General features: G+C 50.4%; 52 protein-coding genes (2 of these 52 cut by a window edge). 42 read left to right on the top strand and 10 right to left on the bottom strand.

All coding sequences use genetic code 11. From position 1 onward, the window contains the following. Together H6A13_RS01805 and H6A13_RS01800 are read left to right on the top strand one after the other, a co-directional pair. Positions 1–589, top strand: partial view of a nucleotidyl transferase AbiEii/AbiGii toxin family protein gene (locus tag H6A13_RS01805; protein ID WP_204907902.1) — the 3' portion only. The gene continues 320 nt to the left of window position 1, outside the view; the window shows 589 of its 909 coding nt (coding positions 321–909); the start codon falls outside the window, past its left edge; it ends in the stop codon at positions 587–589. 38 nt (positions 590–627) lie between these two features. Continuing rightward, positions 628–1,239, top strand: coding sequence for a metallophosphoesterase (locus tag H6A13_RS01800; RefSeq protein ID WP_204907901.1), 612 nt, complete (start codon positions 628–630; stop codon positions 1,237–1,239). A 9-nt stretch (positions 1,240–1,248) separates the two neighbouring features. Here the strand turns inward: H6A13_RS01800 and H6A13_RS01795 are convergent, their stop codons facing one another. After that, positions 1,249–2,205 carry a MarR family transcriptional regulator gene (locus H6A13_RS01795; RefSeq protein ID WP_204907900.1) on the bottom strand — a complete coding sequence of 319 codons (957 nt, stop codon included), beginning with the start codon at positions 2,203–2,205 and terminating at the stop codon, positions 1,249–1,251. A 258-nt stretch (positions 2,206–2,463) separates the two neighbouring features. On the opposite strand from H6A13_RS01795, the gene H6A13_RS01790 reads away from it, so the two are divergent. From H6A13_RS01790 to H6A13_RS01775, 4 genes are all read left to right on the top strand, one after another. Further along, positions 2,464–3,135, top strand: coding sequence for a response regulator transcription factor (locus tag H6A13_RS01790; protein WP_204907899.1), 672 nt, complete (start codon positions 2,464–2,466; stop codon positions 3,133–3,135). Beyond that, complete coding sequence (locus tag H6A13_RS01785; RefSeq protein ID WP_204907898.1) at positions 3,120–4,088, top strand: sensor histidine kinase; 969 nt, start codon at positions 3,120–3,122, stop codon at positions 4,086–4,088. Before H6A13_RS01790 ends, H6A13_RS01785 begins: the two co-directional genes overlap by 16 nt. Positions 4,089–4,156: 68 nt before the next feature. Then, on the top strand, positions 4,157–4,888 hold the full coding sequence (locus H6A13_RS01780; protein WP_204907897.1) for an ABC transporter ATP-binding protein: 732 nt from the start codon (positions 4,157–4,159) through the stop codon (positions 4,886–4,888). Beyond that, positions 4,839–7,376, top strand: coding sequence for an ABC transporter permease (locus tag H6A13_RS01775; RefSeq protein ID WP_243424699.1), 2,538 nt, complete (start codon positions 4,839–4,841; stop codon positions 7,374–7,376). The genes H6A13_RS01780 and H6A13_RS01775 overlap by 50 nt, the downstream gene beginning before the upstream one ends. Before the next feature lie 135 nt (positions 7,377–7,511). Here H6A13_RS01775 and H6A13_RS01770 read toward each other — a convergent pair whose 3' ends face one another. Continuing rightward, a complete protein-coding gene (locus H6A13_RS01770; protein WP_204907896.1) occupies positions 7,512–7,847 on the bottom strand; it encodes a winged helix-turn-helix transcriptional regulator in 336 nt (111 codons plus the stop codon). 250 nt (positions 7,848–8,097) lie between these two features. Here H6A13_RS01770 and H6A13_RS01765 point away from each other — a divergent pair, with 250 nt between their 5' ends. The 3 genes from H6A13_RS01765 to H6A13_RS01755 all read left to right on the top strand — a co-directional run bounded on the left by H6A13_RS01765 (position 8,098) and on the right by H6A13_RS01755 (position 10,734). Continuing rightward, the gene (locus H6A13_RS01765; RefSeq protein WP_204907895.1) at positions 8,098–8,730 is read left to right on the top strand and encodes an NAD(P)-dependent oxidoreductase; all 633 of its coding nucleotides are present in this window, start codon (positions 8,098–8,100) and stop codon (positions 8,728–8,730) included. Positions 8,731–8,735: 5 nt separating this feature from the next. After that, positions 8,736–9,587, top strand: coding sequence for an SIR2 family NAD-dependent protein deacylase (locus H6A13_RS01760; RefSeq protein WP_204907894.1), 852 nt, complete (start codon positions 8,736–8,738; stop codon positions 9,585–9,587). Positions 9,588–9,690: 103 nt separating this feature from the next. Then, positions 9,691–10,734 carry a PDDEXK nuclease domain-containing protein gene (locus H6A13_RS01755; protein ID WP_204907893.1) on the top strand — a complete coding sequence of 348 codons (1,044 nt, stop codon included), beginning with the start codon at positions 9,691–9,693 and terminating at the stop codon, positions 10,732–10,734. Between the two features lie 87 nt (positions 10,735–10,821). Here H6A13_RS01755 and H6A13_RS01750 read toward each other — a convergent pair whose 3' ends face one another. Both H6A13_RS01750 and H6A13_RS01745 read right to left on the bottom strand, forming a co-directional pair. Beyond that, positions 10,822–11,808 (bottom strand): zf-HC2 domain-containing protein, encoded by a 987-nt coding sequence (locus H6A13_RS01750; RefSeq protein WP_204907892.1) that lies wholly within the window; start codon positions 11,806–11,808, stop codon positions 10,822–10,824. After that, complete coding sequence (locus H6A13_RS01745) at positions 11,801–12,229, bottom strand: RNA polymerase sigma factor (protein WP_243424698.1); 429 nt, start codon at positions 12,227–12,229, stop codon at positions 11,801–11,803. The genes H6A13_RS01750 and H6A13_RS01745 overlap by 8 nt, the downstream gene beginning before the upstream one ends. Positions 12,230–12,473: 244 nt before the next feature. On the opposite strand from H6A13_RS01745, the gene H6A13_RS01740 reads away from it, so the two are divergent. The 6 genes from H6A13_RS01740 to H6A13_RS01715 all read left to right on the top strand — a co-directional run bounded on the left by H6A13_RS01740 (position 12,474) and on the right by H6A13_RS01715 (position 19,015). Continuing rightward, positions 12,474–13,157, top strand: coding sequence for a response regulator transcription factor (locus H6A13_RS01740; RefSeq protein WP_204907891.1), 684 nt, complete (start codon positions 12,474–12,476; stop codon positions 13,155–13,157). After that, a complete protein-coding gene (locus H6A13_RS13470; RefSeq protein WP_204907890.1) occupies positions 13,130–14,272 on the top strand; it encodes an ATP-binding protein in 1,143 nt (380 codons plus the stop codon). Before H6A13_RS01740 ends, H6A13_RS13470 begins: the two co-directional genes overlap by 28 nt. Positions 14,273–14,374: 102 nt before the next feature. After that, the gene (locus tag H6A13_RS01730; RefSeq protein WP_204907889.1) at positions 14,375–15,046 is read left to right on the top strand and encodes an ABC transporter ATP-binding protein; all 672 of its coding nucleotides are present in this window, start codon (positions 14,375–14,377) and stop codon (positions 15,044–15,046) included. Beyond that, the gene (locus H6A13_RS01725; protein ID WP_204907888.1) at positions 15,043–17,544 is read left to right on the top strand and encodes an ABC transporter permease; all 2,502 of its coding nucleotides are present in this window, start codon (positions 15,043–15,045) and stop codon (positions 17,542–17,544) included. Before H6A13_RS01730 ends, H6A13_RS01725 begins: the two co-directional genes overlap by 4 nt. Positions 17,545–17,646: 102 nt before the next feature. Further along, positions 17,647–18,135, top strand: a complete 489-nt coding sequence (locus H6A13_RS01720) for a GAF domain-containing protein (protein ID WP_204907887.1) — start codon at positions 17,647–17,649, stop codon at positions 18,133–18,135. A gap of 52 nt (positions 18,136–18,187) precedes the next feature. Further along, positions 18,188–19,015 carry a radical SAM protein gene (locus H6A13_RS01715; RefSeq protein WP_204907886.1) on the top strand — a complete coding sequence of 276 codons (828 nt, stop codon included), beginning with the start codon at positions 18,188–18,190 and terminating at the stop codon, positions 19,013–19,015. A gap of 104 nt (positions 19,016–19,119) precedes the next feature. Here H6A13_RS01715 and H6A13_RS01710 read toward each other — a convergent pair whose 3' ends face one another. Continuing rightward, complete coding sequence (locus H6A13_RS01710; protein ID WP_204907885.1) at positions 19,120–19,863, bottom strand: SDR family NAD(P)-dependent oxidoreductase; 744 nt, start codon at positions 19,861–19,863, stop codon at positions 19,120–19,122. Between the two features lie 274 nt (positions 19,864–20,137). On the opposite strand from H6A13_RS01710, the gene H6A13_RS01705 reads away from it, so the two are divergent. From H6A13_RS01705 to H6A13_RS01680, 6 genes are all read left to right on the top strand, one after another. Further along, positions 20,138–20,668 carry a winged helix-turn-helix domain-containing protein gene (locus H6A13_RS01705; RefSeq protein ID WP_204907884.1) on the top strand — a complete coding sequence of 177 codons (531 nt, stop codon included), beginning with the start codon at positions 20,138–20,140 and terminating at the stop codon, positions 20,666–20,668. Beyond that, positions 20,637–21,338 (top strand): L-ribulose-5-phosphate 4-epimerase, encoded by a 702-nt coding sequence (locus H6A13_RS01700; protein ID WP_275952142.1) that lies wholly within the window; start codon positions 20,637–20,639, stop codon positions 21,336–21,338. The genes H6A13_RS01705 and H6A13_RS01700 overlap by 32 nt, the downstream gene beginning before the upstream one ends. 32 nt (positions 21,339–21,370) lie before the next feature. Continuing rightward, positions 21,371–22,867 (top strand): L-arabinose isomerase, encoded by a 1,497-nt coding sequence (araA, locus tag H6A13_RS01695; protein WP_204907883.1) that lies wholly within the window; start codon positions 21,371–21,373, stop codon positions 22,865–22,867. Positions 22,868–22,916: 49 nt separating this feature from the next. Beyond that, complete coding sequence (locus tag H6A13_RS01690) at positions 22,917–24,518, top strand: xylulokinase (RefSeq protein ID WP_204907882.1); 1,602 nt, start codon at positions 22,917–22,919, stop codon at positions 24,516–24,518. 162 nt (positions 24,519–24,680) lie between these two features. Next, positions 24,681–26,054 (top strand): MATE family efflux transporter, encoded by a 1,374-nt coding sequence (locus H6A13_RS01685; protein ID WP_204907881.1) that lies wholly within the window; start codon positions 24,681–24,683, stop codon positions 26,052–26,054. A 112-nt stretch (positions 26,055–26,166) separates the two neighbouring features. Next, a complete protein-coding gene (locus tag H6A13_RS01680; protein WP_207751822.1) occupies positions 26,167–27,570 on the top strand; it encodes an aminopeptidase in 1,404 nt (467 codons plus the stop codon). Here the strand turns inward: H6A13_RS01680 and H6A13_RS01675 are convergent. Further along, positions 27,482–28,519, bottom strand: coding sequence for an AraC family transcriptional regulator (locus H6A13_RS01675; RefSeq protein WP_204907880.1), 1,038 nt, complete (start codon positions 28,517–28,519; stop codon positions 27,482–27,484). The genes H6A13_RS01680 and H6A13_RS01675 overlap by 89 nt on opposite strands. Before the next feature lie 69 nt (positions 28,520–28,588). On the opposite strand from H6A13_RS01675, the gene H6A13_RS01670 reads away from it, so the two are divergent. The 11 genes from H6A13_RS01670 to H6A13_RS01620 all read left to right on the top strand — a co-directional run bounded on the left by H6A13_RS01670 (position 28,589) and on the right by H6A13_RS01620 (position 39,450). After that, positions 28,589–30,475 (top strand): DUF5696 domain-containing protein, encoded by a 1,887-nt coding sequence (locus H6A13_RS01670; protein ID WP_204907879.1) that lies wholly within the window; start codon positions 28,589–28,591, stop codon positions 30,473–30,475. Between the two features lie 297 nt (positions 30,476–30,772). Continuing rightward, on the top strand, positions 30,773–32,080 hold the full coding sequence (locus tag H6A13_RS01665; RefSeq protein ID WP_204907878.1) for a Gfo/Idh/MocA family oxidoreductase: 1,308 nt from the start codon (positions 30,773–30,775) through the stop codon (positions 32,078–32,080). 109 nt (positions 32,081–32,189) lie between these two features. Then, entirely contained in the window at positions 32,190–33,473 is a 1,284-nt protein-coding gene (locus H6A13_RS01660; RefSeq protein WP_204907877.1) for an ABC transporter substrate-binding protein, read from the top strand. Positions 33,474–33,510: 37 nt separating this feature from the next. Then, on the top strand, positions 33,511–34,440 hold the full coding sequence (locus H6A13_RS01655) for a carbohydrate ABC transporter permease (RefSeq protein ID WP_204907876.1): 930 nt from the start codon (positions 33,511–33,513) through the stop codon (positions 34,438–34,440). Between the two features lie 15 nt (positions 34,441–34,455). Next, positions 34,456–35,283 (top strand): carbohydrate ABC transporter permease, encoded by an 828-nt coding sequence (locus H6A13_RS01650; protein WP_204907875.1) that lies wholly within the window; start codon positions 34,456–34,458, stop codon positions 35,281–35,283. A 111-nt stretch (positions 35,284–35,394) separates the two neighbouring features. Beyond that, a complete protein-coding gene (locus H6A13_RS01645) occupies positions 35,395–36,186 on the top strand; it encodes an ABC transporter permease (protein ID WP_204907874.1) in 792 nt (263 codons plus the stop codon). A 5-nt stretch (positions 36,187–36,191) separates the two neighbouring features. Next, the gene (locus H6A13_RS01640; protein WP_204907873.1) at positions 36,192–36,986 is read left to right on the top strand and encodes an ABC transporter permease; all 795 of its coding nucleotides are present in this window, start codon (positions 36,192–36,194) and stop codon (positions 36,984–36,986) included. Between the two features lie 15 nt (positions 36,987–37,001). After that, complete coding sequence (locus H6A13_RS01635) at positions 37,002–37,805, top strand: ABC transporter permease (protein ID WP_207751821.1); 804 nt, start codon at positions 37,002–37,004, stop codon at positions 37,803–37,805. Between the two features lie 14 nt (positions 37,806–37,819). Further along, positions 37,820–38,809 carry an ABC transporter ATP-binding protein gene (locus tag H6A13_RS01630; RefSeq protein ID WP_207751820.1) on the top strand — a complete coding sequence of 330 codons (990 nt, stop codon included), beginning with the start codon at positions 37,820–37,822 and terminating at the stop codon, positions 38,807–38,809. A 15-nt stretch (positions 38,810–38,824) separates the two neighbouring features. Then, positions 38,825–39,268, top strand: coding sequence for a GNAT family N-acetyltransferase (locus H6A13_RS01625; RefSeq protein WP_204907872.1), 444 nt, complete (start codon positions 38,825–38,827; stop codon positions 39,266–39,268). Further along, positions 39,265–39,450: a hypothetical protein gene (locus H6A13_RS01620; RefSeq protein WP_204907871.1), complete on the top strand. Its 186-nt coding sequence runs from the start codon at positions 39,265–39,267 to the stop codon at positions 39,448–39,450. Before H6A13_RS01625 ends, H6A13_RS01620 begins: the two co-directional genes overlap by 4 nt. An 81-nt stretch (positions 39,451–39,531) precedes the next feature. Here H6A13_RS01620 and H6A13_RS01615 read toward each other — a convergent pair whose 3' ends face one another. Beyond that, positions 39,532–40,185 (bottom strand): YesL family protein, encoded by a 654-nt coding sequence (locus H6A13_RS01615; protein WP_204907870.1) that lies wholly within the window; start codon positions 40,183–40,185, stop codon positions 39,532–39,534. Positions 40,186–40,323: 138 nt separating this feature from the next. Here H6A13_RS01615 and H6A13_RS01610 point away from each other — a divergent pair, with 138 nt between their 5' ends. Further along, positions 40,324–40,899 carry a type 2 periplasmic-binding domain-containing protein gene (locus tag H6A13_RS01610; RefSeq protein ID WP_204907869.1) on the top strand — a complete coding sequence of 192 codons (576 nt, stop codon included), beginning with the start codon at positions 40,324–40,326 and terminating at the stop codon, positions 40,897–40,899. Between the two features lie 62 nt (positions 40,900–40,961). Beyond that, positions 40,962–42,329: a dipeptidase PepV gene (gene pepV / locus H6A13_RS01605; RefSeq protein WP_204907868.1), complete on the top strand. Its 1,368-nt coding sequence runs from the start codon at positions 40,962–40,964 to the stop codon at positions 42,327–42,329. A gap of 64 nt (positions 42,330–42,393) precedes the next feature. Here the strand turns inward: pepV and H6A13_RS01600 are convergent, their stop codons facing one another. Next, positions 42,394–43,266, bottom strand: coding sequence for an RpnC/YadD family protein (locus H6A13_RS01600; protein ID WP_204907867.1), 873 nt, complete (start codon positions 43,264–43,266; stop codon positions 42,394–42,396). 306 nt (positions 43,267–43,572) lie between these two features. Continuing rightward, positions 43,573–44,340, bottom strand: coding sequence for a type I 3-dehydroquinate dehydratase (aroD, locus tag H6A13_RS01595; protein WP_204907866.1), 768 nt, complete (start codon positions 44,338–44,340; stop codon positions 43,573–43,575). A gap of 230 nt (positions 44,341–44,570) precedes the next feature. Here aroD and H6A13_RS01590 point away from each other — a divergent pair, with 230 nt between their 5' ends. The 7 genes from H6A13_RS01590 to H6A13_RS01560 all read left to right on the top strand — a co-directional run bounded on the left by H6A13_RS01590 (position 44,571) and on the right by H6A13_RS01560 (position 56,276). Then, positions 44,571–46,499: an amylosucrase gene (locus H6A13_RS01590; RefSeq protein ID WP_204907865.1), complete on the top strand. Its 1,929-nt coding sequence runs from the start codon at positions 44,571–44,573 to the stop codon at positions 46,497–46,499. A gap of 64 nt (positions 46,500–46,563) precedes the next feature. Beyond that, positions 46,564–47,985 carry a D-alanyl-D-alanine carboxypeptidase family protein gene (locus tag H6A13_RS01585; RefSeq protein WP_243424697.1) on the top strand — a complete coding sequence of 474 codons (1,422 nt, stop codon included), beginning with the start codon at positions 46,564–46,566 and terminating at the stop codon, positions 47,983–47,985. A 358-nt stretch (positions 47,986–48,343) separates the two neighbouring features. Next, a complete protein-coding gene (gene ileS, locus H6A13_RS01580; RefSeq protein WP_204907863.1) occupies positions 48,344–51,493 on the top strand; it encodes an isoleucine--tRNA ligase in 3,150 nt (1,049 codons plus the stop codon). 19 nt (positions 51,494–51,512) lie between these two features. Beyond that, positions 51,513–53,972 carry a glycogen/starch/alpha-glucan phosphorylase gene (locus H6A13_RS01575; protein WP_204907862.1) on the top strand — a complete coding sequence of 820 codons (2,460 nt, stop codon included), beginning with the start codon at positions 51,513–51,515 and terminating at the stop codon, positions 53,970–53,972. 147 nt (positions 53,973–54,119) lie between these two features. Further along, positions 54,120–55,019: a SpoIID/LytB domain-containing protein gene (locus H6A13_RS01570; RefSeq protein WP_204907861.1), complete on the top strand. Its 900-nt coding sequence runs from the start codon at positions 54,120–54,122 to the stop codon at positions 55,017–55,019. A gap of 62 nt (positions 55,020–55,081) precedes the next feature. Then, complete coding sequence (locus H6A13_RS01565; RefSeq protein WP_204907860.1) at positions 55,082–55,930, top strand: M23 family metallopeptidase; 849 nt, start codon at positions 55,082–55,084, stop codon at positions 55,928–55,930. Between the two features lie 106 nt (positions 55,931–56,036). Then, positions 56,037–56,276, top strand: a complete 240-nt coding sequence (locus H6A13_RS01560) for a GIY-YIG nuclease family protein (protein ID WP_204907911.1) — start codon at positions 56,037–56,039, stop codon at positions 56,274–56,276. Between the two features lie 71 nt (positions 56,277–56,347). Here H6A13_RS01560 and trhA read toward each other — a convergent pair whose 3' ends face one another. Then, positions 56,348–57,010, bottom strand: a complete 663-nt coding sequence (gene trhA / locus H6A13_RS01555) for a PAQR family membrane homeostasis protein TrhA (RefSeq protein ID WP_204907859.1) — start codon at positions 57,008–57,010, stop codon at positions 56,348–56,350. A 276-nt stretch (positions 57,011–57,286) separates the two neighbouring features. Between trhA and H6A13_RS01550 the strand changes: the two genes are divergently transcribed. Further along, on the top strand, positions 57,287–57,671 hold the 5' portion of the coding sequence (locus H6A13_RS01550) for an ECF transporter S component (RefSeq protein WP_204907858.1). 224 nt of this gene lie beyond the right edge of the window; only the first 385 of its 609 coding nucleotides appear in the window; the start codon lies at positions 57,287–57,289; the stop codon falls past the right edge of the window.

The raw sequence follows: 57,671 nt of genomic DNA, 5'->3' as shown, positions 1-57,671 counted from the left end.
GACACAGAGTGACAGAGATTATAATGCATATTTTTTTTCTTATACCTCGGTGTTTGCATTGGAGGATGAAAGACTGCCACAGTATGTTAAACTGGAAATGGCATTGGGCTCGTATGCATTTCCCACACAATCGGTAGAGATCCATAATTTTATTGGAGATTATCTGGAAAATCGAGATAGAAAAGATATTGCGGAACAATTTTTTCTTGATAGATTTTTCATGAATCTGCAATCTTTAGAAAGAACCTATATTGATAAGATTTTTGCTCTTTGTGATTATTATATGCAGGGAAAATCAAAAAGATATTCCCGACATTTATATGATATTTATAAACTCACGCCTTTCATTGCTTTTGATGATGAGTTTGCTTTATTGGTAAAAGAAGTTCGAAACCATAGGGCACAGATGTCGGTGTGTCCGTCTGCAGACGCGAAGATAAATATACCGGCTCTTATTACAGAGTTTTGTGATAACTCTTTTTACGAAGAAGATTACCATTCGATTACAAGTTATTTTACGGAAGATTTTGTGCCATATGAGGATATCATAGATAATATGAAAAAAATAATAAAAAAGATTTCTTTTTAAATAATTAGTATCAATCCAGGCAAGGGAGGTGATCAGAGGTGAGATATTATATTGCGGACCCGCATTTTTTCCACGGGGCGCTGAATACGAAAATGGACCGGCGCGGCTTTGAGAGCGTCGAGGCGATGAACGAATATATGCTGCGGCAATGGAACCGAAAAGTGCGAAAGAATGACGAGGTCGTTATCCTGGGGGATCTGTCGTGGGGAAAGGCGGAAGAAACCAATGAACTGCTGGAGCGGCTCAACGGACGCCTGTATCTGATCCAGGGAAACCACGACCGGTTTCTGAAGAACAAAGACTATAACGCAGGCCGGTTTGTGTGGATCAAGCCCTATGAGGAACTGCAGGACAATAAGAGAAAGGTGATCCTCTGCCATTATCCCATCATGTGCTACAATGGCCAGTACCGTGTGGATGAAAAAGGGAATCCTAAAGTATACATGCTTTACGGCCATGTGCATGATACGCAGGATCAGCGGCTCCTGGAGCGGTTTCAGGCGATCACAAGGGAAACTGCCTCGGTAAGTCCTGACGGGACAGCGAGACAGATCCCCTGCAACATGATCAATTGCTTTTGTATGTATTCCGACTATGTGCCGCTTACGCTGGATGAGTGGATCGCATGTGAGAAAAGAAGGATGGAATAGGACGCCTTTTTACCATATCAATTCCTCCATCATTTCATCAATTGCAGTTTCTATTCTTTCATCTGCCCGGTCCTGCAGGGAACAGGCCAGTGAAACAGGATCTACCTTGCCTGAAACGGCAAAGAAAGAAGGGTTATATTTCCAAAGTTCTATAGTAACCAGAGTGTCGGGCTCCACCCATCTGGGGTCGATTTCGCATAAAGATTTCTTATCTACATCTGCTTTGTAAACAGCCGCTTCTGTAATCCGCGGGGGATTGAGCATAGAATATTCACTGAGAGCTGTCTCGCCGGCATATAAAAGATTACCTTCCAGAGCAGACCTGCAGACGGTAAGTCTTTTCTGAACAGGATTGATCAGATAAGGCTTTACCATCTGAATCGCTTTCGACGGTATGGATTTTAGATACATGCGGATCTCTTTTCCTGTTTTTTCCTGTCTGATCAGACCCATTGCCGATAATTGGTCAGAGGCTCTTGTAATGGATGTGCGGGTGCACTGCAGATCCTTAGCGGCAAGATATTTTACAGCAGAGTTTTCTTTCTGATAGAGTAGATATAAAAACAACTGCTGTGTGACGGGCATCATTTTTTCTTTGTTGACTTCCCTGGGGAGTCTGAAACGATTGCTGAGAATCATGCCGAGAAAAGGCAGATAAATCTGATCCGGACCTGCAACAAAAGGGATCTGCTTACGGATCAGAGAATCCCGCTGCATTCTGGATATAAAATCAAAGGAGAAGGCGACAGGAGAACGCAGACTGTTTTCGTAGATTTCCATCTGCTTTTTTAACGCAGTTACAGGAAATTTGTCGTCGGGCGCAATTTCAATCAGTATAAAAGAAATGCCGTCTATATTAACCTGGAACATACGGCGCTCAGCCAGGAAAAGTGCAATGTGAGGTTTTTCTTCTATTTCATGAAGGGAAACAATATCCCCAAAATATTTTTTAAATATGTTTTTCATATAAATCACCTTAATTACATTTTTAATCATATAATAACATTTAAAATGTTATTGTCAATAAATAATGTTATTATAGGAAGACTTCCATAATAAAGAAATATTTTTCGTATTTTACCAGTGAGAAAGATTTTGAGCAAATCAGGGGAGCAGATAGTCACAATTCCGTGATAATCTGCGACTCTGATTTTTTTATGTGTATTTCATGATATAATGATTGCACGAAGCAGCTATTCTGCTGAATCGGGAAAGGAAAGAGATATGTGTCGAATTTTAATCATAGAAGATGACCGGGAAATGAACCAGGGGATTTCTTATGTTCTGGAAAAGGACGGATACCGGACGGCTTCCGTCCATTCTATTGCAGAAGGGAAGAATGCCTTTGAAGAGCAGGGAGCGGATCTGATCCTTTTGGACGTGAATCTGCCGGATGGGGAAGGCTTTGTCTTTTGCCGGTGGGTCCGGGAGCGTTCCCGGGTGCCGGTGCTGTTTCTGACAGCCAGGGATCTGGAGGAGGACGCGCTGAAAGGGTATGAATTTGGCGCGGAAGATTATGTGACAAAGCCATTTTCCATGAAGATCCTGTTAAAAAAGATCGACGTGATCCTGAAGCGGGACAGAGAGAAAGAGAAGATTGCTTTTGACGATGGATTCCTGCAGATTGACCTGGATAAGGCGCAGATCCGGCGGGAGGGCGAACTTTGTACCGTGACGCCCACGGAGTTTCGGATTCTGAAGGAATTTCTCATGCACAAAGGTCAGCTTCTTACCTATGAGATTTTGTTAGATCGCCTGTGGGATGGGGGAAATCAGTTTGTGGACAAGCATGCGCTGGCCGTCAACATGAACCGACTCCGGGGAAAGATTGAAGATGAGAAACACAAATATATTTCAAATGTATACGGGATGGGATATCAATGGATTGGAAAATGATCATGCTGGCATGCGCCATTGCTCTGGCAGGAATCCTTAGCTGTAAGCTTTGGAAGTTGAAGCAGGATGTCTGTGAATTTGCCGACAGGCTGGACGAGAGTCTGGATGCGGTCCTGCAGGGGAGAAAGCCGGAGGAGTCCGCAGATATGCAGGATTCTCTTTTGGGAAAAGTCAATGAAAAGCTGGGCAGGACGCTGCATGTCCTTGAGAAAAAAGATGAAGAAAATCTGCGGGGAAAGCAACAGATGAAGGAGCTGATCTCTGATATCTCCCATCAGACCAGAACCCCCGTTGCGAATCAAAAGATCTATCTGGAGATTTTAAAAGATATGGATCTGCCCGGGGAGGTAACGGAATTCCTGAACAAGCTGGAACATCAGACAGACCGGCTGGATTTCCTGTTTCAGAGTCTGGTAAAAATGTCCCGGCTGGAGACGGGGGTGATCCAGATCCGCAAAGAAAGAGGAGACCTGTTTGATACTCTTGCCGGCGCCATGGCGGCGGTGGTACCTGCCGCGTCGAAAAAGAGCATTGCGTTGGAAGTAGAAGGCGGGGGAGAGAAGTTGTCAGGAGAAACCGATAAGAACAGGCTTCTTCTTTCCCATGACAGGAAATGGACAGAAGAAGCGGTCTATAACCTGCTGGATAATGCGGTGAAATACACCCCGGAAGGGGGCCGGGTTACGCTATGCGTAGAGAAAAAGGAGATTTTTACAGAGATCCATGTGAGAGATACGGGAAAGGGGATTGCCCTGGAGCGTCAGGCACAGATCTTTACCCGGTTTTACCGGGAGCCGGAGGTGCAGGATCTGGAGGGTCTTGGGATCGGGCTTTATCTGACACGCAAGATCGCAGAACTTCAGGGCGGTTATGTGGAGGTGCGTTCAGAAGCAGGAAAGGGAGCGGATTTCTGTCTTTTCCTGCCCAATGCCGGAACATTCACAGTTTCGTGATTTTTTGCGATTGAGACCAGTTTGTGATTTTCAGGGGATAGGATGAGATCACATAGGAGGGAAAAGACATGAAAGACGAGATCGTAAGGACCGTGAGTCTGAAAAAATATTACCGGCTGGGGGAGAATACGGTCAAGGCGCTGGATGGAGTGAACCTTTCTGTAAGGGAGCGGGAATTTATCGCTGTTATCGGGAAATCCGGGAGCGGGAAGAGTACGCTGCTCCATCTGATCGGTGGTCTTGATATTCCCACATCCGGTGAGGTGTATGTGGACGGGAAAAAGCTTTCGGATATGAAGCGGGAGCAACTGGCCGTTTTTCGCAGGAGAAAGGTGGGATTTGTGTTCCAGAATTATAACCTGGTGCCGGATCTCAATGTGTATGAAAATGTAGTGCTGCCCATTGAGCTGGACGGGAAACGGATTGACCGGCCGTTTGTAAGGGAAATCCTGGAACTTCTGCAGATTGCAGATAAGAGGGAAGCGCTGCCGGGCATGCTCTCCGGAGGGCAGCAGCAACGGGTGGCCATTGCGCGGGCCGTGGCTGCAAAACCAGCCATTATCCTGGCGGATGAGCCCACCGGCAACCTGGACACTGCTTCCGGCCACGATGTAATGGGACTTTTGAAGGTGGCGGCAAAGCAATTTCAGCAGACAGTGATCCTGATCACTCATGACCGGGATATTGCGCAGATGGCGGACAGGATCGTCCATATTGAGGATGGGCGGATCGTGGGAGCAGGAGATCCCGATGACAAGGTGTCCGGCGGGGAGGCAGGTGATCCGTATGCTGGCGAATAATAACAGGAAGGTTATTGACCGAATGGCAGCGGGTTCCCTGAAGCATAACCGGGGACGTAACCTGATCATTTTTCTTTCCATTGTGCTGGCGTCCTTTATGTTGTTTTCCATTTTTACGGTGGGGATCACTTATTTTCAGATGCAAAAGGTTCAGAATATCCGGCTGAACGGTGGAGAGTACGATGCTGTCCTGTACGGGATCACACCGGAGCAGCGGGAAAAGTGTGAAAATGATCCGGATATCCGCCGGGCAGGAATCCTGGCCTTAAGCGGGTATCTGGAATCCACTCAGGGAGACGACACAGTGGAGGCGGCTTGTATCTGGTGTGATCCGGTCTTATGGGATGAGATCATGGCCCCTGCCAGGGAGTGGGTGAAAGGAACCTATCCCCAGGAGGAAGATCAGGTTATGGTGACGGAAGAAGGTTTGGAAAAAGCCGGACTGGCCGGCCTGACAGTGGGGGATCATTTCCGGGCCGGGTACAGGGATGGAGACGGAAACCTCATGGATAAGGAATTTGAGATTTCCGGGATATGGGAAGGGTATGGCACCAAGTCGGCGTTTTATGTGTCAGAGGCATTTTACCGGCAATCCGGTTCGGATATCTCCGAGGTGACATGCGGCAGGTATCATCTGGATTTTGATAAAAAGATCATGACAAAGAGCGAGCAGGATGCGTTTATCGAAAGCTTGGATCTGGGAAAGCAGCAGGCGCTGTTTTTTACCAGTGAACTGGGGTATTCTTTGCCAATCTTCTTTGGACTGTGCGGTCTGGCCCTGGTGACCTGCCTGTGCGCCTACCTGCTGATCTACAATATCCTTTATCTGTCAGTGGCGGGAAATGTGCGGTATTATGGCCTGCTTCAGACGGTGGGGATGACAGGGCTGCAGATCCGGCGTCTGATCCGCAGACAGATGATGATCCTTGGATGTGGCGGGATCTTGTGTGGACTTATAACGGGAAGTCTTGTTTCTTTCCTTTTATTTCCATCGGTGATCCGTGCGCTGGGAATCCGTGCAAGAGAAGCGGGTGAGATACAGATTTCCCTGAATCCGGCGGTTTTGCTTCTCACCGTGGCGCTGACAGGGTTGACCATTTGCCTGGGAAGCTATAAACCTGTGAAACTTGCGATATCCATTTCTCCGCTTGAGGCGGCAGGTTACCGGCCGGCGCAGGGGAAGATGGGCGGACGCAAGACGAAAAAGGGCAGGCTTCTGCGCCGTATGGCATGGGATCAGATCTGGAAGGATAAAAAGAAGTCTCTGGTGATCATGACGTCTCTGGCGGCCGCTCTATCAGTCTTTCTGTGTATCAGTACACTGTTGGAAAGTCAGGCGGCCAGGACCATTGTGACCAATCATATGAATAATGATCTTACGATTACCAATGATTCCCTGCGAAAGGAAGACCCGGAAGATCACCGGGATATTCTGACGGCTTCGTTTATGGAAGATCTGGAACATCTGGATGGGGTTTCAGCGGTGTATCCGCTGTTGTATGGGCAGATCACGATTCCCTGGGAGCCGGATTTTGCAGAGCAGTGGATGGAGGAATTCTATGCCAAATGGATGATGATTCCCTATGAGGAGGATCGGAGCGAATATCAGCAGTACCCGGAAAATTTCGGATCTGTCATTCTGGGGATCAGCGAAGAGGAGTTCCCCTATTTGCAGGAAGTGGTAGATACGACACTGGACCGGGAAGATTTTCTGTCTGGAAAAAGCTGCGTCCTCTATCGGAACGGGTTGGAACTTACGATGGAAAATCTGGCAGGAACACAGGTGACCTGTGCAGAATACGGAGACAGCGGGAATACGCGTACGTTTGAGATTGCCGGGTTCACGGACGAAGGGTATTATACCGGCCCCATGCTGGGAGATCCGCCGACTATCATCGTAAGCGAGTCCGTAGTCAGGGATTTCCTGGAAAATCCCTGGATCTGCAAGGCTGGCGTGAGATACACGCAGGAATATGATGAAGAAACGGAAAGCAAAGTGCTTGGTCTGATTCAGAACAGTCCGGATGGAAACGCTCTTTCCTGGGAATCTAAACTGGAAACCCTGCATGAAGTGGAACGCGCGCAGGGGAATATGCGGGAAGTGGGGCTTGGCATTGCCCTCGTTCTGGCATTTATTGGGATTCTGAATTACATCAACACCGTGACCGGGAATATCCAGAGCCGGCAGAGGGAGCTTGCTATTCTGGAAAGTATTGGCATGACGGACCGGCAGAGGAACCGGCTTCTTGTGACAGAAGGTCTTTTCTATGCGGCAGGTTCGTTGCTTCTTACCGCCACACTGGGGCTTGGGATCACCTATCTGGTGTACCAGTCCATGAACTATATGATGGTGCCGTTCACAGTGCCGCTTTGGCCGGTGGTGGGGATGACGTTGTTTATTGTCCTGGTGTGCATAGCGATCCCGCTGGCTGCCGGAAGGTATATGTCGGGAAAAGGAAGTGTGATGGAGCGGGTGCGGTTTTCGTAACAAAGAGCCATCTTTATATAAACAAATGTTGAAAACAAGTTTTAAAACAATGTGGGATAAAAATATTGAAATTAGAAAAAGGACGTGTCCGAAAGTGGATACGTCCCTTTTTCTGCGCCAGAAACAAAAAATGCGCTATGTATTCTGTGCTTTAAATTCCTCACCCCAGTCCCACATGGCGTCAAGAATGGGCTTCAGGCTCCGGCCAAGTTCTGTCAGGGAGTATTCCACCCGCGGGGGAACTTCCGGGTAGACCTTGCGGTTTACAAGACCATTGCGTTCCATATCGCGAAGCTGTGCGGTCAGAACCTTCTGCGAAACAGTTCCGATGGATTTCTTTAGTTCGCCAAAGCGTTTTGTTCCTGGGAGCAGATCCCGGAGGATCAATACTTTCCATTTATCTCCGATCAGCATAAGAGTGGTCTCAACCGGGCATGCGGGGAGCTCCTTTTTTTCAGTTTGCGATGCCATAAAATCGCCTCCTTTGGTTTGCTGTCATATCAGTAAAACTATAAAAATTATATCTCAATGTAAAAAAAGAATCAATGTTTAACACCGGAAAATCACAATTGTTTCCTTTTAGTAACTACAGTACAAAAAAGTGCTTACTTTACATTGGAAACTTTTAAAAATATACTATAGCCAGGAGCCAGGGAAAGCGGCCGGGCCAAAGCTCCATTTGAAAGCAAAAGGATGATTCATATTTTAGGAGGAATGTAAAATGAAAATCGCAGTAATTTGTGCAAATGGAAAAGCAGGAAAACTCATTGTAAAAGAGGCAGTCAGCAGAGGTCTTGACGTCACAGCCGTTGTCCGCGGGGAAAATGCCACAGAGGCGAAGGAAGTGCTGAAAAAGGATCTGTTTGATCTGACCGCTGACGATCTCAAGGAATTTGACGTCGTGATTGACGCTTTTGGCGCATGGACAGAGGAGACACTTCCGCTCCACAGCACTTCTTTGAAGCACCTGTGTGATATCCTCTCCGGTACAGATACCCGTTTGCTTATCGTAGGCGGCGCTGGAAGCCTGTATGTCAATCCGGAGCATACGGTATGTGTAGCTGACGGGCCGGACTTTCCGGACGCATTCAAACCGCTGGCCAGTGCGATGGCAAAGGCGCTTTCTGAACTTCGTGAACGGAAAGATGTAAAATGGACCTACATCAGCCCGGCAGGAGATTTCCAGGCAGAGGGCGAGCGCACCGGGAAATACATTCTGGGCGGGGAGGAACTGACGCTCAATTCCAAAGGGGAAAGCATTATCAGCTATGCGGATTACGCCATTGCAATGGTGGATGAGGCTGTAAACGGAAATCATATCCAGAAGCGTATCAGTGTGGTAAGAGAAGCATAAAGACAATGAAAGAATCTAACAATCGTTCGTATGACGGCCTCGTCCGGCTTGAGCGGGAACTGGATACGGCGGACGCCATCCTCATCGGAGCCGGCGCGGGGCTGTCCACATCAGCTGGTTTTACTTATTCAGGGAAAAGGTTTGAAGATCATTTTTCTGATTTCCAGAAAAAGTATGGATTTCATGATATGTATTCCGGCGGGTTTTATCCCTATGACACTTTGGAGGAATACTGGGCATTCTGGAGCAGGAATATCGACCTGAACCGGTATCAGCCGGCTCCGACAGATGTATATGAAAGACTGCTGGATCTGGTGAAGGATAAGGACTATTTTGTACTGACCACCAATGTGGACCACCAGTTCCAGAAGGCCGGATTTGACAAGAATCGGCTGTTCTATACCCAGGGAGATTACGGCTTGTGGCAGTGTTCCCGCCCCTGTCATCAGAAAACCTATGACAATGAAGCTGCGGTCCGGCAGATGGTCGCTGAGCAAAGGGATATGAGGATTCCGTCAGAACTGATCCCCCGCTGTCCCGTCTGCGGCGCTCCGATGACCATGAATCTTCGTTGTGACGGGACTTTTGTGGAGGACGATGGCTGGCACGAAGCGGCCGGGCGCCATGAGAAGTTTGTGCAAAGCCATGCAGGGATGCATATCCTGTATCTGGAACTTGGAGTAGGCACAAACACCCCCGTCATCATCAAGTATCCATTCTGGAGAATGACGCGGCAGAATCCGAAAGCAGTGTACGCCTGCGTCAATCTGGGGGAAGCCTGGGCGCCGGGAGAGATCGCGGATCGGTCTATCTGTATCGATGGGGATATAGGCGAGGTGTTAACAAACCTGCCATAGTGCGTGTGCTTTTGGCGTTTTACTTTCAGCGGGAAATAGGATATACTGATAAATAAGAGTAAACCGGCAGCATGGTATGCCGATGGAATAAAGGAGGGATCCTATGGCGAACCAACTGACGCCGAACAATCCGTTGATTCAGGAAATCCGGGAGCTGGTGAAAAACGCAAGAACCAGTGTGGCACAACAGGTCAATACTCAACTTTTGTCCACTTACTGGCAGATTGGGCGTGCGATTGTGGAATACGAGCAACAAAGCCAGCACCGGGCCGAATATGGAAAACAGGCACTGAAAGAGTTATCCAAAGAACTGACGAAAGAGTTTGGCAAAGGCTTTTCAGTCTCCAATATTCAGTTCATGCGGCGCTTTTATCAGACCTACTCAATTCAACAGACAGTGTCTGTTAAATTGTCCTGGTCCCACTATTGCGAACTTTTAAGTATTTCTGATGTAAATAAACGCAGCTTTTACGAAAAGGAAGCCGTCAATTCCAACTGGTCTGTCCGCGAACTGAAGCGTCAGATTGACAGTTTCCTTTATGAGCGTCTGCTGCTGTCCAGTGGGGACGCCAATAAAGAAAAGGTTCTTGCTCTGGCGCAGAAAGGGATCGAGATCAACCAGCCAGCTGATATTATACGCGATCCGTATGTATTTGAATTTTTGGGTGTGCCGGAAAACAAGCCCATGTTGGAAAGTGACTTGGAGAAGGCCCTGGTAGCGCAGATTGAAAAGTTCCTGCTGGAACTGGGGCGCGGCTTTATGTTTGTGGGAACACAGCAGCGGGTTACATTAAACAATATTCACTATTATGTGGACATGGTGTTCTACAACAAAATCCTGCGGGCGTATGTTTTGGTTGAGCTGAAAACCACAAAGCTAACACCGGAAGCCGCTGGACAGCTCAACATGTATCTGAACTACTATGCGGCCGAAGTCAACGATCCTGATGATAACCCGCCTATCGGTATCATTCTCTGTACCGAGAAAGACAGTGTGGCGGCAGAATATGCGTTGGGCGGTCTTTCCAACAACATTTTCGCTTCCCGCTATGTTCTCTATATGCCGGATAAGGAGCAGTTGATTGCCCAGGTGGAAGCTGTGTTGAAAAACTGGCATGAGAAAAATGATGGTTCCGCCCATGAATGAGAAAGAACTGATATTGATTGCTCAGGCAGAGATATAAGTGTATGAAGATTGCCCCGGAAATGTTTACATTTCCGGGGCATTATCATCTTATTTTCTCCCTCTTGTGATCCCGATGGCAATGCACAGGATCCCAAGCAGAATACCCGTCGCCAGGAAGAGAAGATAGGTGTTGGCGTTGATGCTCCAGGCGGAGGTCCAGTCGGAAAAGTCAGCCGCCAGGATGGTGAGCTGCCGTTTATGCTCCGCGATCAGCCCGTAGGCGTCGCTGGAAAATGCCATCCAGATTCCGGTGATCAGGGAGATCAGTCCTGCCTTGATCCAGCGGTTGGCCGGGAGGTATCTGGCGGTCAGGAAGACGAGCCACACGCCGGCCATCAGGATCACGCTGATGAGGGTGCCTGCACGCAGCCCTTCCACGTCCCCGGAGTGATGGCAGACCGTGAAGATGGTGAGGAACAGCCAAGCCGTGTCCCAGACCATGGTAAGCAGCGCCTTTTTATCCGACAGTACGGGCGGCAGCGCAAGCCCCCGGATCACAAAAGGAAACAGCGGCACGGAGAGCCCGAAAATGGTGGGGATGGCGAGCAGCAGGAACTGTCCGCCGCCGTTCATGCGGTCCACGAAAAAGAGGATCAGAAGCAGGGCAAAGATCCCGGCCAGGATACTCTTTGTCAGTTTCTTCTGCTCTGTCATAAGAGGCACCGCAGTCAATGCGGCCACCAGGAGCATGGAGGCGGTTGTCACGGAGAAGACGCCCAGTCCCCCGCCAACGGCCATGGAGAAAAGGAAGGTCAGGATCACCGGGATGAGCAGCAGGACGCTGATGAAAAGCCCGGCTTTCCAGGCGGCGGTCCTCTCTTTTCTGGCGTGCCGTTCCAGAACCTGCCGGGACTCCGCTTCTATGACGCGGTCCACGGAACGGTCTTCCAGATCCTCATAGAGCGCCCGGCAGGCTGCACAGTGTTCCAGATGGCGCTGCACCAGCTCTTTGCTGGCAGGCGTACACACATCATCATAATATAAGGGAAGCAGATCCTGAATGATCCCGCATTCCGAAAAATTCTTCTTATCCATGTTTCTCCATCCTTTCCTGAATTTTCATTCTTGCGCGGTGGTAAGTGACCCTGGCCCAGTTCTCTGTTTTCCCGAAGATAAACCCGATCTGTGAGAAGGGCAGTTCCCCGAACACCCGCAACTGGAAGACTTCCTTGTAAGGCTCCGGAAGGTCGTGGAGGATCAGGTGGATCTGTAGCGCAGTCTCCTTATCTTCCACCGCATCCGCCGGATTCTGGCCACCGCTGACGGCGGCAGCCTCGTCCAGCTCGGCGGTTTTCCCGGTCTTCCTGTATTCGTCTGCTGCCAGGTGCTTGGCAATACTGCAAAGCCAGGTGAGTTCGCCGGATCTTTGCGCAAAGGTCTTTTTGGAGGTCATAGCCCGGTAGAACGTGTTCTGCGTGATCTCTTCCGCCAGCGGCTGATTTCGCACCAGGGTCATCACATAAGAATAGACCTGCAGATAGTAGGATTGATATAATTTCTCGTAGTCCAGGGCTGCTCACCTCCTTTTTTGTACACCGGTTAGACGGAGTAAGATGGATTTCGTTACAAAAAAATTGAAAAAAATTTCAATATGAACAGTATAACAGAAAAGTTTTTACAGATATAGCGTTTATCATTTGACGCTGCGTAAACCCCCGTTGTAAAATGAGGGAAACGCAGCAAATAAGGAGACCCGCGCCATGCAGAAAATCTTACTCCTGGAGGACGACAGAAACCTGAACAGGGGGATTTCACTAAAATTAGAAAAAGAAGGATATCAGGTGTTTTCCGCCTTTTCCGCGAAAGAGGCGGAAGAACTTTTTGACGCGGCAGGGCCGGATCTGATTATCAGTGATGTGAACCTGCCGGACAAGAGCGGCCTGGATTTTTGCAGGGAGATCCGGAAGAAAAGCCAGGTGTATCTGATCTTTCTGACGGCTCTGGACTCGGAGGTGGACATGGTAAACGCCTACGATCTGGGGGCGGACGACTATATCACCAAACCTTTCAGCCTGCTGGTGCTGGTGTCTAAAGTGCACGCCCTGATGCGGCGGGCGCGCCAGGCAGGGGAGGAGCAAAAGACAGAGATCCGCTCCGGGGAGATCCGGGTATCCTACCAGGATATGCGGGCATACCGCGGCGGGGAAGAGCTTTCCTTAAGCAAAAAGGAACTGCAGCTTCTTCTGTATTTTATGGAGAACGCGGGGCAGATCCTTTCCAAAGAGCAGATCCTCGCCCATGTGTGGGATGTGGATGGCCAGTTTGTGGACGATAATACGGTTCCGGTAAATGTAAGTCGCCTGAAGCGAAAGATCGGCGGCGAATGGATTCAGAATGTAAGGGGGATGGGATATCTGTGGATACAGGAAAGCGTAAAAGAATAGCTCTGGCAGCAGGGCTGTTTTTTCTTACCCTTCTGGCGGGGCTCTTTCTGACGGAAAGAGCGGCCAGGCAAGAGTATGAGAACACGGCCAGGCAGATGGCGGCTCTCACCAGGCAGGCGCCTGAGGAGGAGGCTGTGTTTGCCGGGATCCTGACGGGGAAAATAGTAGAAGACAGTGAGGACGCTGTAAAAGCAGGCACGGAATTGCTGGAGAAATACGGGTATGGACTGAAAGACAGTTCTGGGACCGGCGCGCTGCCCGGCATGGCGGGCGGTATGGCGCTCATCCTGGCAGCCGGACTTGCGGCCTGCGCAGGTCTTGCCTGGCATAGCATGAGGCTTAAGAGAGAAGCCCGGGAGCGGGCGGACTATCTGGAGGAAAAGCTGAAAGAAGAGACGGTCCGCAACCAGAAGATGGAGGCGGAACTCCGGCGGGAGGAGCAGGAAACCAAGTCCCTGATCACCGATATTTCCCATCAGCTCAAGACGCCGGTGGCCTCTCTGAAAATGAGTTATGAGATCGAGGATTCCACAGAACTTTCAGCGGAAGAAACGGAGGAGTTCCGAAGAAAAGAGCGGGAAGATGTGGAACGGCTGGAACATCTTCTCCAGGCTTTTACCCAGATGAGCAAGCTGGAGACCGGCATGATCCGGCTGAAGCCGGAGAAGGCGGGTGTGAAAGCGACCCTGGCAAGGGCAGTGGCCGGCGCATATGCAAAAGCAGTAGATAAAAAAATTTCTATTGAAACGGAAGAATTTACTGACGTTGCGGTTGTCCATGATCCGGGCTGGACGGCGGAGGCGATCGGAAATGTGCTGGACAACGGTGTGAAATACGCGCCGGCCGGCACCTGCATCTCCATCCGGGTGTCGGAGCTGGTCAGCTATGTCATGATAGAAGTGGAAGACGAAGGCCCGGGGATCCCGGCGGAGGAACAGCCCAGGATCTTCCAGAGATTTTACCGGGGCAAGGCAGAAGCGGTACGGAAGGCGGAGGGCTCCGGCGTGGGCCTTTACCTTACCAGGCGGATCCTGGAAGAGCAGGGCGGAACGGTGTGCGTGAAGAACGGAAGAACCGGCGGGAGCAAGTTTGTGATCACCCTGCCGAAAGAATAAGATTTCTTACAAAACTGTTATCTTTTTTGTTACCTTTCTGTAAGCTTCGGGCGGTATGCTCTGTACAGAAACAAAGAAGCAGGCACAAAGAGGAGGCTTACAATGAAGGCGATTTTAGAGACAAAAGATCTGGTAAAATATTACGGCTCCGGTGACAATCTGGTAAAAGCGATCGACCACACCGATATCCGCGTGGAGCCTGGAGAATTTGCGGCAGTGGTGGGGCGTTCCGGCTCGGGAAAGAGCACGCTTTTGCACATGCTGGGGGGACTGGACCGGCCCGACTCCGGCAAGGTGCTGGTGGAAGGACGGGACATTTTCCGGTTAAAGGACGACCGGCTGGCAGTGTTCCGCAGGCGGAAGATCGGATTTATCTTCCAGAGTTACAATCTGGTGCCGTCCTTAAATGTATGGGAAAATATCGTGCTGCCCATCGGGCTGGACGGCCGGAAAGTGGACCGGGAGTATGTGATGGACATCGTGCGAAAGATCGGCATGTCAGACCGGCTCCACGCCCTGCCGGGCACCCTGTCCGGGGGACAGCAGCAGCGGGTGGCCATCGCCAGGGCCCTGGCCTCACGCCCGGCCATCATCCTGGCCGATGAACCCACGGGCAACCTGGACTCCCGGACGGAGATCGAGGTGGTGAGCCTTCTGAAACACTGCGTGACCGAATACGGTCAGACGCTGGTTATGATCACCCACGACGAGACCATTGCCCAGATGGCGGACCGGATGATCGTCATCGAGGACGGGAAGGTGGTGCGGTCATGAAGACAGTGACAAAGACAGCCCTTGCCAATGCGCGGCAGAACCGGACCCGGAACATGATCAGCGGGGCAGCCATCATCCTGACCACTCTTTTGATCTTTATGGTGCTGACGGTCGGATATGCCTCTGTCAAAGTGCGGTTCGCAGCTGTGAACGCCTACTATCCGCCTTATCACGCCATGTTCCGGCAGGTGTCGGAAGAGGATGCGGGGAAACTGAAAAGCCACAACGATATGGAGGAAGTGGGGCTTCGCTCGGATCTGGGGGAAGGGGTGGACGATGATTCCACCATTCTGTTTCTCTGGATGGATGCACAGGCTCTGGAACTGAACAAAGTAGAACTGGCAGAGGGCGCATTTCCGAAAGCAGGAAATGAGATCGCGCTTCCGGAAGGACTGCTTGCCGAGTACGGGATCACTGCCGGGATCGGGGATACGGTGACGCTTCCGTTTCAGCTTTACGAAGACGGCGGACTGGGGTATCAGAAAGAAGATACCTTTCGGATCAGCGGATTTCTAAAAGGAGAGATTGACGAGGAAAACAAAGCCTACTCAGTGCTGGTGTCCAGGGACTATCTGGAACAGTCGGTTCCGGCAAAAGAGCGGGAGTACCGGGTGATGTTCCGCCTTCAGGATGTGGGGGAAAATGTGGCCACCACGGATGCCATCGAAGAGCGGGCCCGGGAGATTGGCGCGGATTTTGGCGTATCGGAGGACAACGTGGTCATCAACACCGATTATCTGATGGCTAACTATACGGACCCGGCGGCTCTTTTCGCCGTTGTCTGCATCATCCTGGTGGTGATGGCGGCGGGCGTGCTGACCATCTACAGCATCCACTATGTCTCTATGATCCCGAAGGTTCAGGAGTATGGAAAATTAAAGGCCATGGGAGCCACCAGGCGGCAGATCCGGCAGATCGTCTTCCGGGAAGGCCTGCTTGTGACGGCGCTTTCCCTGCCACTGGGGCTTCTTCTGGGGAGCATTCTGGCAGGCCCGGTGATCCGCTGGATCTACCGGATCAGCGGAGAAGGCGTGCAGACCAACGCGGCGGCCATGGAAATGAACCGGATCTGCATGGAGCTGCTGGAGCAGAGACAGGTGCCGGTCTTGTATGGGTGGGTTTACATCCTGACCATTCTGACCGTGCTGGTTACGGTGTACCTGTCCCTGGTAAAGCCCATGCGGATGGCGGCGAAGATCTCTCCGGTGGAAGCCATGCGGTATCAGGGAGAGATTCGGGAGAAGAAAAAAGAGCGGAAGGGATTTGCAGAGATGAGTCTTGTAAAACTGACCCGCTCCAACCTGTCCCGGAATAAAAAAAGATCCATCCTGACCATCGTGACACTGGGCGCAGTGGGAATCCTCTTCATGGCAGTGGCCACCGTCCTTAGCTGCGCCGATCCGGAGGAGATCGCAAAGCAGGAGTTTGAGGGGGATTATGAGATCGCCGTGGACAGCTGGGAGGGGGACAAGATGAACCCGGACCGGGCCTGGGTGAATCTGATGCAGAACAACCCGCTGAACGGGGACCTGCTGGCGCAGATCCGGGCCGTAGACGGGGTGGAGGAAGTCAAAGTGAAGACCTATCTTACTGGAACGCTGGCGGATCTGGACCCGGAGCGGGAGATCGCCTCCGCCAGCATCCAGGGCCTGGATGAATCTTACCGGGAGATCGTGGAGAACTGCCAGATCGAAGGGGCGGTTACCTGGGAAGAACTGGAAGAGGGAGAGAAGATCCTGGTCTCTGAGGATATGCTGCGCTGGTTCCCGGAGCTGAAGCTGGGCGACGCGGTGCGGATGGAACTGGAGACCCCGGAGGGGACAGTGGAGCGCACCTTTGAGATCGCCGCCGTCGGAGAGTATCCTTCGGCCGTATCCGGGAGCAACTTTCTGCTGCCGGACTCTGTGTTGGCGAAGATCACAGGGGCAGACTTAAGCGACATCTGCGTGATCCGGCTGGAAGAAGGGATCGGTCAGACCGGACGGCAGGAAGCCTATACGAACCTGGAGAACCTGGCAAAGACGAGCGTCTATCTGACCACCGACAGCTTTGAAAAGCATGTGGAGACCTGGGAGACGGCGGTCACCGTCATGACCGTGCTGGGTTACGCATTCCTGCTGATCCTGGGCGCGGTGGGCGTGATGAACCTGATCAACACCATGGTCAACAGTATCTACACCCGGAGACGGGAACTGGGCATCATCCAGGCCATCGGCATGTCGGAAAAGCAGCTGGTGCGGATGCTGCAGCTGGAAGGGCTTTTCTATACGGCGGGTACTCTTTTGGTGGCGCTGGGGATCGGAAGCCTGGCCGGATACGGCATCTTCCTGTATGCCAAAGCAGAAAATATGATGAACATCACCGTGTATCATTATCCGGGGATCCAGGCGGCGGTCCTGGCCGTGGCGGTGGCGGCGCTGCAGATGATCCTTACCTGCGCCGTGTCCCGGAACTTCCGCAGGATGAGCCTGACCGACCGGATCCGGTACGGGGAGTAAAGACCGGTTCGCCGATTGTTTTGTATGCTGGAAAAGATTCATGGTCTCCAGGCCCTTATTTATGGTATGATAAAATATATCAGACAGCAGGAGGGAAAAACCATGGAACATACGGTCAGTAAATTTCCGGAACAAAAGGAAGCGCTTTACAAATATATGAAAGTCCGTTTAAGCGGCCAGGTGGAAAGCTGTCCCCATGTGACTGCGAACCTGGCGAACGCCTCGGCCCTGTTAAATCAGGGATTGAAAGAGATTAACTGGGTGGGGTTCTATCTTCTGGAGGGAGAGACACTGGTGCTTGGGCCTTTTCAGGGAAAACCCGCCTGCACCGAGATCCCGGTGGGAAAGGGCGTGTGCGGAACCGCAGTTTTAAAGGACGCGGTGATCCGGGTGGAGGATGTCCACCAGTTCCCCGGGCACATCGCCTGCGACAGCGCTTCGCGTTCAGAGATTGTCCTGCCGCTGCATGATCCGTCGGGGAAGATCCGGGCGGTACTGGATATCGACAGTCCGGTGACATGCCGGTTTACAGGAGAGGATCAGAAAGGTTTGGAAAGTCTGGTTCCGGAACTTGAGAAAATCTTTTCTTAAAAACAAAGGGAAGACGGATGGAATATGGAAGGATGCACAGGAGAAATGATAGATGAGTGAAATGCAGAGCGTATATTATCCGCAGAGTGAAATCCATACAACTTTAATACCGGTTACAACGGGATGCCCGTATAATCGATGTGCCTTTTGTTCTATGTATAAAGCGGATACTTACGGGGAAGTTCCGTTGCTGGAGATGGAGCATGAGCTGATGAACGGAGAAAGATATACGGAGCGGGTGTTTTTGACGGGGGCGGATCCGCTTTCCGTGGGATTTGAGAAAATGATCAGGATCCTTAATCTGGTAAGAAAATATTTCCCGTATTGTGGCTGTGTGGCATCGTATGCATCTGTCCGCAGTCTGCAAAAATACAGTGTTCACGAATTAACAGAGCTTCATGACGCAGGGCTCAGACTGCTTTACGTCGGCTTTGAGACGGGCAGTGATGAGACATTGAAGCTGATGAAGAAGGGACATACAGCCGCAGCCGCGGTCAGGCAGGGACAGAAACTAAATGAAGCAAAGCTTCCGTTTTGTGCGATCGTGATGTATGGAATCGCAGGAGAAGGAAAAGGGGAAGAAAATGCCAGACTTACCGCCAAACTTCTGAACCAGTTTGTGCCTGCAAAGATCATTACGATGAATCTGACGGTATTTGCATTGACAGAACTGGCAGAGATGGTGAAAGAGGGAAGATTTACAGAGGCAACGACACGGGAGAAACTCCAGGAGTTAAAAACTCTGATCACAGAACTCCATATGAAGAAACCGGTGGAGATCGATACGACTCATACAACGAACTTAATAAAAATGACAGGCAGGCTTCCGGAAGACGCAGAGAAATTGCTGGATCAGATCGATGCACGGCTTGCAGGATAACGAAAGATATCAAACCAATGATCCCCATTCTTTCTATTTTTTATAGAGAGAATGGGGATCTTATTTTGTTTCATTCTAAAACTGATATAAGAAAAATAGAACTGTTACGTCCGCATTGCCCCGTCTACGGAAAGGATCTCTCCGGTTACGTAGCTTGCAAGGTCGCTTGCCAGGAACAGGAAGGCATTGGCGATGTCCTCCGGCTCTCCGACTCTCCGCAGGGGGATGGCGTTGATCAGCGGCTGGATCATTTCCTTTGGAAGGGCGGCCACCATGTCGGTGTTGGTGATGCCCGGGGCTACCGCATTGACCCGGATGTTGCTTGGGCCAAGTTCTCTTGCCAGGGACCAGGTCATACCGTTGACTGCCGACTTGCTGACTGGGTAAGCCACGCCCGAAGGCTGTCCGCTGATGCTTACCATGGAACTGGTGTTTAAGATGCAGCCCCCGCCCTGTTCCTTCATGATCTTGACAACGGGGATGATGCAGTTCATGGCGGCTCCCACATTGAGCTTCATGATCTTCTCGAAATGTTCCGAGGTGTATTCGGTGACAGGCTTGCTGTCGGACATGCCTGCATTGTTGATCAGGATGTCGATCTTTCCATGGGTTTCCCTGATCTTTTCCAGCTCTGCAGCTACGGCTTCTTCGCTTCCAAGATCCGGCCAGGCGCCGGATACGGGCCAGTCCGGATTTTCCTCCTTCAATGCGGCGAGAGCCTTGTCTACGGTCTCCTGTCTGGAGCCGAACAGCACCACAGTCGCTTCGTTCTCCAGAAATTTCTTAACGGTTGCAAATCCGATTCCTCTGGTTCCGCCGGTGATCACGGCTACTTTTCCTTTTAACATATGCATACCTCCTTTACTGTTTATCAATGACGAAAGTCTGAATTTCTTTTATTATATATCTGTTGGTGTCAGAATACTACAAAAGAAACAGAAGTTCCGTGATAATGTCACGAAACAAGTTGTCTTGTAATACCGGCTAAAAAAGAATACAACTTTTCATTTTTTGCTAAAAACCAGAAAATATTTTTAGATGAAAAGCGAATTGTATTGTAAGTTGGTATGCTATATAGTTGTGGTATAGGAAAAACCGGGAAAGGGGGGATGAGGAGACGTCATGAAAAAATATGATAAAATTGCAGAATGGATCCGGGACGAAGTGGAAGCCGGAGCGCTGTCTCTGGGAGATAAGCTTCCACCGGAAAATGAATTGATGGCGCAGTTTCAGGTCAGCAGGCAGACGGTCCGGACAGCGCTTTCGCTGCTTCGCAAAGAAGGGATCGTAGAAGGACGGCGGGGCAGTGGCAGCTATATCACGGCCAATGTCCACCGGCGGACCGGAAAAGAGATCCGCATTGCCGTACTATTGACCTGTGTGGATTCCTATATTTTCCCGGCGCTTCTGCGGGGAATGGAAGCAGGACTGTCCAGGGAGGGATGTACCCTGCAGATATCTGTGACAGAAAATGCGGTGGAAAAACTGGGAAGAGCCGCGGCAGAAAAGATCGCTGCCTGCGTCAAACACGGGGTAAAAATGGATACGCAGGAATTTGATCCCAGGCTGGTGATCCGAAATTCGGTGCGTATGAAGACCGGGGAAGAAAGGAAGGAAGAACATGCTGGAACAATTAAAGAAAGAAGTCTATGAAGCCAATCTGCTTCTGCCCAAATATGATCTTGTGACATTTACCTGGGGGAATGTCAGCGGGATCGACCGGGAGAAGGGACTGTTTGTGATCAAGCCAAGCGGCGTGGAGTATGACAAGCTTACGCCGGAAGATATGGTGGTGATGGATCTGGAAGGAAATAAGGTGGAGGGAAGATACAATCCCTCTTCGGATACACCGACTCATGTGGTGCTTTACAACCGGTTTCCACAGATCGGGGGCGTGGTCCACACCCATTCTTCCTGGGCTACCAGCTGGGCTCAGGCGGGGAGAGACATCCCCTGCTACGGCACGACCCATGCGGATTATATCTACGGAGAGATCCCCTGTGTGCGGAATCTTACCAGAGAGGAGATCGAGGAAGCCTATGAAAGAAATACAGGCGTTCTGATCGCGGATGAATTTGAGGCAAGAGGCAAGGACCCGGCTGCGGTTCCTGCGGTGCTGTGTAAAAACCACGGGGTATTTACCTGGGGAAAAGACGCCCATGAGGCGGTCCATAACGCGGTAGTCGCAGAAGAAGTGGCAAAGATGGCGGCCCGGTGCGAGATGCTCAATCCACAGGTAGAGCCGGCGCCGCAGGAGCTTCAGGATAAGCATTACTACAGAAAGCACGGAGCAAATGCCTATTACGGGCAGGGAGATCAATAAAATGAAATAATTATAAGAAAGGAACGAGAAACATGCTGAAAAGAAAAAATTACAAATTCTGGTTTTGCACCGGATCACAGGACCTGTATGGAGAGGAATGCCTGGCGCATGTAGCCGAGCATTCCCGGATCATCGTAGAAAAGTTAAATGAGTCGGGAAGACTTCCTTATGAGGTGGTGTGGAAACCGACCCTGATCACCAATGAACTGATCCGGAAAACTTTTAACGAGGCCAATATTGACGAAGAGTGCGCCGGCGTGATCACCTGGATGCACACCTTCTCCCCGGCCAAGTCCTGGATCCTGGGACTGCAGGAGTACCGCAAACCGCTGCTGCACCTGCACACCCAGTTTAACCGGGAGATCCCCTATGACACGATTGACATGGATTTTATGAATGAGAACCAGTCCGCTCATGGAGGAAGAGAGTACGGACACATCTTTACCCGCATGGGGATCGAGCGGAAGGTGGTTGTAGGATACTGGGAAGACGCGGCTGTACAGGAACGGGTGGCTTCCTGGATGCGCACAGCGGTGGGCGTGATCGAGAGCAGCCATGTCCGTGTCATGCGTGTGGCCGATAATATGAGAAATGTAGCGGTGACAGACGGTGACAAGGTGGAAGCCCAGATTAAATTTGGCTGGGAAGTGGACGCTTATCCGGTCAACGAAGTGGCGGAAGCAGTGGCTGCAGTCTCCGAAAGCGATGTCAATGCGCTGACAGATGAATATTACGATACCTATGATATTCTCCTGGAAGGAAGAGATCCGGCAGAATTCCGCCGCCATGTGGCAGAGCAGGCCCGGATCGAGATCGGATTCGAGCGGTTCCTGGAGGAGAAAAATTATCAGGCCATTGTTACCCATTTCGGGGATCTGGGAAGCTTAAAGCAGCTGCCGGGCCTGGCAATGCAGCGGCTGATGCAGAAAGGATATGGATTCGGAGCGGAAGGCGACTGGAAGACAGCGGCTATGGTCCGCATCATGAAGATCATGACAGAGGGCATGAAGGATGCGAAGGGAACTTCCTTTATGGAGGACTATACCTACAATCTGGCGCCCGGCAAAGAAGGCATCCTGCAGGCGCATATGCTGGAGGTGTGCCCCACCATTGCCGACGGGCCGGTGAGTATTAAGGTAAAACCCTTAAGCATGGGCGACCGGGAGGATCCGGCAAGACTGGTGTTTACCTCCAAGACCGGACCGGCAGTCGCCACATCTCTGATCGATCTGGGGCACAGATTCCGTCTTATCATCAATGAAGTGGACTGCAAAAAGACTGAAAAACCGATGCCGAATCTTCCGGTAGCGACAGCATTCTGGACGCCGAAGCCGGATCTCCTTACCGGAGCGGAAGCCTGGATCCTCTGCGGAGGCGCGCATCACACTGCATTTTCCTATGATCTGACTGCAGAGCAGATGGGCGACTGGGCGGCAGCTATGGGTATTGAGGCTGTATATATTGATCAGGATACCACCATCCGCGGCCTGAAGAATGAGCTGCGCTGGAACGAAGCCGCTTACAGATAAGAAATGAAGGCAGACGGCTGGAAAGACAGAAGGACAGGAGGAAGAAAGGATGCAAAGCAAAGATAAGATCATAGAAACCATCCGGTCCGGGCAGGCGGTCCTGGGAATGGAGCTTGGCTCCACCCGGATCAAGGCTGTGCTGATCGATACGGATAAAACACCCATTGCTTCGGGAAGCTACGACTGGGAAAATCAGTATGTAGACCACATCTGGACCTACGATATCGACGAGGTGCAAAAGGGTGTGCAGGGCTGCTACAGGGATCTGGTCAGGGACGTAAAAGAAAAATACGATGTGACACTGACCCGCCTGGCAGGCATGGGTGTCAGCGCCATGATGCACGGATACCTGGCATTTGATGAAAAGGATGAGCTTCTGGTGCCGTTCCGCACCTGGAGAAATACCATCACCGGAGAAGCGTCGAAACAGCTGTCGGAACTGTTCCAGTTCCACATTCCCCAGAGATGGAGCATCGCTCATCTCTATCAGGCAATCCTGAACGGGGAAGAGCATGTAAAGGACGTGCGGTTTTTTACCACTCTGGCTGGCTACATCCACTGGAAACTGACCGGACAGAAGGTGCTGGGAAGCGGGGACGCGGCCGGCATGTTCCCCATGGATACGAAGACCAGGGATTATCATGAAAAGATGCTGGATCAGTTCGATGCATTGACGGCAGGGAAGGGATATCCCTGGAAGATCCGGGATCTTCTGCCGAAGGTGCTTCTGGCAGGAGAGGATGCAGGCCATCTGACAGAGGAAGGGGCAAGATTCCTGGATCCTTCGGGAACTCTTGAGGCCGGCACTCCCATGTGTCCGCCGGAAGGAGACGCCGGAACCGGTATGACGGCTACAAACAGTGTAGCGGTAAGGACCGGAAATGTATCCGCCGGGACCAGCGTATTTGCCATGGTGGTCATGGAAAAAGACCTGTCCAGGCCCTATGAGGAGATCGACCTTGTGACCACCCCGTCCGGAGACCCGGCGGCTATGGTCCACTGCAATAACTGCACCACAGACCTGAATGCCTGGGTAGGGCTTTTCAAAGAATTTGCAGAGTGCATGGGCATGGATGTGGATATGAATACCCTGTACGGCAGGCTTTATAACAAAGCCCTGGAAGGAGACCCGGACTGCGGCGGACTGCTGGCGTATAATTATTTTTCCGGAGAGCACATCACGGGATTCGACGAGGGACGCCCGTTATTCGTCCGCTCGCCGGAGAGCCGGTTCAACCTTGCCAATTTCATGCGGGTGCATCTGTTTACCTCTCTTGGCGCGCTGAAGACAGGCATGGACATCCTTCTGAAGAAAGAGCATGTCCGTCTGGACCGGATGATGGGGCACGGCGGCCTCTTTAAGACCGAAGGCGTGGGCCAGCGGATCATGGCAGGAGCCATCGACACGCCGGTGTATGTGATGGAGACAGCCGGTGAAGGCGGAGCCTGGGGGATCGCCCTTCTGGCCGATTACCTGGTACGCAGGGAAGAAGGCGAAGATCTGACTTCCTATCTGGAGCACAAAGTATTCCAGGATTCCAGAGGAACCGGTCTTGATCCGGAACCTTGTGATGTAGCCGGATATGAGAAATTCATGGAGCGTTACACCAGCGGGCTTGCCATTGAAAGAGCCGCGGTGGAGAACTTTTAGTAAAAGGGATCAGATGGGGACGGGGGATTTTCGAAAATCCCCCGTCCCCATCTTGATATGAAAAAATTTAGCGAAAGAAAAGTCCGGGAAAGAAGGATTGACTTCCGCCGCAGATAGGAGCAGAATAGAATTAGAAATTTATCATTTTTGGGGGAATCTATCATGGCTAAGGCAAACTCTGTGGCCGGGACATCTTCAGCCACCTTAATGACCAGCGGGCCGATCTGGAAGCGCCTGGTGGCATTTGCGATCCCTCTGTTCTGGGGGAATCTGTTTCAGCAGTTTTACAATACAGCCGACTCGGTGATCGTCGGAAATTTTCTTGGAAATAACGCGCTTGCCGCGGTAAGTTCATCAGGGAATCTGATCTTTCTCCTGGTGGGCTTTTTTAATGGCATCGCCATCGGCGCCGGAGTTGTGACAGGCAAATATTTTGGCGCCGGAGATATGAACAATCTGAAGAAATCCATCCACACCACTGTGATCTTTGGATTTGTCTGCGGGATTGTGCTCACCATAGCAGGGATCGTGGCGGCGCCGAAGATCCTGGTGCTGATGGGAACGCCGACTGAGGTGCTGCCGGAATCCCTTTCGTATTTTCAGGTGTATTTCACAGGATCGCTGGCCTTTGTTATGTATAACTTTTTCGTGGGGATCCTGCAGGCCATGGGAGACAGCAAGCATCCTTTGATCTTCCTGATCATTTCTTCGATTACCAATATCGTGCTGGACCTCTTCTTTGTAGGCGTTCTGGGATTTGGCGTATGGTCTGCGGCTTTTGCTACTGTGATCTCCCAGTTCTTAAGCGCGATCCTTTGTATGTATCAGCTGATGCGGGGGAACGGAGTCTTCCGTCTGGTCTTAAAAGAGATCCGTCCCGACGGCCGGATGCTGCGCCAGATCGTGGTAAACGGCGTGCCTGCGGGCGTGCAGAACTCCATTATCTCCGTAGCAAATGTTTTTGTACAGGCCAATATCAATACCTTTGGGGCAACGGCTGTGGCCGGCTGCGGGTCCTACTCCAAGATTGAAGGATTCGGCTTTCTGCCGGTGACCTGCTTTGCGCTGGCGCTCACTACATTTATCAGCCAGAACCTGGGGGCCCGGGAATACGAACGGGCGAAAAAGGGCGCGGTGTTCGGCGCGGTCTGCTCTCTTACCATGGCAGAAGTGGTGGGGCTTTTGATCAACTTCTTCTCGCCGGTTCTGATGCGGTCGTTTGGAGGAGGAGAAGAGGCGATCCAGTACGGCGTTGCCTGGGCCGGGATATCCACCTGGTTCTACTTCCTGCTGGCCTTCTCCCACTGCATGGCGGGAATCTTAAGGGGCGCGGGAAAATCCACAGTGCCCATGTTCGTCATGATGATCTGCTGGTGCATCATCCGGGTAAGCTATATCAGCATCATGGTCCAGTTCATTCCGGATATCAAGGTGATCTTCTGGGCCTATCCGCTGACCTGGGCGTTAAGCTCCGCGGTATTTCTGATCTATTTCCTGAAGTCGGACTGGATCCACGGGCTGGAAAAGATCCGGTGATTTTGTATCCTGCTAAAATGACAACATTTTGGGTTAATATGACAATGTTTCTTTTTCCTGTCTACGTTATAATGCAATATATACAAAACTTAAATATGGTATGACAGGAGGAATGGCAAAAGTGGACAAAAAGAATTTATGGCAGATTTATGATGAAGCCGAGCTTACACGTCTGGAGGAGGTAAATCAATGTTATCGGGAATGTCTGGATGAGGGCAAGACGGAGCGTGAATGTGTCGCAAAGACGATCCGCATGGCCAGAGCGGCCGGATACCGGGACATCCGGGAAGCGATTGCCGCGAAAAAAGAAGGAAAGGAAGGCCTGAAGGCGGGCGACAAGGTATACGCCGTCTATGCGGAGCGGGCCATCGTACTGTTCCAGATCGGAAAGAAGCCGATCGAAGAAGGAATGAACATTCTGGGCGCGCACATCGATTCTCCCAGGATCGATCTGAAGCAGCAGACTCTCTATGAGACAGAGGGGCTGGCTTATTTTGACACCCATTATTACGGCGGGGTAAAAAAATATCAGTGGTTAGCGCAGCCTCTGGCGATCCACGGCGTGGTTGTAAAAGAGAACGGCGAGAAAGTAGAGATTGTCATCGGAGAGGATCCGGAAGATCCGGTTCTGGTGATCACAGATCTTCTGCCCCATCTGGACAAGCCGATCCGTAAAAAAACGGCGGATGAATTTGTGGATGCGGAAAACATGGACCTTCTCATTGGAAACCGGGCGAAAAAGGGAGAAGAGAAGGATGCGGTAAAAGGATACATCCAGGATCTTCTGAAAGAAAAATACGGCATTGAAGAAGAGGATTTTATCTCTGCCGAGCTGGAGATCGTGCCGGCAGGAAAGGCAAGAGAGTGCGGCCTTGACAGAAGTATGATCCTGGCTTACGGGCAGGACGACAGAGTCTGTGCGTTTACTTCCCTGATGGCCATGCTGGAGGTGGAAGAGCCGGAGCGCACAAGCTGCTGTATCCTGATCGACAAAGAAGAGATCGGCAGTGTGGGAGCCAGCGGAATGACTTCCCGGTTCTTTGAAAATATGGTGGCAGAGATCGTTGCACTTCTCGGGGATTACAATGAACTGACGGTAAGAAGAGCGCTTTCTTCCTCCAAGATGCTCTCTTCGGACGTAAGCGCCGCATTTGATCCGATGTTTGCGGAAGTGTATGAAAAGAGAAATTCTGCGATGCTGGCATGCGGACCGGTATTTAACAAATACACCGGCCACGGCGGAAAGAGTGGATCTAACGATGCGAATCCGGAATATGTGGCACAGCTTCGCCGGGTGATGAGAGAAAACCAGGTACGGTTCCAGACCGCGGAACTTGGCCGGATCGATGTGGGCGGCGGCGGAACCATCGCCTACCTCTGCGCGGTCTACGGCATGGAAGTGATCGACAGCGGAATTGCCGTGCTGTCTATGCACGCTCCATGGGAGACCACAAGCAAAGCAGACATTTACGAAGCCGTGAAAGGCTATAAAGCATTTTTAAAAGAAACATTTTAATTTCTACCGGGGGGGGAGTGATACCATAGTCCTCCGGACGTTTCAAAGAATTAGAAATGCCCTTTACAGAGGAAGCATACTCTGAGGGAGACATCCCGGTGGCGTTCTTGAACTGTTTGGAAAAATACTGGAGAGAGCTGTAAGAAAGAAAATACGCAATCTCCGTAAAGTTCATGGAGCCGTCCCGGATGATATCCCGGGCCCTCTGGATCTTCAGGTCATTGAAATATTCCATGACGCCGCAGTTCTTCTCGGAATGGAAGAGAGACTGCAGGGCGGACCGGCTGATCGAGAGCGCGTCGCAGATCTTGGAAATGGTCAGCGGTTCGCAGATGTGGAACTGCATGTATTCGATCACTTCGTTGATCCTTCCGGATTTGCCGGCGTCCTTGGTGTCTGACAGCGGAGCGACAGACTTGGAGTCCGTCAGGTTCTCCCGGTTGTTGTGGTTCCGCTGCAGGGTGATCAGAAAAAGCTCCAGATAGAGGAGGATCAGCTGCTCGGATCCAAAGGGAGCGTCGGACCTTAGCTGGATCTGTTCCACCGAAGGAATGTGCATGGGTGTGGATAATGTTTCCCGGGCTGTGTTGATAATGTGAGAGATGAGCGTCCGCTCTTCAATCGTCAGGGTACAGCTCTTCTTGCGGAAGAAATCCATGGCAGGCGACTGGGTGGTAAAGGAGATGGCCACCAGGTTCGGCGAAGAAGAACCCACCGAGCGGATGGCGTGAAACTCCCGGGGCTGGTGGAAAATGATATCGCCGGCATCCAGATGGACCGTATCCTCTCCGGAGCGGACCTGTACGCTGCCTTTATCCACGTAAAGCATTTCCCAGAAATCATGGGATTCGCCGTGGAAGACAAAGTCTTTCATATATTCAAAATAGTGGATGGTGATGATGGAATCGATAACGATCTCACGTTTTAAATGGGTTCGGATATAAGTCATGATGTCACCTCCTGATATTTGATATATTTTAACATAAAAGGAATAATTAGGAAATGGGGAAAAGAGAATATGAAAGTAGCGCAAAATGATGTAACCATTCTGTTTGATGAGGAAACTTTATGGTTCACCATCGAAAAAGAAAGTATTTTGTGGACATGGCAATCAAATTATGTCCCGCATATGGTTTGTGAAGAAGGAGAGATTCTTTTTAATCAGGCCAGAAATATTTCTCATAAAGAATATCAGACCGGTCTTGGAGCCGGAATCCTGAGCAGCTACGAAGGGTTTGAGAAGGACGGCGTTGTATATGACTACAGCTTCCAAACCTTCGTATGGGCAGAGGCTTCCACCGGAAATGTATATTTTGAATGGATTCCGGTGAAAGAAGAAGGACTTCATATTAAGAAACTGTTCTGGCCGGGCGATATGAACTTTGAGGAAAAGAAAGACAGCTGGTATACCCTCCTGACCCATCAGCAGGGAATGCTGGTGCCCAATACCTGGGAGACAGAGCTGTCCCCGGTAGTGTTTGACGGATTCTTTGGAACGGCGGGCGGATACATGCCCTGGTTCGGACAGGTGAAGGACCGGGCCGGCTACATCGCCATCAGCCTGACTCCCTGGAACGCAGGATACCATGCAGAGCATCCGGCAGGAGGCCCGTACACCCATGTGGGCGTGTGGTATGAGCCAAGTCTTGGAAAGATGGACTACCGCAGAGTCTTAAGATACACTTTTGTTTCGGACTGTGATTACAACGATCTGTGCAAGATTTACAGAGCCTATGTCAACGAACAGGGAAACCTGCGGACTCTGGAAGAAAAGGCGACCCGCAATGCTTCCGTCAATGACCTGATCGGCTGCGCCTTTGTACACAAGGGCATCAAGACCGTGGTTCAGCCAAACTCCGACTTTTTCGACGCGGAGAATCCGGATAAAAACAACCATTTGACCACATTTGCCCAGAGAGAAAAAGAGATCCGCGAACTGCATGCAGAAGGAGTAGAGAAACTCTACATGCATCTGGACGGATGGGCAGAACCGGGATATGACAACCAGCATCCGGATTACACACCGGCCTGCGAGGCGGCCGGCGGATGGGAAGGCATGAAATCCCTGGCAGACGCCATGCATGAATGCGGATACCTTTTCGGCATTCACGATCAGTACAGGGATTACTATCTGGCGGCTGCCACTTATGATGAAAACTTTGCCTGCATGCTGGCGGACGGAACGATCCCCGGACACCAGAGATGGGCAGGGGGCCCGCAGACATTCCTGTGCGGAACACAGGCGCCCTACTATGTAAAACGCAACTTCCAGAAGATTGAAGAAAACGGCATCAAACTGGACTGCGCGTACCTGGACGTATTCACCTGCAACGAAGGCGACGAATGCGACAACCCTATGCACCGCATGACCAGAAAAGACTGCTACGATTACCGCTGCAAATGCTTTGAGTATCTGTTATCCAAAGGAATCCTCACAAGCTCCGAAGAAGTCAGCGACTGGGCAGTGCCAAGCCTGGTATTCTGCCACTATGCGCCTTATGACTTCATGATGAAAAAACCAGGCTCCGCAAAAGAAGCCATACCGGTGCCGCTTTACAACCTGGTTTACCACGACTGCGTGATCCAGCCATGGATGATGGAAAAAGTCAGTGAAGAAGAAGACTACATGCTGTACGCCCTTCTGAACGGCGGCGCGCCTTATCTCATCCGCGACGCGGCATACCCGAACACAGACGGAGCCTTTGACGACGGCATCAGCCTGAAGCTGGAAGAAGACATCCGACGCAGCAAGGTAGTCAGCACACTGCACGAAAAAGTCGGCAAATGCGAGATGGTAAAACACGAGATCCTGGATGGCAACTGGAAACACCAGCGCACCACCTTCTCCAACGGAACCACCGTAACCGTAGACTTTGAGAAGCAGACATACGAGATCAGCGAATAGGATAACAGGGTGTACCCCCGGTCGGGTACACCCTGTTTTTCAATTAGGTACAGGGCAAAATGCAATTGGGGACGTAGACCTTTGCAAAAGGTCTACGTCCCCAATTGCATTTTGCATAAAAAACATCATTGATCTTTTTTGCTCTTATACAAATGGAACAAAAACTGGACGATATGACAAGTAAACAGGATGATAAGAAAAGCTTTTGAATTGGAAAATCTTTATAATTATAGATATCGGAAAGAGATAAAAACAGGCATTTTTGACAATGTGTGTTTGTAAGGAGGTGAGAACAAAGTGGAAAAGAAGATTACATTTGCGATCGCGGGTCTTGGAAGCCGCGGTAAGGATGTATACGCAAAAGCCATCGCCGCCCACCCGGAGAAGATGGAGATCACAGCCGTAGCGGATATTGATCCTGAGAAGGTAGCTATTGCAAAGGAGCTGTACCATATCCCGGAGGAGCGGTGTTTTGATAGTGTAGAAAAGATGCTGGAGCAGGAGAAGCTGGCGGACGCGATGGTGATCGCCACCCAGGACCGGCAGCATGTGGGACACGCCATCCCGGCGCTTCGCAAAGGCTATCATCTGCTGCTGGAGAAGCCGGTATCCCCGGATCTTGACGAGTGCAGGCAGATCGTGAAGGTGGCAAAGGAATGTGACCGCAAGGTTGTGGTCTGTCATGTGCTTCGCTACACACCGATCTACCGGAAGGTGAAAGAACTTCTGGATGCCGGAACCATCGGCGACGTGGTTTCTATCATGGCAGTGGAAAATGTGGGCTGGTTCCATATGGCTCACAGTTTTGTGCGCGGCAACTGGAACAATTCCGATACCACAAGCCCCATGATCCTGCAGAAATGCTGTCACGACATGGACCTCTATCTGTGGCTGGCAGGAAAGGAATGTGAATCCCTGTCTTCCTATGGAAGCACTTACTTATTTAAGGAAGAAAATGCACCGGAGGGCTGCAAGGAAAGATGTACCGATGGCTGCAAGTACCAGGGCGTCTGTCCGTTTGATGCGGAAGCGATCTATATGGACAGCAAGCTGGTAGGATACCGCACCGGACACCGGGCATGGCCGCTGGATGTACTGACTCAGGAAGTTACAGAGGAAAATGTACAGAAAGCCATTGATACCGGTCGGTTTGGAAAATGTGTTTACCACTGTGATAACAACGTAGTGGATCACCAGGTGGTCAATTTAAATATGACGGATGGCTCTACCATGAGCTTTACTATGAGTGGTCTGAGCGCCGATATGGGAAGATACGCCAGATTCTACGGAACCAAAGGCGAGATGGTGGTAAATATGGGAATGGATCCTAAGGACAGCGTGATCCATACAACATTCTTTACTCCGGACCGGAAGGAGGAGACCATCGATGTGATGTCCCTGTCCGATGATTTCTCCGGACATGGCGGCGGCGACATCGTAATGGTAGAGGAATTTGCGGACATCCTGCTTGGCAATATTAAGGAGAGCAGTTCCATTACTTCTCTGGAGCACTCTGTGGAGAGCCACTACTGTGCGCTGGCAGCAGAAGAGTCCAGAGTAAATGGTGGTAAGGTGATCCATCTTGACACGTATCGTCAGGCATAAGCCTGGCGGCCGGCCAGAGAAAAGGGCCGGACTTGTAACTGAAAAAAATGGTTTTCCATTTTTATATGTAATACCAAAGTAAAAAAATAAAAAGAAGGGAGAAGGTATTATGAAGAAAAGATTAACAAAACTGGCTTCACTTGGTTTCGTAGCAACCATGTGTGTAGGCCTGCTTGCCGGATGCGGCGGCGGAAGCAGTGACGGAGGAAGCTCCTCAGGAAAGACAGAGATTGCATTTGGTATCTGGGATGAGAACCAGAGACCGGCAATGGAAGATCTGGTAGCAGCTTACGAGGAAGAAAATCCGGACGTAAAGGTAAACATTGAGCTTACACCTTACAGCGGCGGCGAGTACTGGACCAAGCTTGAAGCAGCAGCAGGCGGCGGCACAGCTCCTGACGTATTCTGGATCAACGTGCTTCACCTGGATTCTTATGTAGATGGCGGCATCCTGGCAGACATGACCGATGCGATCGCAGAGTCTGACATCAATGACGCTTACTCTGAGACACTGGTACAGAACTATGTGCGTGACGATGTAAACTATGCAGTTCCGAAGGATTTCGATACCAACGCTCTGTGGTACAACAAGGAAATGTTTGATGCAGCAGGCGTTGCTTATCCGACTGACGACATGACATATGATGATTTTGTAGCTCTGTGCGCAGAACTCAAAGACAAACTTCCGGAAGGCGTATATCCGTTCGTTTGCCCGGTAGACTTCCAGACATGGTACTATCAGACCGTATATGCAAATGGCGGCTGGATCATCAGCGAGGATGGAACAGAGACCGGATATGATGATCCGAAGACTCAGGAAGGTATCCAGTGCTGGATCGATCTGATCGATGAAGGATACGCTCCGAGCGCAGCAACCGTTGCTGAGACAGGATCTGACGCTATGTTCCAGGGCGAGCAGGTAGCAATGACATTCGCAGGATCCTACATGGTTCCGGAATATGCAAATAACGACGCAGTAGCAGAGAAGATCGACTGCGTAGAGATCCCGACCTACAATGATATTGAAGACAACTGTATCAATGGTCTTGGATATGCTGTATACGAAGGCTCCAAGAACAAAGACGCAGCTATTGATTTCGCAATCTGGCTTGGAAGCAAAGATGCTCAGGATATCCAGGGTGAGTCTGGTGTAGTTATTTCCGCAAGAACAGAGTCTCAGCACCTGTTTGCAGAAGCAAAACCGGAGTACAACCTGGCAGCATACACCAACCACGCAGATGTTGCTTATCCGCTTCCGATGGGCGGCACTAAGACTGCAGAGATCTACGACCTTGAGTCCACATGGCTTACAAAAGCCTACACAGGAGAAATGTCTCTGGCAGATGCCTGCGCAGGTCTGAAGGAAGAGGCTGACGCACTGCTCGCAGAGTAAGAGAGAAGGTCTTTGATAGAATAAAGTAGGTGAGAGAATGGCTCAGAAAAGTGCAGTAGCAGCGAGGGCGCCCAAGAAAAAGGCGTCCTCCTGGCAGAAACGTGACTGGGTTGCGGCATATATCTTTATCGCCCCGGTTACACTCGGCCTCTTGGTTTTTTACATTTGGCCGTTTTTCCAGAATATCTGGTTCAGTTTTAACGATGTAAACAAATTTAATATGTCCACCTTCGTAGGCCTGGAAAACTATATCAAGCTGTTTTCTGATAAAGAAGTGTGGAAGGCATTTGGAAACTCCCTGAAATACGTAGTCATCACCGTACCGGCAGGACTGTTTTTATCCATCTTTATCGCAGCGCTGATGAACGCAAAGATCCGGGGAAAATCCATTTACCGTACCCTGTATTTCCTGCCGTCCGTAACCATGTCTGCAGCTGTAGCCATGGTATGGAAATGGATCTACAATGAGCAGATGGGTATCTTAAATACCGCCATCAAAGCAGCAGGCGGAAGCGGCCATGCGTGGCTGACTTCTCCCAGCACAGCTCTTTACTGTATCATGCTGGTAGGACTCTGGATGACAGTTGGTTACAACATGATCATTCTTCTTGCCGGTATGCAGGGAATTTCAGTAACTTATTATGAAGCGGCTGCACTGGACGGCGCAGGCCCGATCCAGCAGTTCTTCAAGATTACGATCCCGATGCTGACGCCTACGATCTTCTTCGTGTTGATCACATCTATCATCAGCGGATTCCAGGTATTTGATACCATTTACATGATGATCGGTAAGACAAATCCGGCATACGACGATACCCAGACCGTAGTTATGCTGTTCTACCGTCAGGCGTTCGACTATGGATATAAGGGATACGCGGCAGCGATTTCTCTGTTCATCTTCATTGTCATCATGATCGTGACGGTGATCCAGCTGATCGGTCAGAAGAAATGGGTAAATTACGATTAAAGGAGGAGAGAAAGCATGAGAGGAAAATCGAATATGTATCATTTGATCGTGCATCTGCTCCTTCTTGCGGGGATTGTCATTGTGGTGTTCCCCTTTGTATGGATGGTGCTTACTTCCTTTAAGACCAACGGGGAAGCGCTTCACATTCCGCCGACAATCCTGCCGGAGCAGTTCGTAACGCAGGCTTATACAGAGATCTTAGGAGCTCTGCCCTTTGCGACTGTATATATGAACACGATCATTTCCACCGTTATTACAACGGTAGGACAGGTGCTGTTCTGTTCTATGGCAGCATATGCATTTGCAAGAATTGACTTTCCATTTAAAAACATCATTTTCGTATTAGTTCTTTCTGTACTGATGGTTCCTGGACAGATTTTCCTGATCCCCCAGTATACCATTGTGCAGAAGCTGGGACTCCTTGATACCATCCCGGCGCTGTTCCTTCCAAACCTGTTCAGTGCATTCGGAACCTTCCTGCTGCGCCAGTTCTTTATGTCACTTCCAAAAGAACTGGAAGAGGCAGCGGTTCTGGACGGATGCAGCCGTTATCAGATCTTTGGACAGATCATGCTGCCGCTGGTAAAACCGGGTATCGTGGCCCTGGTGATCTTCACTGCGAAGTTCGCATGGAATGACTTTATGTGGCCACTGATCGTCAACACCTCTACGGACAAGATGACACTTGGTCCTGCACTTTCCACACTGCGTGGACAGTACACGACCCAGTACCCGATGCAGATGGCCGGCGCCGTTATGGCGGTGCTGCCGCTGATCGTACTGTTCTTCATCTTCCAGAAACAGTTTATCGAAGGTGTTGCACAGTCTGGTATTAAAGGTTAAAATAAACCAATATGAAGGTATGGCCCCAGAGGATCAAATCTCTGGGGCTGTTTTTATAACGGGCCTCTGCCTGTTATGACTATGAAATGACAACTTGAAGGGGGTAAGGCAATGGAGAAACTTTACTGTCTGATCCGCGTGGCATTTCAGACGAAATTCGCCTATATTAAGGCATTCTGGTTTAATATATTCGGTACGGCGGTGTCAATTTTGATCTACTACTTCCTCTGGAAATATGTGTTTATGTCCAGAGAGGAGCTGCATGGATTTACCGCGGTGCAGATGACCACTTATGTGGTGCTTTCCCGGACGCTTTCCTCCCAGTTTTCGGGCGGGATCAACAAAGAGTTCGCGGAATGGGTCTATAAGGGAAATATTGTGGTGGAGCTTCTGCGCCCGGTCCATCTGGCGTTTAATCTGTTCGGGAAACGGCTGGGAGAATTTTTCTTCTTCCTGCTGTTTAAGGGCATCCCTATCGGGATCCTGGGAACGCTGCTCTTAGGCGGCTGCGGACCGGCGGGAGTGGTGGAATTTCTACTGTTCTTTGTCAGCGTGCTGGTCTCTATCGGGATTCTTTTCTGGATTGAGGTGGCGGTGGGGATTGTGTCCTTCTTTACCCTGAATACCTATGGCCTTGCCTTTACCAAGAGCGCCCTTTTGTCCATCCTGTCGGGCGGCGTGGTGCCTCTCTTCCTTTTCCCGGAGAGTGTGGCGAGAGTCCTGGACTACCTGCCCTTTGCGGGGATGGTGACCGTGCCGGTCTATACCTATCTTGGAAAATACTCCATCCAGGAGGCGGTGTCCTTTATCGGCCTGCAGGTGGTATGGTGTGTACTGCTGGGCGTACTGGTAATGGCCTTTTACCAGAAAGCGATTAAAAAAGTCGTGGTGCAGGGAGGATAACGAAGATGAAGAGAGTGAGTTATTGCCTGCGGCTGTGGCGGGCCTACCTGCGGGTCGGCTTTCTTACGATGACCCAGTATCCGGCGGATACGGTGATCTTATTGATCTCCATGCTGGTGCGGGAGGCTTCCGGGTTTGTGGGAATCCTGGCGATCGTAGGAGTGACAGGAGGCATGGGAAACTGGAATGTTTACGAAGTCTGCATTTTGTTTTCCATGTGTGCAGTGATCGAGGCCATTGGCCAGGCGTTTTTTGACAATGTGTGGGGCATGGATCACATGATGCGGCGCGGAGAGCTGGACGTATTTCTGACCCGTCCGGCGCCGGTGTTTCTGCAGGTGCTGGGACAGGTCACCCACTTTCAGGCGGTTTTATCCCTGATCATTTATGTGGGGATCTTTGTGTGGGCGGCTCTGCAGCTTAATCTTCATATTGGTCTGTATGAGGCGCTGATCCTGGTGGAATATGTGATCTTTGGAACCATGGTAAACTCCGGCATTTATGCCATCTTTAATTTCCTGAATTTCTGGATCGTCCAGGGAGAGGATATTGCGGTGCTGGTGCAGACCTGCCGGGAGTTTGTGAAATATCCGTTGAACGTCTTTCCGGCGGCGATCCAGGGGTTCTTTACCTTTCTGCTGCCGCTGGGGTTCGTGGCCTACTATCCGGCCATGGCCCTGCTCGGGAAGACGACTCTGCCGGTGGAACTGATGCTTCCGGCGGTGGGAGTGTTCGTGGTGTTCCTTGCATTTCTGGTATGGAGAGCGGGACTGAGAGGATACAACAGTACAGGAACGTAAGAGAGGAGATGTAACATGGAGCGAATCAGGCGGCTGGCATATGGCTGGCGGCTCTGGAAAGGGTATATGCGGATCGGATTCCTGAAAATGACCCAGTATCCGGCGGACACGTCCATCTGGCTGGTGTCCATGCTGATCCGGGAGGCATCCGGCTTTATCGGGATCCTTGCCATAGCCGGCGTGACAGGAGGGATCGGGAGCTGGAATGTGTACGAGATCTGCATCCTGTTTTCCATGTGCGCAGTAATTGAGGCCATCGGCCAGACATTTTTTGACAGTGTATGGGAACTGATCAATATGATCCGGTGGGGGCGGCTGGATGTGTATCTGACCCGCCCGGCGCCGGTGCTGTTGCAGGTCCTGGGAGAATATATGTTTTTTCAGGCGATCCTTGCCACAGTGGTCTATGTGGGGATCTTCCTCTGGGCCGCGTGGCAGATCGGATTGTCCTTTGGAGGATATGAAGTGCTGCTGCTTCTGGAATATCTGGTATGCGGAACCATTATCAATTCCGGCATTTACCTGATTTTTAACTGTCTGAACTTCTGGCTGATCCAGGGCGGAGATATGGCGGTGCTGGTGCAGACCTGCCGGGAGTTTGTGAAATATCCGTTGAATGTGTTTCCGGCGGCGATCCAGGGATTTTTTACCTATATCCTGCCATTGGGATTTGTGGCCTATTATCCGGCTATGGCGCTGCTTGGAAAGACCGATCTGCCGGTGGCGGGCCTGATGCCTCTGGCAGCCGGAGTCGTGACATTACTGGCCGCGCTGATCTGGCGGGTCGGACTTAGAAGCTATGACAGTACAGGAACGTAAGAGAGGAGAAGATCATGCAGATTGAAGTTTCACATCTGGTAAAAGAATATAAGAGAAAAAAGAATCCGGAAAATATGCTGGCCGCAGTAGGCCAGATGTTCCGGCCAAAGTATGAGATCCTTCGGGCGGTCAATGACATTAATTTCGGCATCGAAAAAGGAGAGGCTGTGGGATATGTGGGGCCCAACGGCTGCGGCAAGTCCACGACTATCAAGATGCTGTCCGGAGTGCTGACGCCGACCTCCGGGAAGGTGCTGGTGGGTGGGCTGGAGCCTACGAAGAACCGGCAGAAGATTAATAAAAAGACGGGCATCGTCTTTGGCAACCGGTCGGTGCTCTGGTGGGACGTGCCGATCATCGAGTCCTACAAGGTGCTGCAGAAACTCTACGAGATCCCGGAGAAGCGTTTCCAGGAGAATCTGGAAGAATTTGCAGATATCATCGGGATCCGGCAGCTTCTGGGAGTGCCGGAGCGGCAGCTGTCTCTGGGACAGAAGATGCGCTGCAATATTGCGGCGGCCTTCCTGCACGACCCGGAGATCGTCTATCTGGATGAGCCGACCATCGGCCTGGACAGCGAGTCTAAACTCCGGATCCGGGAATTCATCCGCCAGATGAATGAGGAACGGCATACCACCTTTATCGTGACCTCCCATGATTTCCAGGATATCGAATCCCTCTGCAAGAGGATCATTTTGATCAATCATGGGGAAGTGGTAGTGGATGACGGAATCCAGAAGATCCAGAAAAATTATCAGAGCAAGAAACAGATTCGTTTCGAGATGGATCAAAATCCGTGGCTGGAAACAGAAAAGTTTACCATGGACGGTGTTACGATCCTGGATAAGACGCCTTACAGCCTGGTGCTGGAGTGCGAGATCCAAAAAGTAGACGCAATGGCGGTGGTGGACCAGGTAAGCCGGGCCTGCCAGATCCTGGATATCAGTATCCAGGGACAGGATATCGAGTCGATCATACGGGAGATCGTAACAGAGAAAGGATAAGAAGAGGGGATTTATATGGAAATAAAAAAGGTTACGGCAGATAAAAAACAATATCTTTCTTTGCTGCTTCTGGCAGATGAACAAGAGGATATGATAGATCGATATCTGGATAAGGGAGATATGTATATATTAATGGATGATGGTGTAAAAGGGGAATGTGTGGTTACGGATGAAGGGAAGGGAATTTTGGAAATAAAAAATATTGCTACAGAGCCATCGTATCAGGGAAGAGGATACGGAAGGGCATTGATTGAATTTGTGGCAGAAAAATATCGGGATACATTTTCAGTTTTACAGGTGGGAACAGGAGATAGTCCGCTTACGGTTCCATTTTATGAAAAATGTGGATTTAGCCGTTCCCATTATCTAAAAAATTTTTTTACAGATAATTATGATCATCCTATTTATGAATGTGGGATCCAACTTATTGATATGGTATATCTGAGAAGAGAATTATGATAGAAGGCAGGGAGGCAGATGCAGGGGCAAAAAGAAATGACCAGGGTACAGATAGAGAGAAACACAGGAATAAAGAAAGACACTTTGCTTCGAATACTGAATGGAATGATAGAAAAAGGTTTCATCCAGAAGACAGGCGCCGGAAGAGGAACGAAATATATTCGAAATGTCTCGACGGATAATTAGAGATTTTCGTTGCAATCGATTTGCAACGAAAAAAGAAATCGTCGCACGACGATTGCGACGATTCCGAAAAACAGGGGCTACTCTTGTTTCTCTTCAGTCTGTGAAGTTTCCGGCTGATACCTGGCAAAGATCTTGAGGAAGATCTTTCCCGTGATCCAGGCGGTCAGGGAAAAGCCGCCTGCCATGCTGACTGCCACCACGATTCCCAGAGTCAGGATGCTGCGGGTCATGATGAACCACACAAGTCCGAAGTACAGGAGGAGAAGCGCGGTCCAGGGAAGGTGTCCCAGGCACATGTACAGCGCATTTTTCACCACCTGCTTCGTGGTGCATACAAAGTAGGCCAGGATGGGCCAGAGGTAGAGAAACATGGCGGCCAGCACCAGAACGATGGTGTAGAACAGGATGCTTAAGATCTGTCCCATGCTTCCGCCCATAGAACCGATGATCAGTCCGTCATACTGCAGAAAGAAAAAAAGGATGAGACAGATGAGCCAAAGAATGGTTCCCTGCTTGAAATTTGCGCAGAATGCTTTAAAATATCTCTTGAGGACATATCCGTCCTCTTTACGGATCATCTTAAAGCTGACCGTGTAGAGCGCCGAAAGCGCGGCGCCCACTGTAAAAATGGGAATGCAGCTTAAGATGAATACTACATTTAAGATCAGATAGTCGCAGACCCTGGCGAGGAACTGCATCACGGAATTTTCAGGATTCAAAAAATTGCTCATAAATATATGCCTCCATATCGTAAAGACGTGAAAAACGCCTGTCTGGTCATAAAAACAGTATACTGAATATGAGGGTTAAAATCAAGAAACGGGCGGGGGAATGATTATGAAAAATCTGTGAAGGAAAGGAAGTATGACATGCTGGACAGACGTTACGAAGAAACCATGACAAAAGAAGAGCGGAAAGCCTTCGAAAAAGAAAAGCTGGGCCAGATGACAGGAAAAGAAAAGCTGGAATATCTCTGGATGTACTATAAGGTCTGGCTGTTGATCCCAGTCGCTCTGATCGTGGCAATTTACCTGGGAGTGACCATGTACCGGGGGATGAATGAGGAAATCCTTTTGAACCTGGTGCTGATTGACAGCACCGCAAACGATTATGAAGAACTGTCCGAAGAACTGCGGGAATCTCTGGGAGCCGAGAAGGACAATCAGACCGTCCGGGTAAACGGAAATATTACCTCCGGCGCATATCAGGGGGAGGCTGCATTTTCTACTTTGATCGGAACAGAGTCGGCAGATGTGGTCATCTGTCCGGAAAGCTTTTACCGGCAATATGAAGGCGACGTGCTGGAAGAGGCAGCTGTCGTGACAGATAATCAGTGGCTGCAGGAAAAAGCCGGCATCGAATATGAGCCTGTTTATATCTGTATTGTAAAAAATACGCCGAATCAGGAAAACGCGCAGGCGTTTGTTGATATAGTAGAAGAATAAAGTTTACAAAGAAATATTAATATTTACGCACTTAATATATTTACATAAAAGGAGAGAGAAAAATGAGTCAAAGCAGATTAAGTGAGAGACTGGATGAAATGAAAGACGAGATCCTGGAAGGGATCCAGAAAAGTGTGCAGATCGACAGTGTAGCAACGGAAGCAGAGGAGAATGCGCCTTACGGCCCCGGACCAAAAGCGGCCCTGGACTTTGCCCTGCACCTGGGAGAGGAACTGGGATTTCGTACCGGCAATGTAGATAACCATGCCGGGTATGTGGAGTATGGAGAAGGCGAAGAGATGGTGGCTGTTCTGGGGCACATGGATGTGGTTCCCACCGGCGACGACTGGAAATATCCGCCCTTTGGCGGCGAGATCCACGATGGCGTCATGTATGGAAGAGGTGTAGTAGACGACAAAGGCCCGACCATCGGGGCGATCTATGCGCTGAAGGCAATCCGGGACCTGGATCTTCCCATTGACCGCCGGATCCGCGTCATTTTCGGAACCAATGAAGAGAGAGGCAGCAGCTGTATTCAGTATTATGTAGAAAAAGGCGAGGAGCAGCCGGTAATGGGAATCACGCCGGACGCAGAATTTCCGCTGATCTTCTTTGAAAAAGGCATGACCAACGTCACAGCCGGCTGTAAAAATCCGGCGCAGGGAGCCATCAAGGTGCTGGAGTTCCAGGGAGGAACCGTACATAATATCGTGCCCCTTCACTGCCGTCTGGTTCTGGAAGGCGAGCATGAGATCCCGGAAGCAAAGGGCGTGACTGTAACAAAAGAAAATGGCAATACGGTTCTGGTATCGGAAGGCGTCAGCGCACACGGAAGTACGCCGGCGCTTGGAGTCAACGGCATCAGCCTTCTTCTGGATGCAGTAAAGGACCTGGAGATCGGCGGCGACTACCAGAAAGTGTTTGATTTCCTCAGAACCCACATCGGACATGAGACCAACGGCAAGGGTCTTGGCATCTGCTATCAGGATGAAGAAACCGGCGAGACAACAGTAAACTTAGGCGTAATCGAAGGAACCGAGAAAGATATTCATTTCGTCCTGGATATCCGCTATCCGAAAAATGGAAAGAAAGAAGAAGTGCAGGCGACGCTGGAAAAACAGTTTGGAGAAGCAGGTCTTGAGATCCTTTCCATCGATCACACGGATATGCTCTATGTGCCGAAGGATTCCGAACTGGTGCAGAAACTGATGAAGGTATACAGGGAGGGGACCGGGCAGATGGACGCACAGCCGAAAGCCATCGGCGGCGGCACTTATGCCAAGATGTTCAAAAACATGGTAGCTTTTGGCCCGATTTTCCCGGGAGATCCGGATGTGGTGCATCAGCCCAACGAAGCGGTAGAGATAGAGAAACTGATGCAGTCCATTAAGCTGGTGGCAGAGGCCATGGCTGAGATGGCAAGAAAGTAAAAGAAAAGGTGGAGAACCATAAAAGAGGGAACGGCGGACCGCTCCCTCTTTTTCTTTAGAAATGTTAAGTGATATTATCAGTAGGTTTTTCGGATTCTTTTTCTTCCTTAAGCTCCTGGAGCTGCTCCGGAGTGATGCCGGTTTTCTCAATGATAAATTCATCCGAAACACTGCCCAGGAGATTGCGGGCGATAGAAAGGATACCCTGCGAAATACCTTGCGAAAGGCCTTGGCGAATTCCATCAGCCAGCCCGTCGTTATACAACATCTGTCCTAATTCTGTCATTTTGATCATTCCTTCCAACTTTTTCATGGCGTTCTGGTCAAGAAATTTCGTGGCCAGAGCGTAGGTAAGTGCTTCTAAGTTTCGTTGGTCTTCTTTCTCCAGCGGTTCCTCCTGAAGATAGCGAAATGTCTGGGTGACCCGGTCTTCCATGGGCATCGTTCCGCCCATGAGGAGACTAAGTGTCAGGGGCACCAGATCCTCTTTTGTAAGCGGTTCCCCGCAGTCCTTCTTACGCTGCAGATTTTCGAATAAGTCGTTCGCATCCCGGTCTGACATGAGAATGGGATGGATGCGGTAGGTGTTGAGCCCTTCGGTGAGTTCGGTCTTTGGCTGCCGGATCTGTCCGGAGTAAAGCACATAAGTAGTTACCGGCACGCCGTACTGCTGGCTGGTGACGGCTTCGTAAGTGCGGAACCGTCTTAAGTCAGCCACGCCTCCGTCGCTGCTCTGGAACTCGAAATGGATCCAGGACCCGTCATCCATGATCAGATTAAAATCTTCGTACATCCGGTGAAGTTCCAGATGAATGGATTCCGTAGGGGCGATCCCCGATACAGTTCCGGTGATGTTAAAATAGCGGAGCAGCTCATCGGCAAAACACTTTGCGGCTCTTTTGAGGACCTTGTCCTCGGTCTGGTTTCGTTTATCCATAGGGCGCCTTTCTGTTTGCCCATACAGAGAAACTTTTCTATCTTCACTATAGCAAAAAAGAGGGGTACAGACAACGGAAAATGAAGCATTGTTGAAAAGTTACATTTAAAGTTACGTTTCTGGAATGTTTCCCGAGGCGGGAAAGAATTACAAGAAAATAGAAAAACGCGGGGGTACAAGAAGATCCCGCAAATGAGGAGTTGCAGCTTAGGATAGAAAGGGGTCCCGGTACAGGCCCGCTGTCTGTATTCAATATCATAAAAAGAAGGAGCGGGGATGTCAAGATAAAAAGGGCCGTATAGGTAGTTACAGATATTTATGAAGAAGGCGCAGCCCCGCTTTTAAATCCTCGATGGCAATCTGCCCGGGGGCAGAAACCTTACCAAAGGAGGCGAAAGTGACAGCAGAGCCAAAGACCTCGCCGCACAGGCGGCTGAGCGCACCGGCCCTGCCCATGGACATAGTAATAACAGGACGGCTGGTATGCAGGGAGGACATTTCTTCTGTTACACTAAGAAGAGTGAGGACATCAGATCGGGTTTGTGGCATTACAGCGATTTTAAGAATATCCGCGCCCAGATCCTGCATTTTGCAGAGCCGGGCAACCAACTCTTCACGGGCAGGAGTTCCTTCAAAATCATGATTGGATGCAATGACTTTTACGCCATGAGCATGAGCCGTCTGAATGATATTTTTTACGGCATCATCACCAGAAAAAACTTCCACATCGATAAGATCTACAAAGCCGGTTTTAGCAACACTTTCTAATAAGGTGGCATAAGATTCCAGAGAAAGTTCCTTCTCCCCGCCTTCTCTGGCCGAGCGGAAAGTAAAAAGAAGAGGAGTCTCCCCAAGGATGCTGCGTAACATATCAGCAGTTTTTATAACTTCAGAAAAAGCAGAAACATCCTCATACCAATCTGCACGCCATTCGACAAGATCAGCTTCTGTGGAACAGATAGCTTTTGCGGTGGAAAGAATATCCTCGCGGATTTTTTCTACAATCGGAACACAGACCTTGGGCATGCCGGAACCAATTTCAATATTTCTAACAACAACAGGATTGACATTCATAGTAATTGTGCCTCACTTATCAAAAAATGTGGAAAAATAGTAAAGATAGTTTATCATGAAAAAGGAAAGGAAGCAATTGGGGACGGGGGATTTTCAAAAATCCCCCGTCCCCAATTGCTTCCTTTTTCATTTCGGTGTATAATATTCCCAATCTTGTGGATAACCCGGTGGATAAGTATGTGGATAACTTTTTATCCACCGGGAATTTTATAGGTAATGAGGTTTGGAATATGAGTAAGAAGAAATCGAGAAACAGATCTAAGAATAAATCGGCGGCAGTCGCTGAAAAGAAGCAGGCACCTCAGGTGCGGAAGCTTTCGGTGGATGAGGAGGCCTGCTACAGCCGCCGGTTCGGCCGTCATTTTGATGAGCTGAAATGGCTTTACATGGAGCTTTATGATAACAGTTCTATGTTTGCGGAGTTGTGCGACAATCTCCACCGCTTCTATGAGGAACGCGACCTGGATCTGAAGGAGCAGGACGCGGAGCGGGAGAAGCATCCGGGCTGGTATAAGACCAACGACATGCTGGGCATGATGTTCTATATTGATAATTTTGCCGGCAACATGAAGGGCGTGGAGTCGAAGCTGGATTATATTGAGAAAAGTAATGTGAATTATATTCATCTGATGCCGTTTCTGGACACAGTGGAGGGCCGTTCAGACGGCGGCTATGCGGTGGCAGATTTCCGTAAGGTGCAGGAAAAGCTTGGCTCCATGGAGGATCTGGAGGATCTGACCAAAGCCTGCCACAAAAAAGGCATCAACGTCTGCATGGATTTTGTCATGAACCATACATCGGAGGACCACGAGTGGGCGAAGCGGGCCCGGGCCGGAGAAGGGGAATACATGAGCCGGTATTTCTTCTTTGATAATTATTCGATCCCGGCCATGTATGAAAAGACCGTGCCCCAGGTATTTCCGACGACAGCGCCGGGCAATTTCACCTGGCTTCCGGATGCGGGCCATTTTGTTATGACCAGCTTTTACCCTTATCAGTGGGATCTGAATTACAAGAACCCCAGGGTATTTAATGAAATGATGTATAATTTCCTCTACCTGGCTAACCGTGGCATTGATATTGTCAGGATCGACGCGGTTCCGTACATCTGGAAGGAGCTTGGCACCCAGTGCCGCAATCTCCCCCAGGTGCATACCATTGTCCGCATGATGCGGATGATCGCCGAGATCGTCTGCCCGGGCATCCTTTTGCTGGGCGAGGTGGTGATGGAGCCGGAGAAGGTAGTGCCCTACTTTGGCACTGTGGAGAAACCGGAGTGTCACATGCTTTACAATGTGACCACCATGGCGACCACCTGGCATACGGTTGCCACCAGAAAAGTCCGGCTCTTGAAGCAGCAGCTGGATATTGTAAATGCGCTGCCCAAGGATTATGTGTTCTTGAATTATCTGCGCTGCCACGATGATATCGGCTGGGGCCTGGACTATGCGTCCTTACGCACAGAGGGCATTGACGAACGCGCCCACAAGAAATATCTGAACGACTATTTCCAGGGGTATGCGGGGGACAGCAACAGCAGAGGCGAGCTGTACAATTCCGATCCGGTCAGCGGAGACGCCCGGTTCTGCGGGACCACCGCATCCATGTGCGGGATTGAAAAAGCGGGATTTGAGCAGGATATGGACGCCATGGAGCGGGCCATCCAGCTGGACGTGATGCTTCATGCCTATATGTTTATGCAGTCGGGGATTCCGGTGCTCTACAGCGGGGATGAGATCGCCCAGGTGAATGATTATTCTTATAAGGAAGACCCCAACAAGGCAGAGGACTCCCGCTATATCCACAGAGGCCCCATGCGCTGGGATCTGGCGGCCCATGCAGAGGATGAGACAACGGTGGAAGGCCGGGTATATCAGAGGCTGCAGCAGTTGGAGAAGATCCGCAAAAGCGAGAAAGCATTTATGACAGAGGCGGACACCTGGACCATCGAGACCTGGGATGAAAGCGTGCTGTGCATCGGCAGATATTATGACGGCGACAAGATCCTGGGACTCTTTAACTTCAGCGAGCATGATAAGACGGCCTGGATCAACGAGACAGACGGGGAATATATTGAGCTTCTGAGCGGCAGAGTGCTGCAGCCCATTGGTGTAAATATTCCAGCCTACGGTTTCTATTATATGAAGAAGATTAATTAGAATGAAAAAGACATCCGTATTTAGACAGATTTTCAAGGAAATACACAAAAGAAGATGCAGAAGATTGCCGGCGGCGGTTTTATCCGGCGCCCTTCTTCTGGGACTCGCGGGTGCGGGCAGTTTCTTCTCGCCCGCAGCCACTGTACAGGCGTCTCCTGTGGAAAATGAAGAGACGAATCCGGACGGCTCCGGGGACGCGGCGGTTTCCGGGGAAGAACTGACTCCAGAGGAACAGCTGCAACAGGAGCTGGACCAGGTGTATGCCATGGAAGTGCAGAGCAACGGCTGGGAGGCCTGGCCTGCAGGCCCGGGGACCTACGGAGAGGCGGCCATTGTCATGGAGGTGGGCACAGGGACGATCCTTTATGCAAAAAATATTGACGCCCACCACTATCCGGCCAGCATTACCAAACTGGTAACCACGCTGGCGGCGCTGAAAAATGGCAATCTGCAGGATCCTGTGACCTTTTCCCACAACAGCGTTTCTTTTCTTAAATGGGATGAGGCGTCCATCGGCATGAAGGAAGGTAATCAGCTGACCCTGGAGCAGGCTCTTTACGCTACCCTTCTTGCGTCTGCAAATGAAGCGGCCTATGCGGTGGGAGAGAGCGTGGGCGTGAATGCCGGCCATGACTACAACTGGTTTATCCAGCAGATGAACGAGATCTGCCGGGAACTGGGCGGAACCAATTCCAATTTTGTCAATACCAACGGCCTTCATGACCCGAATCATTATACCTGCGCCAGAGATATGGCGCTGATCGGCCGGGAGCTTTTTCAGTATCCGGACTTTTTCCGGATCGCCCAGACTCCGCAGTACACCATTCCGGCGTCAGCCACTACGGAGGAGCATGTATTCCAGCAGCACCACGAGATGCTGCTTCCGGATAATTCTGATTATTACCCGTACGCCATCGGCGGGAAGACCGGCTACACCTCAGACGCTTTGTCCACGCTTGTTACCATGGCAGATAACGGCAGCATGCAGCTGGTCTGCGTGGTCTTAAAAACCCACGGCATCAACGTCTATCCGGACACCAGAAATCTTCTGGAATACGCGTTCCAGAATTTCCAGAAGGTTTCCATAGCAGAACAGGAAACGTCTGAAGATGTGGAAGAAATCCTGCCGGATGAGACGGCCGGATATGTAGTGCTTCCGATGGAAGCGTCTTTTTCGGACCTGTCCATGGAACTGGTCCCGGACGGCGGCTTAAGCACAGAGGCGCAGTTAAACTACACGTATCACGGTCAGCCGGTGGGCTCGGCAAGAGCGAGTTTAAGCGACCATTATATAAAAGAACATTCCGCGCAGCCAAAAGACGTAAGCCACAAGGATCAGGAGACGGAGACGGAAGACTCTGGCATATCCGACCTGCAGGGCAAGGTTATCCTCGGGGCGGCGGTGGCGCTGCTTTTGATCCTGATCACGGCACTGATCCGGATCACACGGAAAAGGAAGCAGAAAACACGCAGGAGAAGACGGTAAAAAACCCTTGACTACCCGGGATTTACCTGTATATAATAAAAAGGTGCCAATAAAAAGAAAAGCTTTGACGAAGACAGTAGGATATATCCGAACGTCCAAGAGAGCCGGCGGCGGTGGGATGCCGGTACCAGTAAGATCTATCTGAATATCACTTCCGAGCAGCGGCGGCCGAAACGGGGAAACACCCTTAGTAAGCGCTGACGGAGTTCCCCCGTTACAGGGAAGACATATGATTGTATGTTTAGGTGGTGTAAAAAACGAGAGGCTTAAGCTTCCGTCCTATGCAGGGCGGAGGCTTTTTTTGTTTTACAGGACATCTGGATCCTGTAAAGCAGAGCAAAATATGAAGGAGGTCATCATGTATCAGAAGGTTTCCACAGACCTGAATTTTGTTGACAGAGAAAAAGAAGTCGAGAAATTCTGGGAAGAACATCACATTTTTGAAAAAAGTATGGAAGAAAGGGACGGCCGCGAGATCTATACGTTCTACGACGGACCGCCGACCGCTAACGGCAAGCCCCACATCGGCCATGTGCTGACCCGTGTCATCAAGGACATGATCCCCAGATACCGGACCATGAAAGGTTATGAAGTGCCAAGAAAGGCCGGATGGGATACCCACGGACTGCCGGTAGAACTGGAAGTGGAGAAGGCCCTGGGGCTGGACGGCAAGGATCAGATCGAGGAATACGGTCTGGAGCCTTTCATCAATAAATGTAAGGAAAGCGTCTGGAAATACAAAGGCATGTGGGAGGATTTCTCCGGCACCGTAGGTTTCTGGGCGGATATGGAAAATCCATACGTTACGTACCACAATGACTATATCGAATCCGAGTGGTGGGCATTAAAGAAGATCTGGGACAAGGGCCTTTTGTATAAAGGGTTTAAGATCGTGCCTTACTGCCCCCGCTGTGGAACGCCCCTGTCTGCACAGGAAGTGGCGCAGGGTTATAAGGATGTCAAAGAGCGGTCCGCCATCGTCCGGTTCAAAGTGATCGGCGAGGATGCCTATTTCCTGGCATGGACCACCACGCCATGGACCCTGCCCTCCAACATCGGCCTTTGCGTTAACCCGGAAGAGGATTATGCGAAGGTAAAAGCTGCGGACGGCTATGTATACTACATGGCAGTGGCGCTTCTTGACACCGTGCTTGGAAAGCTTTCGGAGGAAGGAAAGCCGGCTTACGAAGTGCTGGAGACTTACAAAGGAAAAGACCTGGAATATAAGGAATACGAGCCTTTGTATCAGTGCGCCAAGGAATGTGCCGACAAGCAGAACAAGAAGGCATTTTTCGTGACCTGTGACACCTACGTTACGCTGACCGACGGTACCGGCGTGGTACACATCGCCCCGGCTTTTGGTGAGGACGACGCCAAGGTGGGACGCAAATACGGCATGCCTTTTGTACAGCTGGTAGATGAAAAGGGAAATATGGGAGAGACCACCCCGTTTGCCGGATTATTTGTAAAGAAGGCGGACCCGGAGGTGTTAAAGGATCTGGACGCGAGAGGGCTTCTTTACGATGCGCCCAAATTCGAGCACAGCTACCCCCACTGCTGGCGCTGCGACACGCCGCTGATCTACTATGCGCGGGAGTCCTGGTTCATCAAGATGACGGAGGTAAAGGACGACCTGATCGCCAACAACAATACCATCAACTGGATCCCGGAGAGCATCGGAAAAGGACGTTTCGGCGACTGGCTGGAAAATGTCCAGGACTGGGGCATCAGCCGGAACCGCTACTGGGGAACTCCGTTGAATATCTGGGAGTGCGAGTGCGGACACCAGCATTCCATTGGAAGCATCGCGGAATTAAAGGAAATGTCTGACAACTGCCCGGACGATATCGAGCTGCACCGTCCTTACATTGACGCTGTGACCATCAAATGTCCCAAGTGCGGCAAAGAAATGCACCGGGTGCCGGAGGTGATCGACTGCTGGTTCGACTCCGGAGCTATGCCATTTGCGCAGCACCATTATCCATTTGAAAATCAGGAAGTCTTTGAACAGCAGTTCCCGGCAGATTTTATCTCCGAGGCGGTAGACCAGACCAGAGGATGGTTCTACTCCCTGCTGGCGATTTCCACCCTGATCTTCAACAAGGCGCCTTACAAGAACGTCATTGTGCTTGGCCATGTACAGGATGAGAACGGCCAGAAGATGAGCAAGTCCAAGGGAAATGCGGTGGATCCGTTTGAAGCGCTGGAAACCTACGGCGCAGACGCCATCCGCTGGTACTTCTATGTGAACAGCGCGCCCTGGCTGCCCAACCGTTTCCACGGCAAAGCAGTGGTAGAGGGACAGCGTAAATTTATGGGAACCCTGTGGAATACCTATGCGTTCTTCGTGCTGTATGCGAATATTGATGAATTTGACGCTACAAAATATACCTTAGAATATGAGAAACTTCCTGTGATGGATAAGTGGCTGTTATCCAAGCTTAATTCCGTGATCCGGGAAGTGGATCAGAATCTTGCGGACTACAAGATCCCGGAGACTGCAAGAGCTCTGCAGGAGTTTGTGGACGACATGAGCAACTGGTATGTCAGAAGAAGCAGGGAACGGTTCTGGGCAAAAGGCATGGAGCAGGATAAGATCAATGCTTACATGACGCTGTATACCGCGCTGGTTGAGATCAGCAAGGCGGCAGCGCCCATGATCCCCTTCATGACAGAGGAGATCTACCAGAACCTGGTAAGATCCATTGATCCTTCTGCACCGGAGAGTATCCATCTGTGCGACTTCCCGGCTGTCCATGAGGAATACATTGACAAAGAGCTGGAAGCCAACATGGCACAGGTACTGAAGCTGGTTGTGATGGGACGCGCCTGCAGAAATACGGCCAACATCAAGAACCGCCAGCCCATCGGCCAGATGTATGTGAAAGCGGATTTTGAAGTGCCGGAGTATTATCAGGAGATCGTCAAAGACGAGCTGAATGTAAAATCTGTTAAATTTACGCAGGATGTCCGCGACTTTACTTCATATATATTTAAACCACAGTTAAAGACTGTGGGGCCCAAATATGGTAAACTGTTAGGGGGAATTAAGGCAGCCCTTGCATCCATTGACGGGAATGCGGCCATGGATGAGCTGAACGCTTCAGACGCTCTGAAGCTTCAGGTGAACGGACAGGAAGTGACCCTGTTTAAGGAGGATCTGCTCATTGAGAACAGCCAGGCAGAGGGGTATGTGTCCGAATCTGACAATGGCATTACCGTAGTCCTGGATACCAATCTTACCGAAGAGCTTCTGGAGGAAGGTTTTGTACGCGAGATCATCAGCAAGGTACAGACCATGCGTAAGGAAGCAGATTTTGAAGTGACCGATAAGATCCGGATCACCTACAAAGGAACCGGTAAGGCCGAGGACATTTTTGTTAAAAACGCGGACACCATCGGTTCAGAAACTCTGGCGGAGCAGGTAGAAAAGACAGAGCCTGCAGGCTATGTGAAAGAGTGGAAGATCAATGGTGAGAATGTAGTCCTTGGTGTGGAGAAACGATAAGAAAGGAAAAGAGAGAACTATGTATAGTCCGAGATTTGATAAGCGTGCGTTTAAGCATGAGGTAACGGAAAACGTAAAGACTCTGTTTCGTAAGACAATTGAAGAAGCAACCCCGCAGCAGCTGTATCAGGCGGTGTCCTATGCTGTAAAAGAGGCGATCATCGATGACTGGATCGCCACACAGAGAACCTATGACAAAGAAGATCCGAAGATGGTCTACTATATGTCCATGGAATTTCTGCTGGGACGAGCCCTTGGCAACAACCTGATCAACATGACTGCCTACAAAGAGGTAAAGGAAGCGCTGGATGAGCTGGGCATTGATTTAAATCTTCTGGAAGACCAGGAGCCGGACCCGGCTCTTGGAAACGGCGGCCTGGGACGTCTGGCTGCCTGCTTCCTGGATTCTCTGGCAACCCTGGGGTACGCGGCTTACGGCTGCGGCATCCGCTACCGCTATGGCATGTTCAAGCAGAAGATCGAGAACGGTTACCAGGTGGAGAAGCCGGACAACTGGCTGAAGAACGGCAACCCCTTCGAACTTCGCCGTCCGGAGTACGCAAAAGAAGTGCGTTTCGGCGGAAATATCCGGGTGGAATACGATGACAAGACCGGAAAGACACATTTTGTACAGGAGAACTATGAGTCCGTTCTGGCGGTTCCCTATGATTACCCCATCGTTGGCTACAACAACCATGTGGTCAATACTTTAAGAATCTGGGATGCAGAACCCATCGTGGACTTCCAGCTGGAATCCTTTGACCGGGGCGATTACCACAAAGCCGTGGAGCAGCAGAACCTGGCTAAGAATATCGTTGAGGTGCTGTACCCGAACGACAATCATTACGCAGGAAAAGAGCTGCGCCTGAAACAGCAGTATTTCTTCGTATCTGCCAGCCTTCAGGCTGCAGTCGCAAAGTATAAGAGAAAACACGACGACCTGATGAAGCTGCCGGAGAAGATGGTGATCCAGATGAACGATACCCATCCTACCGTAGCAGTGGCAGAACTGATGCGTATCCTTCTGGACGAGGAGGATCTGGGCTGGAACGAAGCCTGGGAGATCACCACAAAGGTCTGCGCTTACACCAACCACACCATCATGGCAGAGGCTCTGGAGAAATGGCCCATCGACCTGTTCTCCCGTCTGCTTCCCCGTGTATATCAGATCATCCAGGAGATCGACCGCAGGTTCCTGATCCAGGTAAGAGAGCAGTATCCGGGCGATGAGAACAAAGTCCGCAAGATGGCCATTTTACGGGACGGCCAGGTGCGCATGGCCAATATGGCGATCGTGGCAGGCTTCTCCGTCAACGGTGTGGCAAGACTTCACACCGAGATCCTGAAGCATCAGGAACTCCGTGATTTCTACGAAATGATGCCGCAGAAATTTAACAATAAGACCAATGGAATCACCCAGAGACGGTTCCTGATGCATGGCAACCCGCTGCTGTCCGACTGGGTAACCGAAAAACTGGGAACCAAAGACTGGGCGACCGACCTGTCTCTGATGTCCGGACTGAAAAAATGGGCCGATGACAAAGAGGCGCTCAAAGAATTTATGGATATCAAATACAGAAATAAAGAGCGCCTGGCAAAATATATCCTGGAGCACAATGGCGTAGAAGTAGATCCCAGATCTATTTTCGACGTGCAGGTAAAACGTCTCCACGAGTATAAGAGACAGCTGCTCAACATTCTCCATGTTATGTATCTGTACAATCAGATCAAAGAACATCCGGAGAAGAGCTTCTACCCCAGGACATTTATCTTTGGCGCGAAGGCGTCCGCAGGATATATCCGGGCAAAACAGATCATCAAGCTGATCAACTCCGTGGCAGAGGTGGTCAATAACGACCGCAGCATCAACGGCAAGCTGAAAGTGGTATTTATCGAGGATTACAAGGTGTCCAACGCAGAGATCATCTTCGCGGCAGCAGACGTCAGCGAGCAGATCTCCACAGCTTCCAAGGAAGCGTCCGGAACCGGAAACATGAAGTTCATGCTCAACGGAGCGCCCACCCTTGGAACCATGGACGGAGCCAACGTAGAGATCGTAGAAGAAGTCGGCATTGAGAATGCATTTATCTTCGGATTAAGCTCCGATGAAGTCATCAACTTCGAGAATAACGGCGGCTACGATCCGTATGAGATCTACAACGGCGACCCGGACGTGCGCCGGGTGGTAGAACAGCTGGTAGACGGCACCTATTCCCACGGCGACCACGAGATGTACCGCGACCTGTACAATTCTCTTCTCAAACCGACAGACGGCAACCGCGCAGACATGTACTTCATCCTGAAAGACTTCCGCGCGTACGCACAGGCACAGGAAAGAGTCGAGGCCGCGTACCGCGACCGCGACCGCTGGGCAAAAATGGCGCTTCTGAATACCGCATGCTGCGGCAAATTCTCATCCGACCGGACCATCCGGGAATATGTGGATGAAATCTGGCATTTGGATCATATTGAAGTATAATCAACCGGGGACGGGGGATTTCTAGAAATCCCCCGTCCCCGATTGATTTTTCCGCCAGTTTATCCCCCGAATGTGGATAACTTATGTGGATAATTTGTGGGTATAAATCGTTCAAACCTTCCATACAGTGTACGGGAGGTTGTTTTCATGTGGATAAAAATAAAGAAAATGGGATGTTGTCTGCTTATTTTGATTCTGCTGCCGTATGTTGTGACGGTTTTTATAAATGGTCCGGTTATCAGTGCCAGATCTCGTGTGGATCAGACGTATATAAAGGTGGAAGTTCTGGATGCTGCGGATGATACCAGTTTTGAGGAACTTCCGCTGGAGGAGTTCGGGATTGGTGTGATGGCGGGGGAGATTCCGGCGGAGTATGAAGAAGAAGCGCTGAAGGCGCAGGCGGTGCTGGTTCGGACGGATATTTACAGACAGATCCAGGAGGGAAAAGGGGAAACGCCGGTCCGCGGGGCATTTTGGGACAGGGAGGATATGCGCAAGGCCTGGAACAGCAGAGAAAATGCATTTTATAAGAAAATGCGGGATGCCTGGCGGGAGACGGAGGGGCAGATACTGACATATGAAGGCCAGCCGGCTTACGTTCCGTTTTTCCGGCTGAGCAGCGGGTGCACCCGGGATGCTGCAGAAGTGCTGGGCAGAGAGGACTGCCCGTACCTGACTGTCAGGGAGTGTCCGTGGGACATGGAGTCAGAGGAGCAATTGCAGACAAAGGTAGTGGACGACATGGATGCGGAGATCACAGAACTGGACACGGCAAGTTACGTTTTACATGTGCGCGCCGGCCAGGAAAATATCAGCGGGGAAGAGTTCCGGAAAACTTTTGAACTTCCGTCAGCCTGCTTTACCCTGCAGCGCTATAACGGAAAAATGCGGATCACAACCAGCGGGATAGGACACGGGCTTGGGATGAGTCAATACAGCGCCCACCGGATGGCAGAAGAAGGACAGGAGGCAGAAGACATTTTAAATTACTTTTTTGAGGGCTGCGAATTAAAAGAAGTGGCAGAAATACTGCAAAAAACAGAATAATTTAATTAAACAGAATAACAACAGAACCTTCTGGCAAAAATATAGTCAGAGGTGGTGATAAAATGAATAAAAAGCAGAGCACTCCGCCAAAAAAAAGGGGAGCTACCGTCGCAGCAGTACTGTGCTTTGTGGCAGCCATTGCTATCGCAGGAACATATACATTGGGAAATAGTAGAGAGGCCCGGCAAAAAGAAGAGATTGCAAGGACGGAAGAAAATGCTGCAAAGGAAAAAAGCAACGGGGACACAGAGGAAAAAGCCAGGGCAACCGACGGCCTGGTCATTCAGGATTCCAGCGATACTGGCGGCGCCGGTGAGGGAGGAACCTTAGAGAAAACTCCGGGAATCGGAACCGGGACAGGTACAGGCTCAGGAACCGGAACTGGCACAGGCACAGGCGAAGACGCAGGCGCCGGAGCAGATGACAGGAGCAGTACAAATGCAGAAAGCGGCAGCACGTCTGGCGCACAGAAAACCGCAGGAACCGGAACAGCGTTAAGTTTCAGCGAAGACAGCAACCTGGTCTGGCCGGTCAACGGAACCGTGCTTATGAGTTACAGCATGGACAAAACCATATACTTTTCCACGCTGGATCAGTACAAATATAATCCGGCGCTCATCATATCCGCCGCAGAAAACGACCAGGTGATCGCCGGAACAGCCGGCATCGTCAAATCCATTGACGAATCCCCTGAAACCGGCACGACTGTAAATATAGACATCGGCAGCGGTTATGAACTATTCTATGGCCAGCTAAAAGACATTCAGCTAAAGGTTGGAGACTATGTAGAAGCAAATACAGTCATCGGATATGTAAATACACCCACAAAATATTACAGCGTAGAAGGCTCAAACGTATATTTCGAGATGCGGAAAGACGGGCAGCCGATCAATCCGGTAGACTATATGTAATGGGGACGGGGGATTTTCAGAAATCCCCCGTCCCCATTATTGACAAGTGTGGAAAACTTTCTATAATGGGTGTTGATAACTTAAAAATATGGTGGATAATGTGGAAATGAATTATACATATATTGTTGAATGTAGTGATGGAAGTTTTTATACAGGGTGGACCAATGATTTGGAACGCCGTATGAAAGCGCATAATGAAGGGCGCGGAGCGAAATATACGAAAAGTCGAAGACCGGTGAAATTGGCGTATTTTGAGACTTTTCAGACAAAAGAAGAGGCAATGAGCCGAGAGTGTCAGATTAAACAGATGACAAGAAAAGAGAAGGAAGCACTTGTGGAAAGGTAATAAATTTGGGGACGGGGGATTTCTGAAAATCCCCCGTCCCCAAATTAGTTGTGCACAAAGTTTTCCCCATTTTATAACACGAATGCGTACATTACGATAAAGTGGCAGGCGCTGCCGCCCATGACGAACAAATGAAAGATCTCGTGGCTGCCGAAATTCTTATGCCGGTTGTTGAACAGCGGCAGTTTCAGCGCATAAATCACGCCGCCGATGGTGTAAATGATGCCGCCGGCCAGGAGCCATCCGAAGGCAGCCGGTGAAAGTGCATTCAGAAGCTGGGTGAAGGCCAGTACGCAGGTCCAGCCCATGCCGATGTAAAGCACGGAGGACACCCATTTCGGGCAGTTGATCCAGAAGGCTTTCATCAGGATGCCGGCAATGGCGATGGCCCACACGATAGAAAGAAGGATCACGCCGATCGGCTTTGGCAGAACCAGCAGGCAGATCGGCGTATAGCTTCCTGCGATGAGTACGCTGATCATCATGTGGTCGATTTTCTTTAAGATCGTATTTACTTTTTTGGAACGGTCAAAGGTATGGTAGGTCGTGCTTGCCGCATACAAAAGGATCAGGCTGGCGGCGTAGACGGCGATGGAAATGATATAAATGCGTCCGGGCTCCTGAGCCGCCTTGATCAGCAGCGGGATTGCCGCGAAAATTGCCATCAGCATGCCAATGAAATGTGTGATCGCGCTTCCGGGATCTTTTACATGTTCTTCAATTACTTTTGCCATAATACACTCCTCCTCGATGAAATCTATTCTATGAATTCTTTTGTAATCGGTCATTGGAAATGTCTTAAAAACTCGACACGTAGTTTTTAAAACTACATAATCTATATGTGTATATTATATCCCTTATTCCTAAAAAGCAAGCATAAACATAATTTTTTCACATTTATTTTAGAAAAATACAAACTGGACTGGTCGAGTATGAAATAACTGGATGTTTATAAAAAGACAGTTAGGTGCTACGATGTATGGGAAATGAGAAAAGGAAGTGAGATATTTATGGAAAAGAGGAATCAGACTGTAATAAAGCTGGCGCAGACAGCGCTTCTGGCTGCTCTTTGTTATGTTTCTTTTACGTATCTTCAGATAAAGATCCCGATGCCGGGCGGAGACGCCACATCGATCCACATCGGCAACGCCTTCTGTGTCCTGGCGGCCCTTCTTCTGGGCGGCTTTTATGGAGGACTGGCGGGAGCCATTGGTATGGGAATCGCAGATATTATGGATCCCATCTATATCACCGGCGCGCCCAAAACATTTCTTTTGAAGCTGTGCATCGGCCTGATCGTGGGGCTGGTGGCTCACAGAATTGCCAGGATTAACGAAAGCAGTGATAAAAAATATGTGTGGAAATGGAGCCTGATCGCTACGATTGCCGGCCTTG

Origin of the sequence: Mordavella massiliensis, assembly GCF_016902415.1 — a bacterium.
GTDB lineage: Bacteria > Bacillota > Clostridia > Lachnospirales > Lachnospiraceae > Merdimonas > Merdimonas faecigallinarum.
The sequence above is the reverse complement of the archived record's forward strand: the minus strand, read 5'-3'. Positions and strand labels throughout refer to the sequence as shown.

Bases quoted from the DNA above. Each gene is read 5' to 3' on its own strand.
- H6A13_RS01680 (WP_207751822.1), top strand. From the start codon at position 26,167: ATGGCAAAAGTGGACAAAAAGAATTTATGGCAGATTTATGATGAAGCC.
- ileS (WP_204907863.1), top strand. From the start codon at position 48,344: ATGTATCAGAAGGTTTCCACAGACCTGAATTTTGTTGACAGAGAAAAA.
- H6A13_RS01635 (WP_207751821.1), top strand. From the start codon at position 37,002: ATGGAGCGAATCAGGCGGCTGGCATATGGCTGGCGGCTCTGGAAAGGG.
- H6A13_RS01745 (WP_243424698.1), bottom strand. From the start codon at position 12,229: ATGACCCTGGTGCGAAATCAGCCGCTGGCGGAAGAGATCACGCAGAAC.
- H6A13_RS01570 (WP_204907861.1), top strand. From the start codon at position 54,120: ATGTGGATAAAAATAAAGAAAATGGGATGTTGTCTGCTTATTTTGATT.
- H6A13_RS01690 (WP_204907882.1), top strand. From the start codon at position 22,917: ATGCAAAGCAAAGATAAGATCATAGAAACCATCCGGTCCGGGCAGGCG.
- H6A13_RS01630 (WP_207751820.1), top strand. From the start codon at position 37,820: ATGCAGATTGAAGTTTCACATCTGGTAAAAGAATATAAGAGAAAAAAG.
- H6A13_RS01650 (WP_204907875.1), top strand. From the start codon at position 34,456: ATGAGAGGAAAATCGAATATGTATCATTTGATCGTGCATCTGCTCCTT.
- H6A13_RS01655 (WP_204907876.1), top strand. From the start codon at position 33,511: ATGGCTCAGAAAAGTGCAGTAGCAGCGAGGGCGCCCAAGAAAAAGGCG.
- H6A13_RS01750 (WP_204907892.1), bottom strand. From the start codon at position 11,808: ATGGATAAGAAGAATTTTTCGGAATGCGGGATCATTCAGGATCTGCTT.
- H6A13_RS01675 (WP_204907880.1), bottom strand. From the start codon at position 28,519: ATGACTTATATCCGAACCCATTTAAAACGTGAGATCGTTATCGATTCC.
- araA (WP_204907883.1), top strand. From the start codon at position 21,371: ATGCTGAAAAGAAAAAATTACAAATTCTGGTTTTGCACCGGATCACAG.
- H6A13_RS01685 (WP_204907881.1), top strand. From the start codon at position 24,681: ATGGCTAAGGCAAACTCTGTGGCCGGGACATCTTCAGCCACCTTAATG.
- H6A13_RS01720 (WP_204907887.1), top strand. From the start codon at position 17,647: ATGGAACATACGGTCAGTAAATTTCCGGAACAAAAGGAAGCGCTTTAC.
- H6A13_RS01590 (WP_204907865.1), top strand. From the start codon at position 44,571: ATGAGTAAGAAGAAATCGAGAAACAGATCTAAGAATAAATCGGCGGCA.
- H6A13_RS01620 (WP_204907871.1), top strand. From the start codon at position 39,265: ATGATAGAAGGCAGGGAGGCAGATGCAGGGGCAAAAAGAAATGACCAG.
- H6A13_RS01730 (WP_204907889.1), top strand. From the start codon at position 14,375: ATGAAGGCGATTTTAGAGACAAAAGATCTGGTAAAATATTACGGCTCC.
- H6A13_RS01600 (WP_204907867.1), bottom strand. From the start codon at position 43,266: ATGGATAAACGAAACCAGACCGAGGACAAGGTCCTCAAAAGAGCCGCA.
- H6A13_RS01765 (WP_204907895.1), top strand. From the start codon at position 8,098: ATGAAAATCGCAGTAATTTGTGCAAATGGAAAAGCAGGAAAACTCATT.
- H6A13_RS01575 (WP_204907862.1), top strand. From the start codon at position 51,513: ATGTATAGTCCGAGATTTGATAAGCGTGCGTTTAAGCATGAGGTAACG.
- H6A13_RS01760 (WP_204907894.1), top strand. From the start codon at position 8,736: ATGAAAGAATCTAACAATCGTTCGTATGACGGCCTCGTCCGGCTTGAG.
- H6A13_RS01700 (WP_275952142.1), top strand. From the start codon at position 20,637: ATGCTGGAACAATTAAAGAAAGAAGTCTATGAAGCCAATCTGCTTCTG.
- trhA (WP_204907859.1), bottom strand. From the start codon at position 57,010: ATGGCAAAAGTAATTGAAGAACATGTAAAAGATCCCGGAAGCGCGATC.
- H6A13_RS01740 (WP_204907891.1), top strand. From the start codon at position 12,474: ATGCAGAAAATCTTACTCCTGGAGGACGACAGAAACCTGAACAGGGGG.
- H6A13_RS01770 (WP_204907896.1), bottom strand. From the start codon at position 7,847: ATGGCATCGCAAACTGAAAAAAAGGAGCTCCCCGCATGCCCGGTTGAG.
- H6A13_RS01710 (WP_204907885.1), bottom strand. From the start codon at position 19,863: ATGTTAAAAGGAAAAGTAGCCGTGATCACCGGCGGAACCAGAGGAATC.
- H6A13_RS01785 (WP_204907898.1), top strand. From the start codon at position 3,120: ATGGATTGGAAAATGATCATGCTGGCATGCGCCATTGCTCTGGCAGGA.
- H6A13_RS01625 (WP_204907872.1), top strand. From the start codon at position 38,825: ATGGAAATAAAAAAGGTTACGGCAGATAAAAAACAATATCTTTCTTTG.
- H6A13_RS01790 (WP_204907899.1), top strand. From the start codon at position 2,464: ATGTGTCGAATTTTAATCATAGAAGATGACCGGGAAATGAACCAGGGG.
- H6A13_RS01780 (WP_204907897.1), top strand. From the start codon at position 4,157: ATGAAAGACGAGATCGTAAGGACCGTGAGTCTGAAAAAATATTACCGG.
- H6A13_RS01725 (WP_204907888.1), top strand. From the start codon at position 15,043: ATGAAGACAGTGACAAAGACAGCCCTTGCCAATGCGCGGCAGAACCGG.
- H6A13_RS01615 (WP_204907870.1), bottom strand. From the start codon at position 40,185: ATGAGCAATTTTTTGAATCCTGAAAATTCCGTGATGCAGTTCCTCGCC.
- H6A13_RS01565 (WP_204907860.1), top strand. From the start codon at position 55,082: ATGAATAAAAAGCAGAGCACTCCGCCAAAAAAAAGGGGAGCTACCGTC.
- H6A13_RS01670 (WP_204907879.1), top strand. From the start codon at position 28,589: ATGAAAGTAGCGCAAAATGATGTAACCATTCTGTTTGATGAGGAAACT.
- H6A13_RS01715 (WP_204907886.1), top strand. From the start codon at position 18,188: ATGAGTGAAATGCAGAGCGTATATTATCCGCAGAGTGAAATCCATACA.
- H6A13_RS01640 (WP_204907873.1), top strand. From the start codon at position 36,192: ATGAAGAGAGTGAGTTATTGCCTGCGGCTGTGGCGGGCCTACCTGCGG.
- H6A13_RS01645 (WP_204907874.1), top strand. From the start codon at position 35,395: ATGGAGAAACTTTACTGTCTGATCCGCGTGGCATTTCAGACGAAATTC.
- aroD (WP_204907866.1), bottom strand. From the start codon at position 44,340: ATGAATGTCAATCCTGTTGTTGTTAGAAATATTGAAATTGGTTCCGGC.
- pepV (WP_204907868.1), top strand. From the start codon at position 40,962: ATGAGTCAAAGCAGATTAAGTGAGAGACTGGATGAAATGAAAGACGAG.
- H6A13_RS01705 (WP_204907884.1), top strand. From the start codon at position 20,138: ATGAAAAAATATGATAAAATTGCAGAATGGATCCGGGACGAAGTGGAA.
- H6A13_RS01560 (WP_204907911.1), top strand. From the start codon at position 56,037: ATGAATTATACATATATTGTTGAATGTAGTGATGGAAGTTTTTATACA.
- H6A13_RS01610 (WP_204907869.1), top strand. From the start codon at position 40,324: ATGCTGGACAGACGTTACGAAGAAACCATGACAAAAGAAGAGCGGAAA.
- H6A13_RS01775 (WP_243424699.1), top strand. From the start codon at position 4,839: ATGACAAGGTGTCCGGCGGGGAGGCAGGTGATCCGTATGCTGGCGAAT.
- H6A13_RS01755 (WP_204907893.1), top strand. From the start codon at position 9,691: ATGGCGAACCAACTGACGCCGAACAATCCGTTGATTCAGGAAATCCGG.
- H6A13_RS01660 (WP_204907877.1), top strand. From the start codon at position 32,190: ATGAAGAAAAGATTAACAAAACTGGCTTCACTTGGTTTCGTAGCAACC.
- H6A13_RS01795 (WP_204907900.1), bottom strand. From the start codon at position 2,205: ATGAAAAACATATTTAAAAAATATTTTGGGGATATTGTTTCCCTTCAT.